Annotated in this window: 38 protein-coding genes and 2 pseudogenes (1 of these 40 only partly in view); 27 read left to right on the top strand and 13 right to left on the bottom strand. The window is 56.6% G+C overall.

Annotated features, from left to right (window positions below; genetic code table 11):
• Window positions 1–2,726 (bottom strand): annotated as a pseudogene (locus tag ACK4FF_RS13290) (hypothetical protein); the annotation flags it as partial.
• Between the two features lie 285 nt (window positions 2,727–3,011).
• Window positions 3,012–3,668 (bottom strand): glutathione S-transferase family protein, encoded by a 657-nt coding sequence (locus tag ACK4FF_RS13285; RefSeq protein WP_409710205.1) that lies wholly within the window; start codon window positions 3,666–3,668, stop codon window positions 3,012–3,014.
• Between the two features lie 187 nt (window positions 3,669–3,855).
• Here ACK4FF_RS13285 and ACK4FF_RS13280 point away from each other — a divergent pair, with 187 nt between their 5' ends.
• From ACK4FF_RS13280 to ACK4FF_RS13270, 3 genes are all read left to right on the top strand, one after another.
• Window positions 3,856–5,070, top strand: a complete 1,215-nt coding sequence (locus tag ACK4FF_RS13280) for a polyhydroxyalkanoate depolymerase (RefSeq protein ID WP_409710187.1) — start codon at window positions 3,856–3,858, stop codon at window positions 5,068–5,070.
• A gap of 132 nt (window positions 5,071–5,202) precedes the next feature.
• Window positions 5,203–6,285 carry an acyltransferase family protein gene (locus tag ACK4FF_RS13275; RefSeq protein ID WP_409710184.1) on the top strand — a complete coding sequence of 361 codons (1,083 nt, stop codon included), beginning with the start codon at window positions 5,203–5,205 and terminating at the stop codon, window positions 6,283–6,285.
• Window positions 6,257–7,045: a WecB/TagA/CpsF family glycosyltransferase gene (locus ACK4FF_RS13270; RefSeq protein ID WP_409710181.1), complete on the top strand. Its 789-nt coding sequence runs from the start codon at window positions 6,257–6,259 to the stop codon at window positions 7,043–7,045. Before ACK4FF_RS13275 ends, ACK4FF_RS13270 begins: the two co-directional genes overlap by 29 nt.
• Before the next feature lie 25 nt (window positions 7,046–7,070).
• On the opposite strand, the gene ACK4FF_RS13265 is transcribed toward ACK4FF_RS13270, so the two are convergent.
• Window positions 7,071–7,589: a serine O-acetyltransferase gene (locus ACK4FF_RS13265; protein ID WP_409710178.1), complete on the bottom strand. Its 519-nt coding sequence runs from the start codon at window positions 7,587–7,589 to the stop codon at window positions 7,071–7,073.
• Window positions 7,590–7,753: 164 nt separating this feature from the next.
• Here ACK4FF_RS13265 and ACK4FF_RS13260 point away from each other — a divergent pair, with 164 nt between their 5' ends.
• The 10 genes from ACK4FF_RS13260 to ACK4FF_RS13215 are packed head-to-tail and all read left to right on the top strand — an operon-like array spanning window position 7,754 to window position 20,040.
• Window positions 7,754–9,013 (top strand): outer membrane beta-barrel protein, encoded by a 1,260-nt coding sequence (locus ACK4FF_RS13260; RefSeq protein WP_409710175.1) that lies wholly within the window; start codon window positions 7,754–7,756, stop codon window positions 9,011–9,013.
• A complete protein-coding gene (locus ACK4FF_RS13255; protein ID WP_409710172.1) occupies window positions 9,003–9,887 on the top strand; it encodes a hypothetical protein in 885 nt (294 codons plus the stop codon). Before ACK4FF_RS13260 ends, ACK4FF_RS13255 begins: the two co-directional genes overlap by 11 nt.
• Before the next feature lie 18 nt (window positions 9,888–9,905).
• On the top strand, window positions 9,906–10,727 hold the full coding sequence (epsE, locus tag ACK4FF_RS13250) for a polysaccharide export protein EpsE (RefSeq protein ID WP_409710169.1): 822 nt from the start codon (window positions 9,906–9,908) through the stop codon (window positions 10,725–10,727).
• Between the two features lie 51 nt (window positions 10,728–10,778).
• A complete protein-coding gene (locus ACK4FF_RS13245; protein WP_409710166.1) occupies window positions 10,779–12,194 on the top strand; it encodes a GNVR domain-containing protein in 1,416 nt (471 codons plus the stop codon).
• Between the two features lie 18 nt (window positions 12,195–12,212).
• A complete protein-coding gene (locus tag ACK4FF_RS13240) occupies window positions 12,213–13,076 on the top strand; it encodes a polysaccharide biosynthesis tyrosine autokinase (RefSeq protein WP_409710163.1) in 864 nt (287 codons plus the stop codon).
• 4 nt (window positions 13,077–13,080) lie between these two features.
• Entirely contained in the window at window positions 13,081–14,694 is a 1,614-nt protein-coding gene (locus tag ACK4FF_RS13235) for an exosortase C-terminal domain/associated protein EpsI (RefSeq protein ID WP_409710160.1), read from the top strand.
• A 1-nt stretch (window position 14,695) separates the two neighbouring features.
• Window positions 14,696–16,066, top strand: coding sequence for an O-antigen ligase family protein (locus ACK4FF_RS13230; protein WP_409710157.1), 1,371 nt, complete (start codon window positions 14,696–14,698; stop codon window positions 16,064–16,066).
• Complete coding sequence (locus tag ACK4FF_RS13225; RefSeq protein ID WP_409710154.1) at window positions 16,063–17,556, top strand: lipopolysaccharide biosynthesis protein; 1,494 nt, start codon at window positions 16,063–16,065, stop codon at window positions 17,554–17,556. Before ACK4FF_RS13230 ends, ACK4FF_RS13225 begins: the two co-directional genes overlap by 4 nt.
• Before the next feature lie 22 nt (window positions 17,557–17,578).
• Window positions 17,579–18,808, top strand: coding sequence for a glycosyltransferase (locus tag ACK4FF_RS13220; RefSeq protein ID WP_409710151.1), 1,230 nt, complete (start codon window positions 17,579–17,581; stop codon window positions 18,806–18,808).
• Window positions 18,805–20,040 carry a glycosyltransferase family 2 protein gene (locus ACK4FF_RS13215; protein ID WP_409710148.1) on the top strand — a complete coding sequence of 412 codons (1,236 nt, stop codon included), beginning with the start codon at window positions 18,805–18,807 and terminating at the stop codon, window positions 20,038–20,040. Before ACK4FF_RS13220 ends, ACK4FF_RS13215 begins: the two co-directional genes overlap by 4 nt.
• 21 nt (window positions 20,041–20,061) lie before the next feature.
• Here the strand turns inward: ACK4FF_RS13215 and ACK4FF_RS13210 are convergent, their stop codons facing one another.
• The 3 genes from ACK4FF_RS13210 to ACK4FF_RS13200 all read right to left on the bottom strand — a co-directional run bounded on the left by ACK4FF_RS13210 (window position 20,062) and on the right by ACK4FF_RS13200 (window position 23,859).
• Window positions 20,062–21,402 (bottom strand): Atrophin-1 multi-domain protein, encoded by a 1,341-nt coding sequence (locus ACK4FF_RS13210; RefSeq protein WP_409710145.1) that lies wholly within the window; start codon window positions 21,400–21,402, stop codon window positions 20,062–20,064.
• Window positions 21,403–21,575: 173 nt separating this feature from the next.
• Window positions 21,576–22,934, bottom strand: a complete 1,359-nt coding sequence (locus tag ACK4FF_RS13205) for an Atrophin-1 multi-domain protein (RefSeq protein ID WP_409710142.1) — start codon at window positions 22,932–22,934, stop codon at window positions 21,576–21,578.
• A gap of 394 nt (window positions 22,935–23,328) precedes the next feature.
• Window positions 23,329–23,859 carry a hypothetical protein gene (locus tag ACK4FF_RS13200; protein WP_409710139.1) on the bottom strand — a complete coding sequence of 177 codons (531 nt, stop codon included), beginning with the start codon at window positions 23,857–23,859 and terminating at the stop codon, window positions 23,329–23,331.
• A 259-nt stretch (window positions 23,860–24,118) separates the two neighbouring features.
• Between ACK4FF_RS13200 and ACK4FF_RS13195 the strand changes: the two genes are divergently transcribed.
• Together ACK4FF_RS13195 and ACK4FF_RS13190 are read left to right on the top strand one after the other, a co-directional pair.
• Window positions 24,119–25,096: a glycosyltransferase family 52 gene (locus ACK4FF_RS13195; protein ID WP_409710136.1), complete on the top strand. Its 978-nt coding sequence runs from the start codon at window positions 24,119–24,121 to the stop codon at window positions 25,094–25,096.
• A 96-nt stretch (window positions 25,097–25,192) separates the two neighbouring features.
• On the top strand, window positions 25,193–25,873 hold the full coding sequence (locus ACK4FF_RS13190; protein WP_409710133.1) for an OmpW/AlkL family protein: 681 nt from the start codon (window positions 25,193–25,195) through the stop codon (window positions 25,871–25,873).
• Window positions 25,874–25,911: 38 nt separating this feature from the next.
• Here the strand turns inward: ACK4FF_RS13190 and ACK4FF_RS13185 are convergent, their stop codons facing one another.
• From ACK4FF_RS13185 to ACK4FF_RS13165, 5 genes and pseudogenes are all read right to left on the bottom strand, one after another.
• A complete protein-coding gene (locus ACK4FF_RS13185; protein WP_409710130.1) occupies window positions 25,912–26,502 on the bottom strand; it encodes a TetR/AcrR family transcriptional regulator in 591 nt (196 codons plus the stop codon).
• A 9-nt stretch (window positions 26,503–26,511) separates the two neighbouring features.
• Window positions 26,512–27,108 (bottom strand): annotated as a pseudogene (locus ACK4FF_RS13180) (oxygenase MpaB family protein); the annotation flags it as partial.
• Between the two features lie 15 nt (window positions 27,109–27,123).
• On the bottom strand, window positions 27,124–27,738 hold the full coding sequence (locus ACK4FF_RS13175) for a hypothetical protein (protein WP_409710127.1): 615 nt from the start codon (window positions 27,736–27,738) through the stop codon (window positions 27,124–27,126).
• A 98-nt stretch (window positions 27,739–27,836) separates the two neighbouring features.
• Window positions 27,837–29,942 (bottom strand): molybdopterin oxidoreductase family protein, encoded by a 2,106-nt coding sequence (locus tag ACK4FF_RS13170; protein ID WP_409710124.1) that lies wholly within the window; start codon window positions 29,940–29,942, stop codon window positions 27,837–27,839.
• Window positions 29,943–30,041: 99 nt separating this feature from the next.
• The gene (locus tag ACK4FF_RS13165; RefSeq protein WP_409710122.1) at window positions 30,042–30,305 is read right to left on the bottom strand and encodes a YkgJ family cysteine cluster protein; all 264 of its coding nucleotides are present in this window, start codon (window positions 30,303–30,305) and stop codon (window positions 30,042–30,044) included.
• Between the two features lie 129 nt (window positions 30,306–30,434).
• Between ACK4FF_RS13165 and ACK4FF_RS13160 the strand changes: the two genes are divergently transcribed.
• Window positions 30,435–31,346 carry a recombination-associated protein RdgC gene (locus tag ACK4FF_RS13160; RefSeq protein WP_409710119.1) on the top strand — a complete coding sequence of 304 codons (912 nt, stop codon included), beginning with the start codon at window positions 30,435–30,437 and terminating at the stop codon, window positions 31,344–31,346.
• 9 nt (window positions 31,347–31,355) lie between these two features.
• Here the strand turns inward: ACK4FF_RS13160 and ACK4FF_RS13155 are convergent, their stop codons facing one another.
• Window positions 31,356–31,850: a DUF4282 domain-containing protein gene (locus ACK4FF_RS13155; RefSeq protein ID WP_409710116.1), complete on the bottom strand. Its 495-nt coding sequence runs from the start codon at window positions 31,848–31,850 to the stop codon at window positions 31,356–31,358.
• A 32-nt stretch (window positions 31,851–31,882) separates the two neighbouring features.
• Window positions 31,883–33,160, bottom strand: a complete 1,278-nt coding sequence (locus ACK4FF_RS13150; protein ID WP_409710113.1) for a hypothetical protein — start codon at window positions 33,158–33,160, stop codon at window positions 31,883–31,885.
• A 273-nt stretch (window positions 33,161–33,433) separates the two neighbouring features.
• Here ACK4FF_RS13150 and ACK4FF_RS13145 point away from each other — a divergent pair, with 273 nt between their 5' ends.
• From ACK4FF_RS13145 to hscB, 11 genes are all read left to right on the top strand, one after another.
• On the top strand, window positions 33,434–34,612 hold the full coding sequence (locus tag ACK4FF_RS13145) for an acyl-CoA desaturase (protein ID WP_409710110.1): 1,179 nt from the start codon (window positions 33,434–33,436) through the stop codon (window positions 34,610–34,612).
• A gap of 180 nt (window positions 34,613–34,792) precedes the next feature.
• Window positions 34,793–36,988: a malate synthase G gene (locus tag ACK4FF_RS13140; protein WP_409710107.1), complete on the top strand. Its 2,196-nt coding sequence runs from the start codon at window positions 34,793–34,795 to the stop codon at window positions 36,986–36,988.
• A gap of 100 nt (window positions 36,989–37,088) precedes the next feature.
• Window positions 37,089–37,346: a hypothetical protein gene (locus ACK4FF_RS13135; RefSeq protein WP_409710104.1), complete on the top strand. Its 258-nt coding sequence runs from the start codon at window positions 37,089–37,091 to the stop codon at window positions 37,344–37,346.
• Between the two features lie 210 nt (window positions 37,347–37,556).
• Complete coding sequence (locus tag ACK4FF_RS13130) at window positions 37,557–38,018, top strand: DUF3828 domain-containing protein (protein ID WP_409710101.1); 462 nt, start codon at window positions 37,557–37,559, stop codon at window positions 38,016–38,018.
• Between the two features lie 9 nt (window positions 38,019–38,027).
• Complete coding sequence (locus ACK4FF_RS13125; protein ID WP_409710098.1) at window positions 38,028–39,698, top strand: alpha/beta hydrolase family protein; 1,671 nt, start codon at window positions 38,028–38,030, stop codon at window positions 39,696–39,698.
• Window positions 39,699–39,806: 108 nt separating this feature from the next.
• Window positions 39,807–40,121: a pyrimidine/purine nucleoside phosphorylase gene (locus tag ACK4FF_RS13120; RefSeq protein WP_409710095.1), complete on the top strand. Its 315-nt coding sequence runs from the start codon at window positions 39,807–39,809 to the stop codon at window positions 40,119–40,121.
• 125 nt (window positions 40,122–40,246) lie between these two features.
• Window positions 40,247–40,726 carry a Fe-S cluster assembly transcriptional regulator IscR gene (gene iscR, locus ACK4FF_RS13115; RefSeq protein ID WP_409710091.1) on the top strand — a complete coding sequence of 160 codons (480 nt, stop codon included), beginning with the start codon at window positions 40,247–40,249 and terminating at the stop codon, window positions 40,724–40,726.
• A gap of 27 nt (window positions 40,727–40,753) precedes the next feature.
• Window positions 40,754–41,965 carry an IscS subfamily cysteine desulfurase gene (locus ACK4FF_RS13110; protein ID WP_409710088.1) on the top strand — a complete coding sequence of 404 codons (1,212 nt, stop codon included), beginning with the start codon at window positions 40,754–40,756 and terminating at the stop codon, window positions 41,963–41,965.
• A gap of 28 nt (window positions 41,966–41,993) precedes the next feature.
• Complete coding sequence (gene iscU / locus ACK4FF_RS13105; RefSeq protein ID WP_409710085.1) at window positions 41,994–42,377, top strand: Fe-S cluster assembly scaffold IscU; 384 nt, start codon at window positions 41,994–41,996, stop codon at window positions 42,375–42,377.
• Between the two features lie 65 nt (window positions 42,378–42,442).
• Window positions 42,443–42,766, top strand: coding sequence for an iron-sulfur cluster assembly protein IscA (iscA, locus tag ACK4FF_RS13100; RefSeq protein ID WP_409710082.1), 324 nt, complete (start codon window positions 42,443–42,445; stop codon window positions 42,764–42,766).
• Window positions 42,766–42,811, top strand: partial view of a Fe-S protein assembly co-chaperone HscB gene (gene hscB, locus ACK4FF_RS13095; protein ID WP_409710079.1) — the 5' portion only. 476 nt of this gene lie beyond the right edge of the window; only the first 46 of its 522 coding nucleotides appear in the window; the start codon lies at window positions 42,766–42,768; the stop codon falls past the right edge of the window. The genes iscA and hscB overlap by 1 nt, the downstream gene beginning before the upstream one ends.

The raw sequence follows: 42,811 nt of genomic DNA, 5'->3' as shown, positions 1-42,811 counted from the left end.
TTGCCGGTGACGGTGGCCTCCAGCAGGTCCAATTCGCCATTGACTCGGGTGATCTCCGCTTCCAGCTCCCGCTGTTTGTCTGCGGCGTCCTTGACCGATTTGGCCAGTTCGGCCTTCAGTGTGGTGATCTCGTTGTCCTTGGTCTGAACCGTAGCTTTGAGGCTGTCCACTTCGCCCGTGAGCTTGGCAATCTCGGCTTCCAGTTCCCGTTGTTTGTCCGAGGCGTCTTTGATCGCTTGGGCCAGTTGCGCTTTCAAGCTGGCAATCTCGTTGTCCTTGGCGGTGCCCGAGGCTTCCAGGGCGGCGATCTGCGCCTCCAACTCCAGTTGCTTGTCCGCTGCGTCTTTGACCGCTTTGTCAAACTTGGCCTGCAAGCCAGCCAGTTGGGCTTTGAGGGCGGTGATTTCGTTGTCTTTGCCGGTGACGGTGGCCTCCAGCAGGTCCAATTCGCCATTGACTCGGGTGATCTCCGCTTCCAGCTCCCGCTGTTTGTCCGAGGCGTCCTTGACCGATTTGGCCAGTTCGGCCTTCAGTGCGGTGATCTCGTTGTCCTTGGTCTGAACCGTGACTTTGAGGCTGTCCACTTCGCCAGTCAGGCGGGTGATCTCTTCATTGAGCAATTTCTGCTGGGCGGCAGCCTCGCTCTTGGCCTTGTCAAGGCTGTCAGTCAGCGACTTAATTTCAGTGTCTTTGGCCTGACCAGATGCCTTGAGCGTAGCTATCTCAGCAGACAACTTGGATTGCTGTTCCAATGCGGCTTTGGCAGCTGCATCTGCTTTTGCTTGAAGGTCGCCCAACTTGGCATTCAAAGCGGCTATCTCGGTGTCCTTGGATGTGCCACTGGCTTTGAGGCTTGCGATATCACTTTTAAGATTCTCAACTTCCAGAGCCAACGCTTTTTGTTGAGCCGTGGCGTCTAGCTTGGTAGCAGCCAACTCGATCTGCAAGTTTGAAACCAAAGTGTCCTTCAGGCCCAAATCGGTTTTCAAACCCGAAATCTGAGTTTCGAATTGCTTGATCAACGCTTCAAAAGTAGCCTTCTGCTGAGCAGAGACTGCTTTTTCTGCGCTCAGCAAACCTTGCAAGCTGGCCACAGTATTTTGAAGTTGTGCAATCTGGGCCAACAGCGCATCTTGATTCGGCTCAGTCTCCAACACATCAGACACCTGAATGGTCAAGGGCTGAAGAGAACTTGCACCCTTTGGGTCAGTCGCAATCACGGACACTTGATAAATGCGCCCCAACTCAGTTTCAAAATTGGGGGATTTCTTAAACGTCAGTGCGCCGGTAGACGCATCTACATTGAAGTAATCTGCATCTGGACCCGCGATTGAATAGGACACCGTGTCGCCGATGTCCGAATCCACGGCCAGGAACACGCCCACAAAATTCAGGTTCTCTTCGACAACCAAAGACTTCGCGCCAGCCGCCACCGGAGCCTTATTGCTAACCACAGCAACCTGCTGAGCAGCAATATCCCCAATAGAAGTCGCCACATCAATGTCTTTTACCTGGGACTGGGCAGACTTAACCGCGGCAGCCTTAGCGGTATCAAGGTCAACGTCTTTGATGATGTCTGCCAAATTGGTATTCGACTTGGTCAGGGTAATTGCATCCTCAATCACCTGAGCAAGCGTATTCTCGTTCAATACAGACGCCAGGGACTGACCATCCGAGAAACTGCCGGGTTCAGCAGCAAGCATTTGCAGCACAACTTTTTGCGACAATGAATCAGCAACCGCGCCATCAACCATTTCACGCGTCTTGGCATCGCCATCAGCCAACGCTGAGGCCACAGAATTGACGAGCGCAACGACTTGAGCGGCCACTTTGTTCAAGGCCAACGCTTTGTCACGGATTTCCTGAGTCTTGCCGTTCAGCTCGGCATCAATCGAATCAAAAGTGAGCAAGTTGACGTCTGGCATGCCCAAGACTGCCGCCAGTTTGGCTGCAGCCTGCTCAATCCCAAGCCCGTCTTGAGCATGCGACAACGCAACAACCAATGAGGTGATGGGGGTAACGTTCAAGTTAATCGAGTTAGTCCCATTGACCACCAAAGGAGCAGTCAGAACCGCCGTGTTCGGGGCACCATCGGTTCCATCTGGGTTGATGTTCACGCCGCCCACAACACGAACAACACCAGTGGCTTTGGAATCAACGATCAGTTCGTATTTGCCAGCTTTGTCTGTGTAGGTGAAAGCCTCACCTTGATCGTGGATTCCATCACGGTCTTCGTCCAAAAAAACCTTGCCATCTCGAATGTATCCGTCGATGACAACACCATTGATCGATTTGGTTGTCGGCCCGGCCGCAGCAGCTGAAGAACCTCCTCCACCACCGCCCGCCGCAGCGGCGGCTGCACCCAAGCCCAAGGCACCCCACACGGCACTGAACCCTGAAGGCGCCACCGCGCCAACTATTCCATTCACTTCCTGCCCGGAACTGGCTGGCAAGGCATCCGAAGATACTTTAACCTCGGCCAGTTCGGCCACCTGAGTGGGCAAAGACTTGTCATGCCCATTGGCGCGACTCAGATCGGCACCTTTTGTGGCTGCTGAGTCGTCAAGTTCATCCATCAACTTCTTTTTGCTAACGTTTTTGGCCTTGGATTCAGCGCCCACCTTACGTTGCGCAACAGCCTCCAGCACATCCTGTGGCGACATATGAGCCACCTTGGACTTTTCAGCTTTGAACAAAGAAACCAATTTGCGGGAAACTTGAGACATCGAAAACTCCGAACAGCACAATTAGAGAGCGGTGAAAACACTGCGCAGGAAAAAAAAGCAATAAATTCGATAACTTAAAGACGTAGAAACCTAGCCACACATCAGCTAGGTTTTACTGACAGAGTGTAAGAATTGGTTTCAGACGAGAATGTAAAATAATGAAAAATTCAGGTGCACTGTGGCTGTGCTTGGTTTGGATATTGGTGGGAAAAGTGACAAAAGTCACACCCCTGTCTGGCACGCAGAACTGAGCCTAAAAAGAGGTGGACAAGGCCACCTCATGCATCAAAACTCTGCATCCAACTCATCAATCTCATCGGGCTCGGCCTTGGCGTCCTGCACCCATTGAAGCATCCAGGGCAAATCCAGCATGCGCTGGCAATAGCGGTTCAACAAATCGGGCAATTCGACATCGTAGGTTCGAAACCGTGTCACCACCGGGGCAAACATCGCATCAGCCATGCAAGGGCTTGCACCAAACAGGAATGGGCCGCCATAGCGGGTCAAGCAATCCTCCCAAATGTCGCAAATGCGCTGAATGTCTTCCCTCGCTTTGGACCATACCTTGTAGCCGGGAAAGTAAGCCTTGATATTGACCGGCAGCGCATTGCGCAGCGTGGTAAACCCGGAATGCATTTCCCCGCAGACCGAGCGGCAATGCGCACGTGCAATCGCGTCGGCAGGCAATAAACCACGCTCGGGCATCAGTTCATGCAGGTACTCGCCAATCGCCAATGTGTCCCACACATCCACCGCACCATGGGTCAAGCGTGGCACTCGGATTGAAGACGACATCAGCAGAATGTCCGCGCGCATGGTTGGGTCGTCGGGTGGGATGACTTTTTCCTCAAACTCAAGCCCAGACATCTTGACCATCAACCAACCGCGCAAGGACCATGCGCCATAGTTTTTGCTGCTCAGAGTCAACTGCGCTTTACCCATCATCATTTCCTCCTTGGCCATGCCTCACGCTGGTGCGCTGCATTGATGTTTGAACCTGAAGCAGCAATTTGCATACCCATCACCAACCACTTAATGGATGCACTTCGCTTGTGCACATTCCAGCCAATCGGCTGGCTTGCTCCTTGCTTAACTTCAAACCATAGCCATAGCCCGACAGAGGGATGTCATGCTGTACACCGCCTATTCTGCATTCGCCAACACCCTGGCTCCCTGGCAAGCTTTGGCGAGCAGCATGGCTGGGCCAATCCTCAATAAACAGGTTGAACACCCCTGGTTGCGACATTTCGGTGCAACACTGGAAACTTGGTCACACCTGCAACTGAGCCATCGCCGCCCTGCCTACGGGGTGCATTCGGTCAACATCGGTGGCGAAGAGGTGCCTGTACAGGAAGAGGTCAGCCTGTCCCGTCCATTTGGCGACCTGCTACATTTCAAGAAGGCCCAACCGGACCCATCGTCCCCCAAAGTCTTGTTGGTTGCCCCGCTGTCGGGGCATTTCGCAACCCTGTTGCGGGACACAGTCAAAACCTTGTTACAAGACCACGACGTCTACATCACTGACTGGAAGAACGCGCGCGACATTCCGGTGACCGAGGGTGAGTTTGGGCTGGACGATTACATCGAATACATGATCGACTTCATCGCATGGATGGGACCGGGTGTGCATGTGGTCGCGGTGTGCCAGCCCTGCGTTGCTGCTTTGGCCAGCGTGTCCATCATGGCTGAAGACGACCACATCGCCCAACCCAGAAGCCTGACCTTGATGGCTGGCCCAGTGGATTGCAGGATCAACCCCACCGAGGTGAACAAACTGGCCACCACCCGGCCAATCAGTTGGTTTGAACAAAACCTCATCAGCCATGTGCCCTGGAACTACAGCGGCGCAACCCGGCGGGTGTACCCAGGCTTTCTGCAGTTGCTGGCCTTCATGAGCATGAACCCGGAACGCCACAAAGAGCAATTCATCAGCCTGAGAGACCACCTCGCAGAGGGCCGGATGAATGAAGCCGCCACCATTGAACAGTTCTATCTGGAATACTTCGCCGTCAACGACCTTCCGGCGGACTTCTACCTTCAAACTGTGTCCAAGGTGTTTCAAACCTACGATCTGCCAAAAGGAGAACTGCGTTACCGCGACAGAACGGTGAACCCTGCCGCCATACGCCGCACCGCCCTCATGACGGTTGAAGGCGAGCGGGATGATGTGTGTGCTGTCGGCCAGACCGTGGCCGCTCAGGACCTGTGCACCAGCATACGGCCTGCATTTCGTGACCACCTCGTGCAAACAGGGGTTGGGCATTACGGCGTCTTCAGCGGACGCAAATGGAACCAGCAGATTTATCCGCGCGTACGCCAACTCATTTACAGCCGAGCAGCTTAAACGCCCCCTCCCTCTACCGTGCTCATCACCAACAGCAGAAGGAACCAAGAAGTTCTCACCCTGGGTTAACGACTGCTAGCCTCGACGGGGTAGTAAACACCCGCGACGCTGTTTCATGTCGCTGAACGCACGATGAGCCCTTCCCATCAGCCTAGCGCCGACTGGCCAGCGCTTCATGGCGCACGCGCCCTGAGCATAGTGGCTGTGCTCGCCTGTCACCTGCTTCCGCTGGGCCCCAAAACCTGGGTTGACCTGAACATCACCGTCGGGCAATTCGGCATGTCCATTTTCTTTGGGCTTTCTGCATTCCTGATTGCCCACAAATTAACCACCGAACCCTCCATCACCGCGTTCTTGGTCAACCGGTTCTTCAGGATTTTCCCGCTCTTGTGGCTGGTGCTTGGTATCGACTTCGCCTACAGAACATGGGTTTCTCTTGACTTGGGCTTGCCTGCCAGCACCATGCTTCTTCACGCCAGCACCCTCATCAACAACTGGCCTAACCAGTTGTTGAAGGAAACCGGGCACCTGTGGAGCGTGTGCGTTGAAGTGCACTTTTACCTCATTGCCGCGCTGGCCTTCGGCCTGGCAGCGCGCAAAGGCCTCATCGGCCTTATATTTACGGGCCTTGCGTTGGCAATCTATCGTGCCAGCACTGGCGATCTGTTCAACACCACCACCCTCTACAGGCTTGATGAACTGCTGATCCCGTTGGCCGTGGTGCCCCTTCTATCGCGCGCCCAAGGTTCACAGCAACCCTCAGCAGCATGGCGACTGCTGCTGAACCCCACACTCACCCTGCCCGCCTTGGCCGTGTGTTGCCTGGCCCCACCACACCCGGTGCTGTTTCCTTTGCGCCCAGTGCTGGCCACCTTGCTGATCGCAGGCCTGCTCAACAACACCAAGTCTGCAATCACCCGGCTGCTCTCATCCCGAGCGCTGCGCTGGTTGTCCGAACACGCTTACGCGCTTTACCTCATTCACCCATTTTTGGTGGTGACCTGGCTGGGTACCGGCGACACCAAACTCATCATCTACATGAAGCGACCGCTGCTGATTGCAGTTCTTTTGCTTCTGGCTTACCTGTCGACCCGCTACTACGAACGGGCATTCATCGACCTGGGCAAACGCCTGATTGGCCGACACCCCAAGCAACCGCTTTCACCCCATTCAAGGAACCCCTCTCATGAACATTCCGAAACACGTGCTGTTTGACGTGGCGTTTTCGGCGGTCACCCAAAGGCAGGCCGTCCACCACATTGTGTCATGGCTGAAAGCGCCGGCCGACGTTCCCCACTTGGTCGTCACGCCCAACGTCCATTTTGCAGTCATGCAACGCAAGAACCCCGATTTTCGAAGGCTACTCAATTCTGCAAGCCTATGCGTAGTCGACGGTCGGCCCATCCTTTGGGCCTCGCGCTGGCTGGGGGTCCCCTTGCCTGAAGTGGTCACAGGCAGCGACTTGGTACCCGCCATTTTGGCAGCCTGTGCCAACAAGCCTGACAACGCACCCCTGAAGGTGTTCCTGCTGGGTGCAGCACCGGGTGTTGCCGCCAAGGCCGCAGAGCGGATCGAACAACAATACCCAGGCGTGGAAGTGTCAGGGCATTACAGCCCCCCCTTCGGCTTCGAGTTAAACGAGGCTGAATGCACTGACATTTGCCGCAGAGTGCGAGACAGCGGCGCAGAGCTGCTGGTGTTGGGCTTGGGCGCCCCCAAACAGGAATTCTGGGCACAGCGCCACCTGCTGGCCACCGGCGTCAAGGTGGCTGTGTGCGCAGGTGCAACCATCGACTTCATGGCTGGCGTCAAACCCCGCGCGCCCCAATGGATGCAACAGGCTGGCCTGGAGTGGCTGTTCCGGGTCTTCAGCGAACCAAGACGACTCGCCAAACGCTACATCAATGACGGCTTGGCCCTGCCGCGCCTGCTGTGGGCCGAGTACTGGAAGTTGCGACGCATACGCCAGCAATAAGGCCATCACCCATGGGCCAGCTGACTCAACTCAAGTTTGATTGTCGAATAATTCTGGCGGGGTTACCCACAACCGTGGCGCCCGCCGGAACATCTTTCACCACCACGGCCATGGCGCCAATTACAGCCTGATCGCCCACACTCACTGGCCCGATGACTTGGGCATAAGCACCAAGATCAACCCCGCTGCCCAGCACAGGCGCGCCCGATCCATCTCCCTTGTCGCCAATCGTGACGCCCTGGCGCAAAGTACACCCCTCACCCAGAACCGCGAGGGGATGCACAAAAACGCCCCCGAAATGCCAAATGCGTAAACCACCGCCGATTTGTGCCTGCTTGGGCAAACCTATCCCAGTGACAGTTTCGACACACCGGTGCAAAGCCCAGTACACCATCAACAGGAATCGTTTAGCCACACCGGGATCGCGAGCATCGACCCGACGCCCGAAGCGATACACCCAAATTGCCCATATCGACTGCTCACGCAGAAACGCCCGGTAACTGCCACCCACACGCGCCAGATCAGCCAGCCACGCTTTGTCCATATCCAGCCCCTAAAAAGGGGCAAGGGTAGACAACCCTGCACCCAAATACCCACATGCGGTTAACTCCAAAATGCAGAACGGAACCCCTTCTTTGGCGGGAGACTAACCACCACTAACCTAGAGTGTTAGTTGACATTCTCTGCCCCTTCCAGGGCACCCATCCCATGCAAACAAACGGCACCCTGCCCCTGCGGCAAGCCTTGCCCGATCAGGCTTGCCTACGCTCGGCTGTTGCAGCGTCAGCTCTTGCCCTTGGGCTGGGCCCCTCTCTGGGGCACACCGCCCTGGCTGACCGTGGACATGGGTTTGCACCCGCGGCATCGGCGTCAATCACCTGGGATTCCAACCTGTTGAACCGACCCGATACAGGGCCTGGCCCCCGCCCACAATCAGACATGGTTACCCGCTTGCAAGCAGGCGCGGATTTTGACCTGTTAATGGGCCCCCACCAGCTCACAGGTCAGGTGTCTGCCATTCAAAACCGCCACGACAACTTTCGCGAAAGAAACACCGATGGCTACATCGCGCAGATCAAATGGGCCGTACCTTTGTCTGAAACACTCAAAAGCGAAGTTGAACTAGGACAGTTGTCCGATCAAGCCCCCATTCAGACGGGGCAATCCACTGCAGTCAAACGGGACAGGGACAACCAGGGCATTGCACTGAATTGGGTATTCCACCCGGAGTATGCGCTGGGCTTTTTGCACCAACAAAGCCAAACCCGTTTTGCTGGCGTGAACGGCACGCAAGACCCGGCCTTGGCGGGCTTGAACCGGGATGACACACTGAATGCAGTCAGCTTCGCCTATCAGCCGTCCACAGGCAGCCAATTGGGTATTGCCTTCAAACACTCCGAAGGTGACTTCCCAATCCGCCAGGTGATTGCCCCCGGCGTCAGCGTCTCCAACAACTTCCGGCAAGACGAAACAGAACTCTTCCTGCGCTGGAATGCCAGCGACCTGAACACGGTGGGTGCGGCTGTGTCCAACGTTGAGCGCCGGCATGATGAATTTACAGGGCGCAATTACAGCGGCATCAATTACCGGCTGGAGTGGCAGTACCGTCCCGCATCGCAACTGCAATTCAATGTTTCCACTGCACGGCAAATCATTGGCATTTCCGACGTCACCAACTCTGACGCACTGGCCAGACAGTTCAGCCTCGAAGCAGCCTGGGCTCTGAGCGCCGCCACCACGCTGAGGCTCTCTCACCGACCGCAACGGCTTGAATTCAACGGCACCGACGGCTTGGGCCTTACCGCCCGGAACGATCGCCTCACCGACAACAGCCTGAGCCTTGACTGGCGGGTCTCCACCCGCCTGTTGCTCACCGCCCTGCTGCGCCAACGCGAGCGTGAATCCAGCTTGCCCAACTCCGATTACTCCGCCGACTCATTCAGCCTATTTTTGAAGTATGCCTACTGAACCCATCATCTCCCAAAACCGCCATTGGACTTACTCACTCATTGGCCTTGCCCTGTCAGGTGCGCTGGCGGCGTGTGGCCAAGGCAAAGAACCCAACACTGCAAGCAATCAACCCAGTCAGGTACTTGCGCGGGTTCAAGGGCAGGAGATCACTGAATCCCAGTTCAATTTCGAAATACAGCGCATGGGCCCTTTGGCAAGCGCAGACGCATCGTTTCGTTCCAGAACACTGGAACAACTGGTGGCCAGAAGTGTGCTGGCCAAGGCAGCTACTGAACAAGGCATTGAACGAGACGCCAACTTCATTTTGGCAATCGACGCCTACCGACAGCAGTTGTTGGCTGAAAGCTATTTGGGCAAAAAGCCAGATTTGCTTCAAAACACCGTCGGCCCATCCGAGCTTAGCGCCCATTACGAAGCAAACCCCCAACTGTATTCGAAACGACGCTTGTTCGACCTTCGCTTGCTTCACTGTCCCGTGGCCCCCTTGCCTGAACCGCTGAAGGTGGACCTGGACAAAGTCAACAACTGGACAGCGTTGCAAAGCGCCGTCGACAAAGCAGGCCTGAAGTGCGTGACAGGAACCCCAATCGCTGATGCGAACGCGTTGCCTGCCCATGCACAAACAAAGATGGAACAAGTGAAAGCCGGGGATGTACTTACAGTGCAGACCGGCCAGCAGACCACCCTACTTTACGTGGCTCAAGTGATGAACGCACCGATGACCCTTCAGGAGGCGGAACCCCTGATTCGCACAGCTTTATCGCAAGAGAAAACCCGTAAATCAGTCGAGGCCGAGGTGCAACGTCTGAGCAAAACATCTCCACCCGAATACCTGGCGAAGTTTTACGCCAAACCCACTGATTCAAACTGAGCGATTTTTGAGGACACCATGTTGAAACAAGGCCTGATATCCGTCCTGCTGTGGACACTGACACTGGGACATGCGCATGCCGCAGACACCCTTCAGGACTACCGCTTGGGTGGTGGCGATTTGATCCACCTGACTGTCTTCCAAAACCCGGATTTCACGGGAGACCGCCGAGTGTCTGAGAGCGGCGATATCACCGTTCCCTTGGTTGGTGCTGTTCGTGTCGGCAACCTGACAGTTCAAGAGGCTGAAGAAAAAGTTGCGGAAAAACTCAGTGAAGGCAAATTCGTGGTCAAGCCCCAGGTCTCGATAGTGCCCATTCAAATGAAAAGCGCTCAAATCTCAGTGATGGGCTTGGTCGGCAAACCAGGACGCTATCAATTGGATGCGCGTTTCACTCGCCTGACAGACGCCATCAGTATGGCCGGCGGCGTGGTGCAAACAGCTCCAACTGTTGGCCTCAACGGGGGGGACCGCGTCATTCTCAAGGGGACTCGAGACGGTCAGCCTTTTACCAAAGTGGTCGACCTCTCGGATATTTTTGTTCGAGGGCTGGATGAACTGGATTTACCCGTGACAGGTGGTGACACGCTGTACGTGGCCCGGGCACCACAATACTACGTGTATGGGGAAGTTCAACGGCCAGGCGTGTACAAAATCGAAAGGGACATGACCGTAAGGCAAGCCCTCGCCCAAGCCGGAGGGCTGACGCCCCGCGGATCGCAGAATGGCGCCCGAATCTTCCGCAAAGCCAACAACGGTGTTGAATCCGAACTGCAACCCGGCCTGGACGAACCCCTTCAGGACAACGACACCCTCTACTTCAAACAGAGCGTGTTCTGACACCAAACCACCCTGCCCCATCACCGTTGAATTCTTGAATCGGGACGCCTTATGACTCTGAACCAACTCATGCTGATTGTGCGGGCACGCCTGCACTTGGTACTACTGACCCTATTGACTGTGGTGGTGATGGCGATGCTGACAGCCTCGCTGATGCCCAAGTCATACCTAGCTCAGTCCAAGCTGATTGTCGATATGCGATCAGCCGACTCTGTACTGGGCAGCACCGGGGTTCCTTTGACCTCACCCTCCTACATGAACACACAGGGTGAATTGGTGTCCTCGTCGCGAGTCATCCACCAAGCCATCGAGCAACTGAAACTGGAAGACAACGACGACCTGAAGGCGTTGTGGGCGGATTCAGGCGAAACAGAACAAACGTTCAAGACCTGGTTGACCAATTTCATCCGGGCGCACCTACAGGTGATACCGGGCAAAGAAAGCAACACAGTGGCCATCCAAGTGTCAACCGATTCCCCCGAGTTCTCCGCTGTGCTGGCCAATGGGCTTGCTCGCGCCTACATCAAAACGGCGATTGAACTGAATGTCGAACCGGCCCGCGAATACGCACAAATCTTTGACCGTCAATTGCGGGAAGCAAGGGATGACCTGATTCATGCCCAATCCCGCCTGTCCGAATTCCAGCGTGAGCGCGGCTTGGTGGTGGTCAGTGACGAAAGGATGGATGTTGAGAGCTCCCGTTTGAACGAGCTGTCCAGCGCACTCACGCAGTTTCAGGCACAGCGTGCCGACCAGGCTAGCCGTGCGGCCAGCTCGGGCGACGAGGCCCTGCTTCAAGATCCGTCGAACGTGATGGTGCTAAACAGCCTGCGCACCCAACTGAAGCAGAAGGAATCTCAACTTGCTGAAGCCAGCGCACGCATCGGAGAAAATCACCCGGAATACAACCGCCTCAAGGCGGAGGTGGTGGCCCTACAGGCCGCGGTGAAGGAAGAAGCAACCCGAAGCAATGCCTCGCTGAACGCAAGCACACGCGCTTCGTACGGACGCGAAGCAACCATTCGTAAAGCGGTTGAGGAACAACGAAACAAAATCCTTAAGCTGAAAGAAAACCGCGATGCCGCCATGGCCTTGCAACGGGATGTGGATGTCGCCCAAAAGCAGTTTGAGTTGGTGTCCACACGAACCAGCATGTCTGAAATTTCAAGCCGCCAAACCACGGCCCATGCCCATTTGGTCAGCGAAGCAATTCCTCCGGCACACCCCAGCTCACCACGGTGGACCTTGGTGGCCCTGGGTTCACTGGTGTTCGGATTGGTGTTGGGCTTGACTGTGGCCTGCGTCACCGAGCTGCTTGATCGACGCGTACGAAGCACTGATGACTTAGCTTTGACCGAGCTACCCCTCCTGGGCTTGGTCAGCGCATTGCCACCGCCAGCCCTGTCTGCCAATGGACTGGGCTTCGGTCAAATCAATCCCTTAAACCGCGTACGTCAGGTTCAGTAACGCTCAACGGAGATATTCATGGAACACCTGCACACCCACCACGGTGACATCAAAAGATCCATTGGCGCGATTCTGATCAGCGAAGGCCGATTGACGCCTGAAGCCGCTGAACGCATAGTCCGCAAGCAACACGAACGAGACGCACTCTTTGGAGAGGTCGGCATCGAGCTGGGGCTCATTACCCGCCAAGACGTTGAATTCGCCATCGCACGACAATACGACTACTCGGTACTAACACCAGGACAAAGCCCAATTTCCACGCAAGTGGTCGCCGCTTACGAACCTCACGGTTTTCAGGCGGAAGGTTTACGTGCTTTACGCACCCAACTGCTTTGGCGCTGGCTGGAAACCCAGCCCATATCGAAAACACTGGCCATTGTCAGTGCCTCCAGCGGCGAAGGACGAAGCCACCTTGCTGCGAATCTCGCTGTGGTCTTTTCTCAGTTGGGACACAGAACAGTGTTGGTTGATGCGGATCTGCGCAAACCTGGCCTTCACGACCTCTTCGGTTTTTCAAACCGCAGCGGGTTATCCACCATTCTGCAAGGGCGCACAGAGTCTGAATTGATCAAACCCGTGGATCAATTGAGTAATCTGCATTTACTCCCTTCTGGCCCCACACCACCCAACCCCCAAGAGCTTTTGTCCAGTGAGCGGTTTGCAAAGTTACTGAGCGACTTGGGGCAACAGTTCGACATGGTCATACTGGACACCCCGGCCAGCAGTGAATATGCCGACGCATCGGCAGTGTCCGCCAGGGCTGGTGCGGCGTTGGCTGTGGCCAGAAAAGGCCACACCTCGGTTGCTGAGTTGAAGTCCGTGAAAGAATCGTTCCAGCGTCTGGGAGCCAACTTGCTTGGTTCCGTCCTGGTGGAGTTCTGAACTCGTGGCGCCCAACCCACATCGGGCCAAACTGCCTTTGTGGACACAGCTCAGCGTGTTGGGTCTGGTGGTCTGGTTCACACCCACCATTGTCAACTTGGCTCGAGGGCCTTGGGGGGACCCTCGCAACGCCCACGGGCCTTTGATCTTTCTGCTGGCCCTAGGCCTGCTTGGCCAAGGATTGAAGCGGGAATGGTCTTCAATCACTGACGGTGTTTCATTCAATACAACCACTGCTGGCCGATCAGGGTTCATCGCACTGCTAACCCTCGGGGTGTGCATGTTTGCCATCGGACGATCACAAACCATGCCGGCCCTGGAACTGGGCGCTTTGTCACCGATTCTGGCCGCCTGGTTACTGACGACACATGGATGGGTGGTACTCAGGCGCCAATGGTTTGCTCTCGTGCTGATTATCCTCTCGGCCCCGCTACCCGCTGTATTGGTGGACAGCGTGACACAACCCATGAAACTGGGCGCATCTGTCGCGGCAGACCATCTGCTCCATGCCCTCAATTACCCAGTGGCCCGTGAAGGGGTCACCTTGACCGTAGGCCCATATCGCTTGCTGGTGGCCGATGCCTGTGCGGGCCTGAAATCACTCTTTGTTCTTGAAACACTGGGGTTGATCTACGTGCGGTTGATGGCACACCCAAGCCACTGGCGCAACATTATTCTGATGCTGGCCTGTGCTCCACTGGCCTTCATTGCCAACACCCTGCGCATCGTGTTGCTGGCCTTGCTGACGTACCACGGTGGCGATGAGCTGGCCCAAGGATGGCTGCACAGCTTCTCAGGCCTGTTCTTGTTCATGGTTGCACTCGGTGGGCTGTTTGCGCTGGACACGGCGCTGGGTCAGTTTAAGGCCCTGAACAAGAAAAAGTCGGGTGCCGCAAGCGTCAAGCACGCTCCAATCCGTTGGCCCCATATGGCACCAACCCCTGCAGTTCTGCTGCTGGCTGCCGCGTTAACGGGCGCCATGTTGGCGCGTTCAATGGCACCGACTGACCTTCACACCACGGCGAACTTTTCACTGACCACGCTCTTTCCCGATTCGATTGGAGAATGGACACAGGTTCAAGCACCACTGGTTCAAATGAGCTTGAGTAATGGCCCATCAACCGACAGCCCCTACGACCAACAATGGACAGGCACCTATCGCAACCCGCAAGGCAAAACTTTGATGGTAGCCCTGGCCTACGTTGAACGCCAGACCCAAGACATCAAAGTCCACAAACCGGAAACCTGTTACACGGCTCAAGGCCTGAGCGTTGCTTCACTGCCAGAACAAAGTTTTAACCTGCCCAGTATTTGGCAAACACCCGTCAACGTGCCTTTACGGCGTTTTGAGGCGACAAACCCTAACCGGCACGAGATTGTGAGTTATTGGATGAAGACAGGACGACAGTACCTGCACGATGGGTTGGATATGCGAAAGGCAATCTTCTTGAGTGGTTTGAAAGGCCACCGTGTCGAAGGCGTGTTGGTGCGAGTGTCCAACCTTGACTGGGGTGAACCCGACGCCGCAGTGGCCCTGCAACTGCATCAATCTTTCCTCAAAGCCTGGCTGGAATCGCTAGAGCCCGAGCAACGCCGCCACCTGATTGTTGAGTCCTGACATGCACGCTCACAGCCCAAGAAGTTTCCCCACAGCCCTGCTGATCGTTGCGATGGGCCTTGCGGGCTGCCTGATTGGAATATACGCCACATTATTCTCCAGCCAACCACTGCTGCTGGTGGGGCCACCGTTATTGATCCCCCTTCTGGTGATGCTGTGGATCAGGCCCGTCTGGCTGTTTATGGGTTTGCTACTCTTCAGATGCGCACTGGATCCTGCTCTGGAATCAGCACGTTTCAGCAACAGCGTGGGCATGGGTGCCGCCTTGAACGTGTTGATCGTTGCCTGCGCCTTGGTTTGGTTGATTCAATCCACTGGTCGACTTGCGGGGCCAATTGTGCGCCTTTGGGCAGCACCTCTGGCCGTCATGACCCTCGGGGTATTTTTGGCGCCGGACACAACCCCGGCCCTGAAGAAACTCATGGCCTTCGTCAGTTACGGAGCGGTGTTCGCGATGGGCTACTGGTGCTTTCTCGAAAAGCGCTTGAGCACCTTGCTGAAAGTGTTGGTGTGCTCCGCAATCATACCGGTGCTTGCCGGGTTGCTGCAGATGCTTACGGGAAGCCTCGGGACAGAGGGCAGGATGTCGGGTACGTTCACACACCCGAATATTTTTGCGTTCTATTGCCTGCTGATTCTGATTGTGATCACGGCACGCCCATGGTTGTCGGTTGACCCATCAACACAACAGTCAGGTCAAGATGGATGGCGCAAAGTGGAATTGTGGGGCTTGGTGCCTGCGCTAGTGCTTTGCGTGTTGATGACCCAAACCCGCTCGGCATGGTTGGCCTTGGTGTTGGCGGCATTGATCTATGGGCTTACGGTATCCCGCTGGGTTCTGAGCGGTCTGGCAGTTGCCGTGCTGATTGCAGCGTTCACGCCTGCAGTTCAGGACCGGGTGATGGACCTCTTCTCGGGCAACGAAGTAGTCCAATACGCCAAACTGAACTCATTTGCTTGGCGTCAATACATCTGGGAGAGTGGATTGAACTGGATGAGCCCGGCCCGGCAATGGCTTGGGTACGGCCTTGGCGGGTTCATGTTCTACTCACCCGACTTTTTCCCCTTGTCCGGGGGGCGACAGTTTGGTGCGCACAATGTGTTTGTAGAACGCTACTTTGACGGGGGGGTATTGGCCGTTGCCGTCTTCGGCCTGTTTGTTGGAGCTCAACTTTTGGCCGCTTGCCGGCTGTGGCAGCACGCACCGCGCTTGGGTATGGTGTACCTGGCCTTGCTGTTGTCTTATCTCACACTAAACACCTCCGACAACGTGGTGGACTACCTGGCCTACAACTGGTACTTCTGGGCCTTGGCCGGTGCATTCTATGCGCTGGCCCAGCAGGCCAAGGCCGATCTGGTCCGGCCACAATGAACTCTCGGCAGTCTTTGAAGGGCGCTTACCTTCTGGTCGGCGCCAAGGGCCTGGCGGCCTCCATCGGCTTGATCAGCACCTTGGTGCTGGCACGCCTACTGCACCCGGAAGATTACGGATTGGTCGTTTTGGTCGATGCGGTGGTCACACTGTTGGCCGCAATGACCGAATTGCAGATGGCCTCGGTACTGACGCATCTACCGAAAGTCACGGATGCACACCTTTGTACAGCCTGGACGTTAAATGCCCTGCGGGCCACAGCTCTGGCGGCTCTGGTGTGGGCCAGCGCCCCACTGCTCGCGTGGTTTTACGGCAAACCGGAACTGGAATCCATCGCTTGGGCCATGAGCCTGTCGGTGTTCCTGGGCAGCCTGCAAAGCCCCCGAATGGCCATGTTGGCTCGGGAACTCAATTTCAAAAGCGAATTCATCCTGACCTTAAGCCAAAAACTGGTGGGCTTTGCCGTCACTTTGGTTGCAGCGCTGTATTGGCGCAACTACTGGGCCTTGGTCGCAGGTACAGTGGCCACACAGGCCTGTGCGTTAGTGATGTCGTATTGGTGCGCGCCATTTCGACCGCGCATCACTCTGGTCAAACTGAAAGACCTCTGGGGCTACTCCATGTGGTTAACGGCATCCATGTTCGTCAAAACTCTGAACGCCCGAATGGATCAGTTCACCGTGGGCAAACTGTTCAGCACCCACACCACTGGTGTGTATTCTCTGGCGGGACGCTTGTCTTCGGTCTTGTTCACCGAAACCTTGGCTGCTGCGCTGAAAGTCATCTCGCCAAGCTTGGTGCCTCTCCAAAACCAGCGAACGGCCTTGGCCAAAGCCTACTTGAATAGCCTTGCCTTGGTCTGCTGCCTTTTTTTGCCCATGGCCACCATAGCCAGTGCGCTTTCCGAGCCGGTAATTGCCATCGCCCTTGGCCCGAAATGGAACGATGTCACCGATGTATTTCGTGTGCTGGTGATGGTGGCCTGCCTTGAATCGTTGGGCACGGTGGGCTTGTCGGTGGTGCTGGCCACCCTGAACACGCGCTTGGCTTTCCATCGCGACCTGCTTTCACTGTGCGCAAGGCTGTTGAGCATGTCCGCCGGGTACGCCCTGGGCGGGTTCACTGGCCTATTGTGGGGGCGTGCCGCCTGTGCATTGGTTGACTGCCTGCTCTATTTCCGAATTGCCGGACAGGTCACAGGCTTGTCACTGAGCCAACAAACCTTGTCCACCTGGCGAACGCTGACCGCCTGCGTGTTGACTTACGCAACGGTTGCTGGAGGACAGTTGAGCCCTTTAGCCGTTCCCCCAGGTGGCGCCATGTCCTCGGTGCTGGGTTTAGTGGCGTGGGGCGTTGCAGGGCTGATTCTTCATGGCGCGGTCCAATGGCTGATCTGGGTTTTCGCTGGGCGCCCGGATGGCCCCGAGCGCGCAATTGCCCATTACCTGCGGGCATTGATCAATCGTTCCTCGTCAGGCCAATCGGCCTGATCCTACTGGAGTATTCACGGCAATGACGAGACCTAAAATCGCCTATTTGGTGAACCAATATCCAAAAGTCAGCCATACCTTCATCCGCCGGGAAATTCTGGCCCTTGAACAAAAGGGCTTTGAGGTCTTTCGCTTGTCGGTTCGCGGTTGGGATAATCCGCTGGCCGACCCAGTTGACCATGCCGAACGGCTCAAGACGCACTACCTACTTCAGCGTGGCGTGTTGAAGCTGATACGCAGCGCTGTGGCTGTGGCTTGGCAGACACCGGGACGATTTCTTGAAGCACTGGCAACCGCACTTCACTTGGGCCGCCGGGCAGACAGGCCCTTGCTGATCCACTTGGTGTACTTGATGGAGGCCTGCCTTGCTTTGGAATGGCTTAGAAGCGCAAAGGTACAACACGTGCATGCACACTTTGGTGCAAACTCCACCGAGGTGGCCACACTGATCCATGCACTGGGTGGCCCGGGTTACAGCTTTACGGTGCATGGCCCCGAAGAGTTCGACAAACCCGAGTTCATTCACCTGGGCGACAAAATCGCTCAAAGCCGCTTTGTCGTGGCGATCACGTCGTTCTGCAAGAGCCAGTTGTATCGCTGGATTCCTCATGAGCAATGGCAGAAGGTCCAAGTAGTTCATTGTGGTATCGAGCCTCAATTTCACCGTCCACCACTTGCCGAACCTGAGCATCCGGCCCGGCTGGTCTGTGTAGGCAGACTGTGCGAACAAAAAGGCCAACTGTTGTTGCTTCAAGCGTGCAGCGTGCTGAAGTCGCGCGGTGTGAAGTTTGAACTGGTGCTGGCTGGCGACGGGGAAATGCGCGACATCATTGAGCGGACCATCACGTCGGAGAACCTGCAGGATTCAGTACGAATTACGGGCTGGATCAGCAGTGAGCAAGTGCGCGACGAGTTGCTGAAAGCTCGCGCACTGGTACTACCCAGTTTTGCCGAAGGCCTCCCGATTGTGCTGATGGAGGCCATGGCTTTGAAACGGCCGGTGATCAGTACTTTGGTGGCGGGCATTCCGGAATTGGTGGAACACGGGGTGCATGGCTTTCTGGCCCCCGCCGGTGACACCCTGAAACTGGCCGACCTGATTGAGATCTGCCTGTCCATGCCGGAAGAAGATTGGAGGGTGATGGGGCAACGGGCACAAGACCGCGTGCTGAAACGTCACAGCTTGGCGACCGAAACCGACAAACTCGCTGCCCTCTTCCAAAGTGCCACTCATTCACAGGAGCGAACATGAGCGTTTTTCTGCTGAGCGCGCTGGCGCTGGGGAGCCTGTTGGTGGGGATCCCCGTAATGTGGTTTACAGCCCAAGTACTGGCGGGGCTTAAGCCAACCAACAAGGACCGTCGTCTTGCCATAGGGACTCAGCCCCCTAACGTGGCTGTCCTTATTCCCGCACACAACGAATCCTTCCACCTGATTCCAACCCTGGACAGCTTGAAACCGCTGCAAGGTGACACTTGCCGCATTCTGGTGGTTGCGGACAATTGCACTGACGATACCGCAGAGCAGGCACGGGCCCAGGGCGTTGAAGTGATTGAACGGACAGACGCCACCAAGCGGGGAAAAGGGTATGCACTGGACTTTGGTTTGGCCCAACTGACGCGCAGCGGTGCACCGGACGTGGTGATTGTTCTTGATGCAGACTGCATTCCTGAACCTGGTGCTATCAGCAGGCTGGCCCGCCACGCTGTGCTGACGGGCAGGCCAGTTCAGTCCCTTTACCTGATGGACGATGCGCCTGATGGCCTGAACGGGCAGATTGCACAATTTGCCTGGCGTGTTAAAAACTGGACGCGACCCCGTGGCTTGAAACGGATGGGGCTGGGTTGTCAGCTGACGGGCACCGGGATGGCATTTCCTTGGGCCTGCATCGAAAAGGTCAGTTTCGCGACCGGGCATTTGGTCGAAGACATGCAACTTGGGCTTGCCTTGACCGAGGCAGGCCATGCGCCGGTGTTTGACGAACATGCGAGAGTTTTCAGCCAATTTGCCCCAACTCCCCAGGCTCAGGATAGCCAACGCACCCGCTGGGAACATGGCCACCTCTCCTTGATACTCAACACGGGTTTACCTGTCGCACTGCGTGGGCTGAAAACCGGTCAGCGCCAACTATTGGCGTTAGGGCTGGATGTATGCATTCCCCCTCTGGCCTTGCTGGTTCTGGCCGCGTCCGGACTGGTCTTGATCAGCAGTGTGCTAATACCATGTATCGACGTGTCGGCGTTTTTGAAGGGACAAGCGCCCAAAACTCATTACTTGTTGCTGCTGGTGAATTGGGCTTGGCTCGGCCTGCTCACCCTGTCGGTGGTCATGGCGTGGCGCAGCGTAGGGCGAGAGGTATTGCAGGCCAGAGCGCTGTGGAGCGTCCCTAGGTATGTGTTGAACAAGGTACCGATGTATCTTCGATACCTAACTAAAAAACAATCTGAATGGGTGCGTTCATCCCGGGATTCGAAGGAGTCGTGAGCGCGTGACCCAGCGGGCGAATCAGCGGGACAATGTCGCAGAATTGTTATTCAAGAGGGGCGGAGTGAGTGACTCGTCCAACGCGGTTAAGGTGGCACGCACCGCCCCTTCACTGGCGAAGCTTTGTACCGAATCGCCAGGTTTGACCCTGACAAAAAGCTGCACGCGGCCCTTGCCTTCAGGCCATCGATAATCGAACTGCTCACCCGAGACCATCCAAGGCGTGTCTGTATTGTCCTTCCCCGTTGGGCCCGCCTGCACACGCAACCTGAATTGCAGGCCTGGCGACGCCTGAACTTTGACACGATAAACCCCGCCGGGCTTGACTGAGCCCCATTTTACAGAGTTGATACCACGGCCATTTCGCTGGATATACACCGCATCTGCAGAACCTGGCTTGACCCAGACAGACTGACTGTGTGTGTCATACCGTACATCGCCCTCACCTTGAGTCAACTGCCAAGGTCCACGCATGGACAGCAGATTCAGTGTTTCTGCCGTGTCCATGGCTTTGCCCTGTCCATCAAGCCAACCGGATACCGCCACCACAGGCCTCAACGCGCGTTGCACCAAACGCAACTCCTTGGCCACTTGGTTGTTCCACTTAGGCCCGTGAAGATTGAAACCTGCCCCATTCTCAACATAGATGTAGAACGGAGTACCCACATTGCGGTCGACGACGTAGGCTCCGCGGCGCTTGAGCGTGTTGACTACCTTGCGCAGCCCTGGGGTTGTAATTTGCTGAACATCAAAATCCGCTGGCAACATGAGGAGGCTGCCCTCGGGAATCTGACCGGTATTTTTCCGCCACTCCCGGTCTGCAGATGTGGCTGGGTAAACATAATCGGTTTCGGAGGACAGGCCGTTGTAGGTCAAAGACATCGACAAGGCATGATCGTATTCATCCTGACCATCATTCACCTCATGTTTACGGATCAGCCCCGCCAAAGGTGGAACGGCAGTGGCCCTTGCTCCCTGGTAATAGTGGGCTGGGTCGCCCCAACCGCGGCCTTTGATCGAAGACCACGCGTACATGCCAGCGACCCATCGCCCTTCTGCATCTTTGCGCAACTGGAAAAAGGAATGCACGATACCGTCAATAGGGTCCACGATGTCGGCATGTCCGTCGGAGCCACTGGCTGGGACCGTGCCTGCAGGCCAACGGGGTATGGTGATGCAGGGCAAATGCTGTTCGCCATCCAACTCCCACAGCCCGGGCTTGCCCGGCAGGCCGAAGACTTCTTGGGGTTTATCGGTTTTGGATGCAAGGAAAACGCTGGAGGAATAAGGCCCTTCTCCAATCAAGGGATAGTAATCGGAGTCAGGAATGGTGGCCTGCCCAAGCACAGGGTTCAAGGGCATGGCATTCCAATAGGAATTGACTGCAAATGGCTTTTGCCATGTGCCGAACCGGTCTGACACTGCCCTGTTGCCTGATTGATGAGGGGCTTCCGCTGCAAAGAGATTGGCTGCCCCCCATGAGGAGGCACCCGCGGTTGCCACCAGCCCAAGCAGCAACCACTGAAACCTGGCCTTCACTGCACCACCTCGGTGAAGGTTGCACGTATTTCTGTTCTGTTGCCAATCCCACTGATCACACCTAGAATTGGCACCCCCTCGACATTGGGCCAGATCAACCGAAATGATTCCCCGTGACGAATCGGTCGGGTATTGAATTGTTCCACGCCGTTGCTCCAATAGCGAAGGTAGGCACGCCCGCCTTGAGGGGACTCCACCTTGAATTCATACAGGCGACCAGGCACAGGTTTGGCCCACGTCACTCCAGAAAAACTTCGACTTGATAAATTCTCGGCAGTTTCATTTTTCTGCGTAGGACCAAACACCAGTCGCTGAGTTTTGGAATCATAGTTAGGCTTGACGGTACTGCCTTTCAGGGGGCTCCACGGACCACGCATGGACATCAAGTTCAATGGCGGCAATTTGATCGAACTGACTTCGAAACCATCCACCCAATCGCGGGCCTGAGCCACTGGGCGAAGCGCCTCGCGGATACGAAGCAAATCCGTAGCGACTGAATTGTTCCATTTGCCTTCGTGCAGGTCATAGGCCACGCCATTTTCTACGTACACGTAGAACGGCGTCCCATAGTTTCGATCAACCACGTACGCACCGTAGGTTTTCAGCGTGTTCGCCACCTTGCGCAAAGGTTGACTGGTGATGGTTGAGGTGTTGAAGTCGGGTGGCAACATCAGTAAAGCCCCCATCGGAATACGCCCTTCATTCGCCTTGTAGGCAGTATCGCCCGAAGTGGCTGGATAGACGTATTGCACCTCCGGTGACATTGCATTGAAGGTGAGCGACAGCGCCAGCGCATGGTAGTACTGAGGCGCACCGTCATTGATCTCATGTTTGCGGATAACCCCAGCGATGGAGGGCACCGCAGCAGCACGAGCCCCCTGAAAATAGTGGGCACCGTTGCCCCACCCTCGACCATCGAGCCGCGTCCATGCGTATTGGGTGGCGGTCCACCGACCATCGATTTTCCGCAGTTGAAAGAATGAATGAATCAGACCAGCGGAGGGGTCGACAATGTCAGCGTGTCCATCCGAACCTGCTGCCGGGATAGTGGCCACTGGCCATTTTGCAATGTCCACATAGGGCAAATGCGCTTCGGCGTCAGGATCCCACACCCCGGGTCGGCCAACGGGTGGGTAGACCCGTTGGGCCTTGTCGGTGGGCAATGCGAGAAAAGCGGTGGTCGAAAAGCTGCCATTACCCACCCGAGGAAAGTACTGCGCTGGGGGGATGATGACATCGGCCCACTTCACTTGGCGTGGTCGACTGTTCCACAAGGAGTTGGGAGAAAAAGGACGCTCGTGAGTACCAAAGGACGCCATGGGCTGGGGCGGCGGCAATGGGGTTGGCAAGTTCACCCAAGGCGTTTCAAGTGTTGCATCGCTGCAAAAACCACTGGGTATACTCAGCTCGCAGGCTGGCTCGAGCGCTAAGGCCTGAGACCCAGTGACAACACCATACAACCACACAACACACTGAGTGAGCCTTCTTCGATGGCTGTTGCAAGCCCATTGAATACGACGCATAGGAACCACCAGACTAAATAAACAGAGAGAACGCTGGTCGGGCTTTTCTTAAACCCGCTTCAGACATTTTTGAGTCTATCGAGCTGTGGGAAGCGTCAAAGTGAAATTAGCTCAGGTATTCCGAAGGTGCTTGTGAATATCACCATTACCACACCTACGGAATATACCGGCTCAGTTGAATGATTTGAACGTGGTCAGTAAAACCTGACCAGTTCACGACCCGAGATTAGGCCAATGCGGGGACCGCCAGAGCTTCGGCGCGGGCCTTGCGACGACGAACCACTGCGGCTACTGCGGCCAGGCCTGCACTCAACATCAGCAACTCGCCAGCCTCAGGTACAGAGGACACAGTCAACGCACCGTTGTAAAAACCGGTAGTGGACCCAGGGCGCAGAGAGGAGGTGATGGATAAGGTGTACAAGCCCGCCAGATTACTGCCCAAGGGCACACTGAGGTTGACCCCAGTAAACAGGCTGCCACTGCTCAGGGGGGAACTGCTCATGGGCGCGCCTGAATACAAGGCATAGGACGCGTTCAGGTTGCTGTTGAACAATACAGACAGCAACGCGCCGCCAGTACCAGTCACTTGAAAGCTGTAGTTGTCAGTACGAGGTGCAGGCACCGGCGCGCCGGGTGCTTGGGCGTGGCTACCAAACAATGGGATATCGACCACTGCCGCTTGGGACGGCGTAGTAAAAGCCCCCAAGGCGACCGCGCTGGTGCACAGCAGGGTTTTGAATGATTTGAACAGGTTCATGTTGACTCCGATGGATAAAAAAACGCTCAGGTGCTGATGCACATGTCATGGCAAGAAATTTACAGATTGACCGCGCGGTGGAGAATAAGGCGAGTCCGTTCTGCTCAAGAACCATCACCCTAGATCACCCAAGGGGTTGAGCACTGGAAGACGCACACGCAAGGCTCTCGAAGACATTTGAGCTTGAACCTGCGATATTGTCAGGATGAATTATTCATTTGATATGGTGAGCGCCCCACCCAAACGGGCTTGCATCTGCATGACGCCCCTGCATGTTCTGATCGTTGAACGCATTGCCCAAACGTTGGGCGTGCAGTTTGATGAGGGCTTTTACTTGAGCGCATTGCCTGACGCACGTCAACAGCGGTACTTGGCCAGAATGAAAGGGTTTTGCACGAACGCCAAAACCATTCAGCAAGCAAGGCCAAGCTTGGGAACCGGTTTCAAAAAGTACGTCCAGTTGTGGCAGTACCGGCGACAGGTGGTCAATGAAGCACAGGCTTTGGGGCAATTTGATGAAGTGTTCTCCGCCTGTGGGATCGACGATTTTTTATGGGCCACTCTCACGGGATTGAATCCCAAGCGGGTGTACACCTACGACGATGGGCTTTTGAACATTCAGGGCGATTCCATACATTGGAACAAAAGCAATTCTTGGTTGAGACGTGCCTTTCTGAAAGCCTGCGGAGTACATTTCAATTCAGACAATCTACCCACACTGTCGGTACAACACTTCACGATTTACCCCGGCAAAAACTGGTTCGAACGCACGCTGTACATCCCACTGCTGGGCACTTCCAAAGACGGTCATGTGGAGGTACATTCAGCGCCAACCAGCGACCACTGCGTTGATGCCATCACGCTTTTTGTCGGCCCGGCACCGGAGCAAATGCGAACTCAGCATTCAGTGGTCAGGGCATTTCTGGACGAACATCCCGGGTGTGGCTTTATCCCCCATCCCAGAGACAAGCTCAGCAACTTTCCGGGCTGCGAAAGGATCAATACAGAGTTAATCGTTGAAGAGTATGTGATGGACCTGCTGGCCTCTCATCCGCAGCGGCATGTCCAATTGGTCGGCACCGAATCGTCATCGCTGGTCAACCTGGCCAAGGTAGGGGGTGTTACGGCCACCACGGTGCTACCGGGCACCCCTGAAAACCTGGCGACCATTGAGCTGATGGTGAACAACGGGGTTGTTTGGGCACCGATTCAGACAGAGAACACGGCAGTGACCTGATACAGACAATGAGTTGATCCAGATCAAGGTGATGGCCCAAGCAATTGTGAAAACTATGAACAGATAGTTTTTACACACCAACCTTGGAGCATCACCATGAAGAAAGCCGCGACATCGGCCATTGGCCGCCTCACCCTCAGGCCTGCTCAACACGCAGTCATCTGCCTGGCAACCGGGCTGTTTGCATTGAACAGCGCCCAAGCCGCTCAGGAAGAACCGTGGATGGTCAGGGTACGCGCCGTTCACATGGACATGGCCAACAGGTCTGACCCCATACCGGCACTGGGTGTAACTGACCCGAACACGGTGAATGTCAGCAACAAAACCATTCCTGAAGTGGACATCAGTTATTTCTTCACGCCGAACTGGGCGGCCGAACTGGTTCTGACTTACCCGCAACAGCACGATGTCACGCTGGTGACGGGTGGCACCAGCACATCGCTGGGTAACTTCAAACACCTGCCCCCAACGCTGAGCCTGCAGTACCATTTCCGGCCTGGCGAAACCTTTCAGCCCTACGCCGGGCTGGGCGTGAATTACACCCACATCTCGGGTGTGCGGCTGGCAGCGGGTGCGCAACCCTTGGAGTTGGAAAACCACAGCGTGGGTTTGGCGATGGGGGTGGGTGCGGACTATCGGCTAACCGACACGATGTATTTGAACGTGGATGTGAAAAAAATTCAGATACGCAGCGACATTTTGGCCAATGGAACTGCGGTGTCCAAAGCCAAGCTGGACCCTTTGCTGATCGGCGTGGGCTTGGGCTGGCGCTTCTGATTCCAGAACGGCTCGCTTGAGGTAGTGGTGGCGCTCAGCTAAGACTCCAGATAAGCCACCACCATCTGTACCAGCTCCTGGGCGAGGTCGTCTTCATTGAGAAAAGGGCTGGGTTCGCTGATGGCCCTAATCATCGTGAACACCACGGAATTGGCGACGATGAAGCCACGCACTTGAAGCCTCTGGGGCTGGCGGTGCGTGGGGTTTTTGAGCAGGTAGAGGCGCATGAAATCCATCAGCACGTCTTGAAGCAAGCGAACCACATTCTGGGTGGGTAGGCGATGCCAATTGCGAACCATCTCCAAGCCCAGCCCGTCGTCTGCCCGCAGAAACGCGAAACCAAAACGCACCGCCAGCTCAACCACTTCGCGCAGGTCGGTGGTTTTTCCAAGCACTTGGGTGTTCAAGCCGTGCACGAGTTGAGACATGACTTTGTCCATCAACGCCTGAACCAAATCTTCTCTGGACTCGAAATACTGGTACAGCGACCCCACGCTGACGCCCGCCTCATCGGCGACCTGGTGGGTGGTAAACCCATCAAGGCCATGCAAGGTCATACAGTGGGCTGTGGCCTGCACCAAGCGGTCGACCATGTCCCTTGAACGTTGCTGACGCGGTTGTTTACGCACCGGGTAGCCTCACTGACCAGCATTCACAGGGTGCATGGCCTGTTTCACCTCAGCGGGATTGCGATGCAACTCAGCCACAGCCTGCACTTGCTGGGCACGGCCATACAAGGCTTGCCGATGTCGGGCACTCGCCCATGCGCTGTGCAGGTAGTAACGAACCAAACGCGGCAGTAACTGCAAGGGCTTAAGGCACGGGCCAAAGGGCGACTTCAGGCCGAGTTGCCTGAATTTTCCTGAGCCAAAAAGCAACCACGAGGTGCTGCTCAGGTGCATCCAGTAGTACCAGCGTTGACGAAGTGTTGGCAATGAACTGAAGCGCCGCAGCAGGGGTTCTGTGGCCAGCGCGCCGGCCAATTGGCGGGTGGTTTCATCGGGGGGCGTTTGGGTGAACATGAAGTGCCTCAACTGAACCACAGCCTGCAACTCAGTGTCCACCAGCCATCGTTCTTGAACACCCATGTGCCACGCGATGCACTTCCACAGGTGCATGACTGCACGGGAATCCGACGGGCTGACCCAAACCCCAAAACGCCGCAAGCCCAGCAGCATGACCAAACTAAAACCGAAATAGGTCGCCGCCATGTCCACCTGGTTCACGGGCAGGCCATAGCGTTGGCCATTTCACTGGGGGTGCTGTTGCACCTGTTCACGCACCATGGCGTGAATCCATCGAACTTGCAATGAAGCAAGAAAGCCGGGGGCAAAGGGCCGATTGGACTGTGTGTCAGTCACTTTCAGCCACCAGTCGGATGTGTTGGCCAAGCGAGAAGCCGCGCCTTTGTCCAAGTCGCCAGTCAGGATGAGGGTTTGGTTAAATGCCGACAGAAGGTACCCTGCCATCAATGAGAGGTCGCGCAGTACATCGGTGGCCATTCGCCCCTGCCGATGGATGAACTGAACGGCTTGTTCGCACAGCGCCTCGTCAACGGCGAATGGCGGGTGGGCCGCGCTGTGCAAAAGTGCTTGAAGCTCTGGAATGTCCGTCTGTGTATTGCGGCCCTGGGTGATCCCATTCAATTGCTGCCAGTAATACCGAACCTCGCCACGCTGCCTTGCCGCAGCCACAAAGGCGTCCATCAATTCATCACCCTGCGTAAGCCCTGTGCGCAGGCTGTGATACTCCTGCTCGGTCGGTGCCAGTGGGCGCTTGAGCACACGTTGAACCACCCAAGAGGTCGGCCGCTGAGTGTGTTCAAAAGGTCGCAAACGCTCGGGTTGGGCAGCGGGGGTGGGCATCGAGTCTCCTTGACTGTTTGAAGGCGATTGAATTCAGCATAAAGCGAATATTTAGTCGCATTCAAGTCGCATTTCAACAACAAGGCCCACCCGGTGGGTCAGCGACTCAAACTGACAGGTACGCCATTGAGGGCTGCGTTGCCCGACAATTCATCCAGCCATTGCTCATCGGTCAAATCATTACAACTGGCCCCAGGGTGAGCCTGCGCAACCCGCAAACGATTGCCCTCCCGCGCGTGGCCCCAACCGTGGGGCACACTGACCACGCCGGGCCGTATGGCTTCGGACACCTCAACCGGTAAGCTGATTTCACCAACCCGGCTTGTGATGCGAACTGAGTCATGATCCGCCAAGCCCAAGCGGCTCGCATCTTGCGGGTTGATCAAGGCGGTGCAACGGTCACGCCCCTTCACCAAGCGCTCCGAATTGTGCATCCATGAGTTGTTGCTTCGAACATGGCGGCGGCCAATCAAAAGGAAGTCCGCTTGTGGTGGAGCGGGTTGGGTCAACTGCGTTAAAAATTGCCTGGCAGCTTGCATCACCGGCTCGGGCGCGGCCTGGATCTTTTTGTCTTGAGTGAACAAGCGGGATGGAAACGAGGGTTTCAATGCACCCAGATCGATCCCGTGCGGGTTTTGCTGCAACACGGCCAAGCTGAGTTTGTGAGGGCTGGCCATACCGTACGGGCCCATCTGCAGGCCCATGTCGAGGATCATCTGGGGGGGCATGGATGGACGAACAGGTTTGCCGGACAACTCGGCAAAACAGGCGGCCAGCTTGTCCATCAACTCCCAATCATCCAAAACACCTTCGGGCTTGGGCAATGTAGCTGGGCTGTATTTCGCCTGATTCCGTACGCCGAAGATGTTGAAAATCAAGTCGTAATGGTCATGCTCCAAGGGGCCTGACGTGGGCAAAATCAAATTCGCATGCCGCGTGGTTTCGTTGATGTACAGGTCAATGGCCACCATGAAGTCCAGCCCTGCCAAGGCGCGGTCCAATTGGGCACCGTTGGGCGTGGACAAAACCGGGTTTCCAGCGATGGTCACCATGGCACGAATCTGTCCTTCACCGGGGGTCAGCATTTCCTCGGCCATCAGTGAGCAGGGGAATTCACCCAAGGCCTCAGGGCGGTTGCTGACTCGGCTGTGCCAACGTGCATAGCTGCCCGGTTTGCTGTTGGGGGCTGCAATCAGGTCCACAGCAGGCTGCGTCACCAACGCGCCACCCGCGGCATCCGTGTTGCCGGTGATCAGGTTCAGAACCTGAATGGCCCATTGAGCCAGGCTGCCATGCCTCTGGGTGCATGCACCCATTCGCCCATAAGCCACCGCCCTGGGGGCTAAAGCAAACTGGCGTGCAATGCGTGCAATGGTGTCAGCCGGGATGCCGCACTGGACTTGGGCCATGGCTGGAGTGACCTGCGTGATGACCTTCAGCGCCTCTTCGAGCCCGTGAACATGTTCAGTCAAGTGCGAGGACCGCATCAAGCCCTCTGACACGATGGTGTGAATCATCGCAAACAGAAAGGCTGCATCACCGCCGGGCAGGATGGCATGGTGGACATCGGCCACCTCGGCGGTCTCGGTGCGCCGTGGATCAATGACCACCAATTGCCCGCCACGGGCCTGCAGGGCTTTGATTCGATGGGCCACATCAGGCACGGTCATCAGGCTGCCGTTGCTGGCCAGCGGGTTGGCGCCCAACATCAGGAAGTAGTCGGTGTGGTCAATGTCGGGAATGGGAATGAGCAGTTGATGTCCGTACATCCAGTACGCCATCAATTGTGCGGGCAGTTGGTCGACCGAGGTGGCGGAGAAGCGATTGCGTGTTTTGAGTAAACCGAGGAAGTTGGCGCCGTGGGTCATCAGGCCCCAGTTGTGAACATTCGGGTTGCCTTGATACACCCCCACCGCATTGGCACCGTGCCGCTCCTGCACGGCCAACAAACCCTTGCAGGCTTCGCTGATGGCCTCATCCCATTCAATTTTAACCCACTTCCCCTGACGCTTGATGACGGGTTTGCGAAGCCGGTCGGGGTCTTCCTGGAGGTCTTTCAAAGCCACCGCTTTGGGGCAAATGTGGCCTCGGCTGAATGGGTCTTGTTCATCGCCTTTGATGGACATGACTTGGCCGTCACTGACTTCGATTTTTACGCCACAAATGGCCTCGCACAAATGGCAGGCCCGGTAATGGGTGGTCATTGCTGTCTCCTCGGTCTGGAATTTTGAGCGCTTGGTGCGCCTCTGCCTTCAGTGTCACACAAACCGAGTCCACTGGTGGCCAACCAGCGACATTTGGATTCAGGCACCGCTGGGGCGTGTTGATTCCTCGAGTTGGGTCAGCCAGAACATGGCGTGTTCCCGGCCTGTGCCGCACATGTCCTCAGCGGGTTGCAAGCCCCCACAAAAAGCTGGCCTTTGGGGCTGGCCAAACAGCTTGCACCGCAGTTGCTCATCCAATTGCACACAAGGCACACCCGCTGGTTTGCCTTGGGGCATGCCGGGTATCGGGCTGTTGATGGAGGGTGCAATACAACACGCTCCGCAATGGGGGCGACAGTCCATGAGAGAAGGGGTCCAAGGATTCAAGAGACAGGCTTGCCCTTGTAACACATTCGCAGACCATGCGCACCTGGCCATCGATTTGGTTTAGACTCCACTTCCCCAAGCAAACGGCCATCGCCCTGATACACCATGTGGTTCAAAAACCTGTTCATCTATCGGCTTAACAACTGGACTGACACCGCAGAAACGCTGGATGACAAACTGGCCAAGGATGCGCTGGCCCCCTGTGGTGGTGGCGACCTGATGACCCGTGGCTGGGTGCCCCCAAAAGCCGATGGCCTGCCCTTGGTGCACAGCTGCGGTAAACACCTGTTGATCAGCTTGGGCATGGAAAAACGCCTGTTGCCCGCCAGCGTCATCAAGCAATTCACAGCGGCCCGGGTTGCCGACATTGAAGAACGGGAAGGCTATAAACCGGGGCGCAAGCAGGTGAAGGAAATCAAGGAAGCGGTGACCACGGAATTGATTCCCCGGGCCTTTGTCATTCGCAGCCGCACCAGCGCATGGCTGGACCCAGTGGGTGGCTGGCTGTTCATTGACGCAGGCAGCGCCACCAAAGCCGAGGACCTGATGGGCCAGTTACTCAAGAGTGTGGCCGGTTTGAGCGTAACGCCTTTGCGGACCACCGTGTCGCCCAGCACTGCAATGACCAACTGGCTGGTGGACGGCGACAGCCCACGGCAGTTTAGCGTGGACCAGGATTGTGAGCTGCGTGGCCGGGGTGAACAAGCCGCCACGGTGCGTTATGTGAAACACGCGCTGGACAGCGATGAAATTGTGCGACACATCAAGGGTGGCAAGGTTGTGACTCGCTTGGCCATGACCTGGGCTGACCGAGTGTCATTCACGCTGCACGAAAACCTGCAGATCAAGAAAATTGCGCCGCTGGATGTGCTGAAAGAAACTGCTGACAACGACCCGGACAGCGACGCCTTTGACACGGATGTCGCCTTGATGACTGGCGAACTGCCCAAACTCCTCGACGCCTTGGTTCAGGCCCTGGAAGGTGAAATGGTCACCCCCGCTCAAAAAGTGGCCTGAGCAGCCAACTCAACTTCGGCGGCGCTTGATCAGCCCACCGATGGTGGACACCGGTTTGAGAAAACCGATGGTGTGGGTGACGTCATCCACCATGGTTTGAATGTCGGTGATCTTCACCTCAAATGAATCCACGTGGGCGCTAATGCCGTCCACCTTGGAATTCAGGTTGTCCACCTGTTCAGGAATCCTGTCCATGCGGTGCAGGGTTTCCATGATGCGGTAAGCCATCACCAGAAACTCCAGCGTGGCACGCACCACGGCAAAGGCGATGGCCATGGCCAAGGGCGTAAGCGCCAGCACCACAAACCCGGCGTGGGTGGAGTACCAAAACGCGGCGGCGTTGATGACCGCAAACGCCCCCAACACCCCAAGCAACAACAGGGCATAAAACAGGGGCAGAAGCTGCATGGACAGGTATTGCTTGAAACGAAAGTCAACCAAGCCGCGCCCGAAATGCCGCAGCCCATTAACGAAACCGCCCTGCGGGCTGGCCACTTGATTCATTCGATGTCTCCAGTCTTTTTATTGTTGGGCAATCACATGGACAGCCGACAGACTTGGTCCATGGACACCCAGTATAAGTCCCTGTTCCAACCTGGGCAGGGAAAAACAACCCCTTGCATCATGCCCGGCGTTTTCACACGGGCCAATTCTTCACCGGTTTCCAGATTCAGTGCAACCACCCGTTCCGAAAAACGCCGGTAATCATTGACCCACACCACACCACTGCCCTGCATCAGCACCATGTGACTGGCGCATCCAAAAGGCGACTTTTCCCACAACAATTCCCACGACGCACCACCATCAAGCACGCGCCATGCTTTCAGCACGGCATTGGCAGAGTCGTAAGCCAACAGGACGCGCCTTTGCGGGCAAAACAACGGCGGGTTGGTGACACTGCCCCCAGAAAGGCCGGACACCTCTAAGCTCTGCACATCAGCGGCATTACTCAAACTGACCCGAATGACGCGGTTGGCTGTTTTGCTGACCCCGGCATTGAGCATCCACATCTGGTAGCGGTGGTGGCCATTGTCCATCAACCAAGCGGACTGCCCATCCAAGACCATGTCCCAGCCATGGGTATTCATCGCATTACCCATGTAGTCGGGCTGCCAACCCTCATCCCGTTCAAGCCCCTGCCCGCTCGTGGTGACTGTGTAACGGTAAAGATGGCGCATACCTGCCACATACACGGTGTTGCCCAAGGCACTCAAGCGGGCAATCGAAGGCTCCTTGCATGGGATGGGTTGGCAAACCGGGTTCAAGGTCAGAGGGTCCAGCACCTGAAGAACAGCAGGATGGCTGCGGGACAGGTTTTTCGTGACGATCCAGCCATTCTCCAAAATCACGAAGGAATTGTGAGGCTCATTCACCAGCAATTCACGGTGGGCGATGACTTGGCAGTCCCGGTCAAGCAAGTGGGCATGCCGACCATACACCACAGGAACAAGGCCATTGGCGTGGACTGCCAACCCACCCGGCCACATGGGCCCGCCAGCCAGCTTGGGCGATCGGGCGATGGGCTTGAGGGTCAGCGGGTCAATTCGCTCGACCGACGCGTGTGTGGGCAAGCCCAACTTGGCACGCAGGGCCGAATGGGTCAACAGGTAGACATCCCCCGGTGCACCCAACACCACCATGGTCGACAACTGCGTGCGCCTGTGTGTCAACGTGGGCTGTTGGCCTTCAGGCCAATCGAAACCCCGATAGGCCTGCAACCTGTCCGGGCCGGCATCCTCGCAGGGCCATGGGCTGTTGAAATAGCCAGGGTAACGGCTGTGTGGATTGGCATTCAGGGTGGGTGGCAGGTCCATGCGCATGGCCTTCGTTATATTATTTACACACTGTTAATATACACAAAACCTGGCCCCCACATGCCCACCAGAAGCCAACGGCTCGGGCGACACCAAATGTCAACAATCGTGTTATTAGGCCACTCTAACTGTGGTGTGAATACGGCAAGTTAACCCATCGCCAGGATTGGCAGGTAGAATGCCCCGTGATTTTTGGCTGTAACAACCGGGAAACCGAGTACAACGACACTTGAGGATTCCCCCCATTCACCTGCCTGTGAGCCGTACACCATCATGACAACACGCGTCGACCCCAACAGCCCAGTCAATTGGCTTGGCACCATTGTGCTCACCAGCACCACGCTGGCTGCGCTGGTTTTGGTGCCTTTGTATGCCTGGTTCTTCGACTTTGGTACTGCGGCCTGGGTGTCATTTGTGGTGCTGGCGATCTTCAATGGGATGTCCATCACCGGTGGCTACCACCGGCTTTGGGCCCACCGCGCCTACGAAGCCCACTGGACCGTGAAGCTGTTCTTCATGGTCTTCGGCTCCATGACCCTGCAAAACAGCATTTTGGTATGGGCTTCAGGCCACCGAACCCACCACCGGCACGTGGACGACCCCGAATACGACCCCTACTCCATCAAACGCGGTTTCTGGTTTGCCCACATGGGCTGGATGCTGCGCCGCTACGAGTCTGGCGCTGAAGATTTCCGCAATGCGCCCGACCTGCTGAAGGACCCGATCGTCTCCTTCCAGCAAAAGCACTACATTGCCTTGGCCACAGGCACCAACATTCTCATCCCCTTCTTCATCGGCTTGGCCGCTGGCGATGTGCTGGGTGTGATGCTGCTGGGCGGCTTGTTCCGCCTGGTGTGGTGCCACCAAACAACGTTTTTCATCAATTCGCTGGCGCACATTTGGGGCCGCCGCCCTTACACGGACGAAAACACCGCGCGCGACAATGACTTTCTGGCCATTTTCACGTACGGCGAGGGGTACCACAACTACCACCACCTGTTCCAATACGACTATCGCAACGGCGTTCGTTGGTACCAACTGGACATGACCAAGTGGCTGATTGCAGGCCTGTCCGCCATCGGGCTGACCAGCAACCTCAAGCGAGTGCCCAAGTTCCAGATCGAGAAAGCCCGGGTCACCATGGCCTTCAAGCGCGCCGAAGAAAAAATTCAAAAAACCCAAGCGCGCCACACCACGCGCACGGCCGCTCAACTTGAAGCCTTCAAAGCCAAGGTTGCGCAGGAATACAAGCATTTTTCAGAGGCTCTCCAGGAATGGGCGTCATTGAAAGAAGCCTGGTACAACCAAGCCAAGGCCGAGTTGTTGCACGGCGAAGTGCTGGCCCAGTACAAAACCAAGTTCAAAGCCTTGGAAACCGAATTGAAGCAACAGCGCAAACGCATGCGCAGCTTGCTTCGTCAGCGTATGAGTGGCTTGGCTTTGGCGGCCTGAGCCACAACGCCACCGCCCGAAAAGCGCACAAACGCCCTGCCAGCCGCGGGGCGTTTGTCCATTTGAAGCCCCACCCGCTCGAGTGACCCCCTTCCTCCTTTACAATGTCAGGTTTTGGCGATTCCGGCCCATGCCGTGCGCCACTGAATTGCAGAAAACCACCGCTTGAGGTCTCACACCATGACAGAACGCATCTCCGTTCACGGCCTGAAAGTTGCCGCGAACCTGCACAAATTTGTAGAAGAACAGGTATTGCCCGGCACCGGCATCGACAGCGCCAAGTTCTGGGCTGGCTTTGATGCGATTGTCAAAGAACTGGCCCCCAAAAACGTGGCCCTGCTGGCCGAACGTGACCGCATCCAACTTGAAATGGATGCATGGCACAAAGCCAACCCAGGCCCCATTGCCGACATGGCGGCTTATCAAGAGTTTCTGAAAAAGATCGGTTATCTGGTTGAACAACCCGCTGGAGCCAAAGCAACCACAGCCAATGTGGACGCGGAACTGGCCACCCAGGCTGGCCCCCAACTGGTTGTGCCCATTCTGAATGCGCGCTACGCCCTGAACGCCGCCAATGCGCGCTGGGGTTCACTGTACGACGCCCTCTACGGCACAGACGTTATCTCCGAAGAAGGCGGTGCCGACCGTGCGGGTGGCTACAACCCGGTGCGTGGCGCCAAAGTGATCGAGTTCGCACGCAACTTTCTGGATCAATCCTTTCCCCTGCAAGGCGGCAGCCACAAGGACGCGGCGGGCTACACCATTGAAGGTGGCGCCCTGAAAGTGGCCCAGAAAAACGGCAGCGTAGCCACCTTGGCTAACGCAGCCCAGTTTGTGGGCTATCAAGGCGATGCCGCGGCCCCCTCCTCTGTACTGCTGGTGAACAACGGCATTCATGCCGACATCATCATCAACCGCGCAACACCCATTGGTGCATCCGACGCAGCCGGCGTGGCCGACGTCGTGCTGGAAGCAGCCCTCTCCACCATTCTGGATCTGGAAGACTCAGTAGCCGCAGTAGACGCCGATGACAAAGTCATCGCCTATGGCAACTGGCTGGGTATTCTCAAAGGTACACTGACAGAATCGGTGTCCAAAGGTGGAAAAACCTTCACCCGTGGCCTGAACAAAGACCGCCAGTACACCGGCGCCAACGGCCAGCCGCTGACCATGCACGGCCGCTCTTTGCTGTTCCTTCGTAACGTGGGCCATCTGATGACCAACCCCGCCATTCTGTACGATGGCGACAAGGAAATCCCTGAGGGCATCATGGACGCGGTGATCACCACCACCATCGCCCTGCACGACCTGAAAGGCAACGGTCTGGCCAACGGCATCAAAAACAGCCGCACCGGTTCGGTTTACATCGTCAAACCGAAAATGCACGGCCCCAAAGAAGTGGGTTTTGCCGCCGAACTGTTCAGCCACGTTGAGAAACTGTTGGGCCTGCCCGACAGCACCGTGAAGCTGGGCATCATGGACGAAGAGCGTCGCACGTCCGTGAACCTCAAAGCCTGTATCGCCGCGGCAGCCAGCCGCGTGGCCTTCATCAACACCGGCTTTTTGGACCGCACCGGCGACGAAATGCACACAGCCATGCTGGCTGGCGCCATGATCCGTAAAGCGGACATGAAGAGCTCCGCATGGATTCAGGCTTACGAGAAAAACAACGTGCTGGTTGGCTTGAGCTGTGGGCTCAAAGGCCGCGCCCAAATCGGCAAAGGCATGTGGGCCATGCCTGACCTGATGAAAGCGATGTTGGAACAGAAAATTGTTCACCCCAAAGCCGGTGCCAACACCGCTTGGGTGCCCTCGCCAACAGCCGCAACCCTGCACGCCCTGCACTACCACCAAGTCAGCGTGGCTGCGGTTCAGGCTGAACTGGAAAAGATCGACGAGCAAGCCGAGCGCCCAGGCATTCTGGCCAGCTTGTTGCAAATTCCTGTGGCCACCAACACCAACTGGTCTGACGCTGAAAAGCAGCAGGAACTGGACAACAACGCCCAAGGTATTTTGGGTTACGTTGTGCGCTGGATTGACCAAGGTGTGGGCTGCTCCAAAGTGCCCGACATCAACAACGTGGGCCTGATGGAAGACCGCGCTACCCTGCGCATCTCCAGCCAGCACATCGCCAACTGGATCCACCACGGCATCGTCAGTGCCGAACAAGTGATGGAAACCATGAAGCGCATGGCCGCAGTGGTTGACCAGCAAAACGCTGGCGACCCCCTGTACAAGCCCATGGCTGGCAACTTCGACAACAGCGCCGCGTTCAAAGCAGCCTGCGACCTCGTGTTCAAAGGCATGGAACAGCCAGCTGGCTACACCGAGCCTTTGCTGCACGCATGGCGCCTGAAGGTCAAAGCGGCCGCGTAATGTTCCATCAGGCTATCTGCCTGAAGTAGTCCCCAAAAAAACCCGGCTCATTGAGTCGGGTTTTTTCGCTCAACAGAGTGAGACTTTGACGGGTATCATCATGACTGCTAGATTTCGCAGCGATACCTTTTTTCGAGTCGCAATCTTGCCATCCAACCTGCAGGTTACACTGGATCACCTTAGAAGCAGCGCCAAAGCTTTACCAACAGGGCAATGTGCAAAATTTGTTCGCCTCGCACTTCAAGCGGGTGGATTTAAACTTGTACATCAACCAATCTCCGCAAAAGACTACGGTCCAACCCTCGCAGCGGCTGGTTTTGTCGCACATGATTTGTCCGATGACGTACTGACCGGCTGATGGTCGTGTAAATCTTACCAAGCAATAGCTGGCGATATAGCAGTAATTCCACCGGTTCATGGTGCCGGGCCGCATGAACATATTGCAATGTACGATGGTACCGATTGGTACTCCGATTTCCGGCAACTGGACATGTGGGGCGGCCCCGCGTACAGAAAGCACAAACCTAAAGTACAACTGTTCAAATTGTCCCAATAAACGGGCCTGATCATGAACCTGAGACCGACCGCTAATTTGGTGCTTGTGCTTTCCACACTGATGGCTTGCGCCACATCGACACCTGAGGATCAAGCCAGCCGTCTGGTCGAAAAGTACCTGAATTCGAGCAGCGAATTGTCGAGCATCTCCGATGCGAGGAATGTCTATTCCACGACGCTGTCTGCATTGATTCAGCGGGATCAATCTTCGGTTCAAGATGGGGAAGTCGGAAAACTCAACTTTGAACCCCTATGTAATTGCCAAGACACCGGCGGAATAGAAAAAGTCACACTCAATTCACCCAGTGAAGATTCTGTAGACCTCTCTATTCAATGGTCCAGCCAAGAGCTCCCAAGCTCCATAACGCTTACCTTTGTCAAAGAATCCGGCCAATGGCGAGTTGACGAGATCCGTTCCAAGGATGTTCCAAGCCTTAAACTGTTTCTGTCGCCGTCACCAAAGCAGCAACCTTGACCGATTCAATTGAATCCTGAGCGCCAGGTCGAGAAGTACCTGTTGGACAACAACACATCCAACGGGGGCATTTCCATGCGGCACTTGCGGTTCACGCTTGCTCTTCTCACCTGCCTGGCGCTTGGCGCCTGCAACAGCAACGATTCAACAACCCCTTCTGCCAGCCGAATCAACGCGGCTGAGGTACCTGTGGATGGGGTGAGTGTGCTCAGTGGCCGGGAATTCAATTCAGGCCTGACACTGGACCTGAGCTGCGACGAAGCCACCTACCCCAGCGCCGCATTTGTGCAATGCGAAGCCCGCAACTCAGCACGCACCCTTGAGGCCAATCTGGAACAGCTCAACCCCATGTTCCAAGCCCGAGCCATGCAGCAGAACCTCGCCAACCTTCAGTCTCTGATTCAACGCAATCTGCAAGACCCAAGCTGGATGCTGCCACCGGCGCTTGGCAACACGGGCGTGACACCGTTGTGTGCAGCGGGGATAGGCCCCTGCACAGGCGACCCATTCCGCTACCCCAACGTTGACGGCCCGGACGGCAAAACCTTCTATGAGCAAGAAGCCATCGTCACCCCCGTGGTGTATTACGACCAAGGCTGCGCCAGAATCAGCGGGCAAGTCTGGCGGCCACGCAACGCGGGCAACGCAAAGCTGCCTGCCATCGTCATCAAAAACGGTTCCGTGCAAGCCAGTGAACAACTCTACTGGTGGGCAGCCCAGCGCTTGGTACGCGCCGGTTATCTGGTGCTGACTGGCGACCCTCGCGGCCAAGGCCGCTCGGACTTCTCCACCCCCACGGGTGAACAAGGCGGCAACTTCAATGGACGGGTGTTCTTCGAAGGCTTGGTGAACGACCTGGATTTTCTGATGTCCAGCCCCAGCCAGCCCTACCCCCACCAAGCCCGATGCGCAGGCACCTACCCAACCCCAACAGCCTTGTTTAACCCCATGCACGCTTTTGTGGACAAGGACCGGATTGGCATTGCAGGCCATTCCTACGGCGCAGGCGGGGTCACCTGGGTACAAAGCTATGGCGCTCAGGGTTCCGAGCCTTGGCCGGGCCTGCTCAGCCCAAGCAACCCGGTCAAAGCCATTGTGGCCTGGGATGCCTTGGGGTCGAGTAAAGCCCCCACCTCAGCCACCTTGACCAGCCTGTTCCCCACCGGGGGCAGCGCTGGGTCGCTGCCAGAAAACCCCTTAACCTCACCGGGCGGCACGCCCCCAGTGGTGCCCCAAGTGCCTGCCCTGGGCTTCACCTCCGAATATGGGTTCACCCCTGTGCCGTTTGTGCGCAACCCACCACGCGACGAACACCTCAGCGGCTTCAAAGAATGGCAGGCCGCCAAAGTGCCTGTGATGCAAGTCACCGTGGCGGGTTCAACCCACCTGGACTATTCGCTGGGCAGCGTGTTGCCCGCCAGTTCGTGGTGTCCGGAAATCGTCAACAACGCGTGTACCGGCGGCTGGGCCAGCCCTCTGATTGCCCACTACACCCTCGCATGGTTTGACCGTTACCTGAAAGCCGAAGGCGAAACAGGCTATGCGGATGCCGAACAGCGTTTGCTGGACGACAAGGCGTGGGCAGAACGCCTGAGCATTCATTTCGCCAGCGCCCGCGATTTCACCTTGCGCGATGGCCGCCGGGTTGTGGCCAGCGACATCCGCGCCTTGTACAAGTAAGGCCACATTAGGTGGACAGGCTGTGAGGTTTGCATCCATCTGGCGCCGTTTTGCCTTAAATTCAGGCATCATGGCGCCATCTTTTTGAACCTTCACCGGAAACGCATCATGAGCAAATTTGAAAACGTCACCGTCGTCAAAGCCGCCAACATCTACTTCGACGGCAAAGTCAGTAGCCGCACCGTCCTATTCGCTGACGGCAGCAAGAAAACACTGGGCTTGATGCTGCCCGGCGAATACGAATTCGGCACTTCCGAGAAAGAAATCATGGAAATTCTGGCGGGCGATCTGGATGTCTGCCTGCCCGGCACCGGATGGCAAACCATCGCGGGTGGGCAGTCCTTCGAAGTGCCTGCCGACGCCAAGTTTCAACTGAAAGTCCGCACCCCGACCGATTACTGCTGCAGCTACCTGGGCAAGTAATTTGTCCGCCGCCAAGGCCGGCGGCATGTACACCACAAACATGGTAAAACCCGACCCGACAAAGTTGAGTAAAACAGTCAACTTTGGTATACTTGACCAAAATAGTCGGACATTTGGGTTTTACCATGCGATTGACCACCAAAGGCCGTTTTGCCGTCACAGCCATGATCGACCTTGCCTTGCAGCAGGAAGGCGGTCCTGTGTCGCTGGCTGGCATCAGTCAACGCCAGAACATCTCCCTGTCCTACCTTGAACAGTTGTTTTCCAAGCTGCGACGCCACGAACTCGTGGACAGCGTTCGTGGCCCTGGTGGCGGCTATCAAATCGCCCGCCCCCTCAAGAGTGTCAGCGTGGCCGATGTGATTCTGGCCGTGGACGAACCGCTGGACGCCACCCAATGCGGCGGCAAGGAAAATTGCACTGAAGAAGGCCAGTGCATGACGCACGACCTGTGGTCCAGCCTGAACACGAAAATGCTGGAATACCTTGGGTCCGTCAGCTTGCAGTGCCTGGTGGACAAACACCGCAACAAAGGCGGCGAACAGGCGGTTCAGTTTCGCGACAGGCCAGTCCGGTTCAATGACGCCAGCGCACCCATTAATTAAACCGAAAACCCAGTGGAGCAGTTGACCATGAAGATGCCGATTTACCTCGATTACAGCGCGACCACACCGGTGGACCCCCGCGTGGTCGATGCCATGATTCCCTTCCTGAGGGAAAGTTTTGGCAACCCGGCCTCGCGCAGTCACGCCTACGGGTGGGAAGCCGAAGACGCCGTGGAAAAAGCCCGCGAACACGTGGCCGCGTTGGTGAATGCCGACCCGCGTGAAATCGTCTGGACATCTGGCGCCACCGAATCCAACAACCTGGCCATCAAGGGCGCCGCACAGTTTTACGGTCAAACCAAGGGCAAGCACATCATCACCCTGAAGACCGAGCACAAAGCGGTTCTGGACACCTTCCGCGACCTGGAGCGCCACGGCTTTGAAGCCACCTACCTGGACGTTCAGGAGAACGGCCTGGTCAGCCTTGACGCCCTGAAGGCTGCCATTCGCCCCGACACGGTGCTCATCTCCATCATGGCGGTGAACAATGAAATCGGCGTGGTGCAGGACATTGCAACCATCGGCGCACTGTGCCGTGAACAAGGCATCATTTTCCACGTGGATGCTGCGCAGGCCACCGGCAAAATCGCCATCGACCTGGCCACCCTGAAAGTGGACCTGATGAGTTTTTCCGCCCACAAAACCTACGGCCCCAAAGGCATCGGCGCCCTGTACGTACGCCGCAAACCCCGCATCCGCATTGATGCGCAAATGCACGGTGGCGGCCACGAGCGCGGCATGCGTTCCGGCACCTTGGCCACACATCAAATCGTCGGCATGGGCGAAGCGTTCCGCCTTGCCCGTGAAGAAATGGCCACTGAACTGCCTCGCATCACAGCACTGCGCGACCGTTTGCTCAATGGCCTGAAAGCCATCGATGAAATTTACGTGAATGGTGACCTGGATCAACGCGTGCCCCACAACCTGAATGTCAGCTTCAACTTCGTGGAAGGTGAATCGCTGATCATGGCCATCAAGGACATCGCGGTTTCATCGGGCTCGGCCTGTACATCGGCCTCACTTGAGCCCTCTTACGTGCTGCGTGCACTGGGCCGCAGCGATGAACTGGCCCACAGCTCCATCCGTTTCTCGGTGGGCCGGTTCACCACCGAAGCCGATGTCGATTTCACCATCGACTTGCTGAAAACCAAGGTGGCCAAACTGCGTGAGCTCTCCCCCCTGTGGGAAATGCACCTCGATGGCATTGATTTGAATACGGTTCAGTGGGCAGCCCACTAACCCTTTGTGAATTGAAGGAGTAACGACCATGGCATACAGCGACAAAGTGCTGGACCACTACGAAAACCCCCGCAACGTCGGTTCCTTTGACAAAGGCGACGACGAAGTGGGCACCGGCATGGTGGGTGCCCCCGCCTGCGGCGACGTGATGAAACTGCAAATCAAGGTGGGCGATAACGGCGTTATCACCGACGCAAAGTTCAAAACCTACGGCTGTGGCTCGGCCATCGCATCGTCCTCCTTGGTCACTGAATGGGTCAAGGGCAAAACGCTGGACGAGGCGCTGTCCATCAAGAACACGGCCATTGCTGAAGAACTTGCCTTGCCCCCGGTGAAAATTCACTGCTCCATCCTGGCGGAAGACGCCATCAAGGCAGCGGTGGAGGACTACCGCAAGAAGCACGACAACTGAGCAGCTTGGCGTAGAACACGGGCTCACAGCGTGAGCCCGACGCATTGAAAAAAGGAAGAAGCACCATGGCGATCACATTGACTGAACGAGCCGCCGAACACGTCACCAAATTTCTGGCCAAGCGCGGCAAAGGCTTGGGTTTGCGCCTGGGCGTGCGCACCACGGGTTGTTCCGGCATGGCGTACAAACTGGAATTTGTAGACTCGGCCAACCCCGAAGACCAACTGTTTGAAAGCCATGGTGTGAAGCTGTTTGTGGACCCCAAAAGTGCCCCCTATCTGGAAGGCATTGAACTGGACTTCGCACGCGAAGGCCTGAACGAAGGCTTCAAGTTCAACAACCCCAACGAGAAAGCACGCTGCGGCTGTGGTGAAAGCTTCACCGTGTGATGAACCTTCAAAGCAATGACTTCGAACTGTTTGGTTTGCCGGTCC

The sequence above is a fragment of the Limnobacter sp. genome (assembly GCF_046297615.1).
Classification (GTDB): domain Bacteria; phylum Pseudomonadota; class Gammaproteobacteria; order Burkholderiales; family Burkholderiaceae_B; genus Limnobacter.
Note: the sequence above shows the minus strand (reverse complement) of the source record. Positions and strands in the feature narration are given on the sequence as shown.

Excerpts from the sequence above, each read along its gene's own strand:
- ACK4FF_RS13285 (WP_409710205.1), bottom strand. The coding sequence starts at position 3,668 with ATGGGTAAAGCGCAGTTGACTCTGAGCAGCAAAAACTATGGCGCATGG.
- ACK4FF_RS13280 (WP_409710187.1), top strand. The coding sequence starts at position 3,856 with ATGCTGTACACCGCCTATTCTGCATTCGCCAACACCCTGGCTCCCTGG.
- ACK4FF_RS13275 (WP_409710184.1), top strand. The coding sequence starts at position 5,203 with ATGAGCCCTTCCCATCAGCCTAGCGCCGACTGGCCAGCGCTTCATGGC.
- ACK4FF_RS13270 (WP_409710181.1), top strand. The coding sequence starts at position 6,257 with ATGAACATTCCGAAACACGTGCTGTTTGACGTGGCGTTTTCGGCGGTC.
- ACK4FF_RS13265 (WP_409710178.1), bottom strand. The coding sequence starts at position 7,589 with ATGGACAAAGCGTGGCTGGCTGATCTGGCGCGTGTGGGTGGCAGTTAC.
- ACK4FF_RS13260 (WP_409710175.1), top strand. The coding sequence starts at position 7,754 with ATGCAAACAAACGGCACCCTGCCCCTGCGGCAAGCCTTGCCCGATCAG.
- ACK4FF_RS13255 (WP_409710172.1), top strand. The coding sequence starts at position 9,003 with ATGCCTACTGAACCCATCATCTCCCAAAACCGCCATTGGACTTACTCA.
- epsE (WP_409710169.1), top strand. The coding sequence starts at position 9,906 with ATGTTGAAACAAGGCCTGATATCCGTCCTGCTGTGGACACTGACACTG.
- ACK4FF_RS13245 (WP_409710166.1), top strand. The coding sequence starts at position 10,779 with ATGACTCTGAACCAACTCATGCTGATTGTGCGGGCACGCCTGCACTTG.
- ACK4FF_RS13240 (WP_409710163.1), top strand. The coding sequence starts at position 12,213 with ATGGAACACCTGCACACCCACCACGGTGACATCAAAAGATCCATTGGC.
- ACK4FF_RS13230 (WP_409710157.1), top strand. The coding sequence starts at position 14,696 with ATGCACGCTCACAGCCCAAGAAGTTTCCCCACAGCCCTGCTGATCGTT.
- ACK4FF_RS13225 (WP_409710154.1), top strand. The coding sequence starts at position 16,063 with ATGAACTCTCGGCAGTCTTTGAAGGGCGCTTACCTTCTGGTCGGCGCC.
- ACK4FF_RS13220 (WP_409710151.1), top strand. The coding sequence starts at position 17,579 with ATGACGAGACCTAAAATCGCCTATTTGGTGAACCAATATCCAAAAGTC.
- ACK4FF_RS13215 (WP_409710148.1), top strand. The coding sequence starts at position 18,805 with ATGAGCGTTTTTCTGCTGAGCGCGCTGGCGCTGGGGAGCCTGTTGGTG.
- ACK4FF_RS13210 (WP_409710145.1), bottom strand. The coding sequence starts at position 21,402 with ATGCCCTTGAACCCTGTGCTTGGGCAGGCCACCATTCCTGACTCCGAT.
- ACK4FF_RS13200 (WP_409710139.1), bottom strand. The coding sequence starts at position 23,859 with ATGAACCTGTTCAAATCATTCAAAACCCTGCTGTGCACCAGCGCGGTC.
- ACK4FF_RS13195 (WP_409710136.1), top strand. The coding sequence starts at position 24,119 with ATGACGCCCCTGCATGTTCTGATCGTTGAACGCATTGCCCAAACGTTG.
- ACK4FF_RS13190 (WP_409710133.1), top strand. The coding sequence starts at position 25,193 with ATGAAGAAAGCCGCGACATCGGCCATTGGCCGCCTCACCCTCAGGCCT.
- ACK4FF_RS13175 (WP_409710127.1), bottom strand. The coding sequence starts at position 27,738 with ATGCCCACCCCCGCTGCCCAACCCGAGCGTTTGCGACCTTTTGAACAC.
- ACK4FF_RS13170 (WP_409710124.1), bottom strand. The coding sequence starts at position 29,942 with ATGACCACCCATTACCGGGCCTGCCATTTGTGCGAGGCCATTTGTGGC.
- ACK4FF_RS13165 (WP_409710122.1), bottom strand. The coding sequence starts at position 30,305 with ATGGACTGTCGCCCCCATTGCGGAGCGTGTTGTATTGCACCCTCCATC.
- ACK4FF_RS13160 (WP_409710119.1), top strand. The coding sequence starts at position 30,435 with ATGTGGTTCAAAAACCTGTTCATCTATCGGCTTAACAACTGGACTGAC.
- ACK4FF_RS13155 (WP_409710116.1), bottom strand. The coding sequence starts at position 31,850 with ATGAATCAAGTGGCCAGCCCGCAGGGCGGTTTCGTTAATGGGCTGCGG.
- ACK4FF_RS13150 (WP_409710113.1), bottom strand. The coding sequence starts at position 33,160 with ATGGACCTGCCACCCACCCTGAATGCCAATCCACACAGCCGTTACCCT.
- ACK4FF_RS13145 (WP_409710110.1), top strand. The coding sequence starts at position 33,434 with ATGACAACACGCGTCGACCCCAACAGCCCAGTCAATTGGCTTGGCACC.
- ACK4FF_RS13140 (WP_409710107.1), top strand. The coding sequence starts at position 34,793 with ATGACAGAACGCATCTCCGTTCACGGCCTGAAAGTTGCCGCGAACCTG.
- ACK4FF_RS13135 (WP_409710104.1), top strand. The coding sequence starts at position 37,089 with ATGACTGCTAGATTTCGCAGCGATACCTTTTTTCGAGTCGCAATCTTG.
- ACK4FF_RS13130 (WP_409710101.1), top strand. The coding sequence starts at position 37,557 with ATGAACCTGAGACCGACCGCTAATTTGGTGCTTGTGCTTTCCACACTG.
- ACK4FF_RS13120 (WP_409710095.1), top strand. The coding sequence starts at position 39,807 with ATGAGCAAATTTGAAAACGTCACCGTCGTCAAAGCCGCCAACATCTAC.
- iscR (WP_409710091.1), top strand. The coding sequence starts at position 40,247 with ATGCGATTGACCACCAAAGGCCGTTTTGCCGTCACAGCCATGATCGAC.
- ACK4FF_RS13110 (WP_409710088.1), top strand. The coding sequence starts at position 40,754 with ATGAAGATGCCGATTTACCTCGATTACAGCGCGACCACACCGGTGGAC.
- iscU (WP_409710085.1), top strand. The coding sequence starts at position 41,994 with ATGGCATACAGCGACAAAGTGCTGGACCACTACGAAAACCCCCGCAAC.
- iscA (WP_409710082.1), top strand. The coding sequence starts at position 42,443 with ATGGCGATCACATTGACTGAACGAGCCGCCGAACACGTCACCAAATTT.